Origin of the sequence: Aliiroseovarius lamellibrachiae (assembly GCF_018599245.1) — a bacterium.
GTDB classification, from domain to species: domain Bacteria; phylum Pseudomonadota; class Alphaproteobacteria; order Rhodobacterales; family Rhodobacteraceae; genus Aliiroseovarius; species Aliiroseovarius lamellibrachiae.
The window spans coordinates 1-57671 of sequence record NZ_JAHEVJ010000008.1; the positions used below are offsets into that span (position 1 = coordinate 1).

Here is a 57671-nt window from a genome sequence, read left to right on the forward strand (position 1 = left end):
TGTCGTCCGCGCCGTCTGGCGTCCCGTTGTGCGCCTCAGCGCCGCCGGTGAAGTGGGTTCTAAGGTTATCACCCACTACCCGCAACCCCTTTTTTCTCAAAAATACAGATTTTTGCGATGTTTCTGTATTTTCCTTTGAAATTAGGGGGTTATGGAAAGGTTAAGAAAGGAAAGCAGGGGCTTTGCGCAACTTTGTTAGCCTGATCTGCACCTTGCCGGGGAGTTATCCACAGCTTCGATTTGATTTTTGTCGTCCCAATCCCGGTCGCGCCCCATGAATCGCCCCGAGTCAGACGTGAATCGCGAGACTCACCCCGAAATTCGCCCCAATTATTTTGTGATTTGGTCGATTTTTTTCGATTCACCGCGATTCACTTGATTTGAGTCGCGATGAATCGGTGGAATCGGGGTGATTTGCCGACTCGCATCGCGATTCACCTGCCTCAACCAAAAGGGCGGAGCAAAAAGCCCCGCCCTTTGTCTGCGTTTCACATTAAATAGGTGCCCTTTGGACCTTCAGCGTCTTACCCGCGCGCAAACATCGGCAATTGCTTTGGCAAACGAGTCGCAAGCAAGCCCAGGATCACCGCCAGGTAAATCATCGGTTCCAGCTGCCAGGTTTTGGTCAGCATCACATAATGTACGCCGCCCAGAACAACCGCCGGGTAAACCAGCTTATGCAACTTGCGCCAGCGCGGCCCAAGTTTGCGAACGGACCAGTTGTTGGATGTGACCGCCAGGGGCAGCATCAAAACCAAAGCACCAAAGCCAACGGTCACATAGGGGCGCTTTAGAATATCGGCCCAGACCTGCGACAGGATTTGCACATCCAGCACCAACCAAACCAGAAAATGGCTAAACACCAGATAGAAGGTCAGCACGCCAATGGCCCGGCGAAACTTCATCAAGTTCAAGCCAAGCAGTTTGCGCAGCGGAGTGATCGCCAAACCAAGGATCATCACCTGAAGAGAAAGCTCGCCCAACTCATGTTCCAGCGCTTTGATCGGCTCTACCCCATAGTTACCGGTTGCGGCCAAGCCAAACATCACGATCGGCGCGATCAGGCCAACCAAATAGACCATCCAGACCGGCACGCGGCGCAGGGCTGTATTCACATGGGGGATCATCGTCATGAATATCATTCCTTTCGGTCGTGGGGTGGCGAAAGTCCGATTGGTGAAACGCCAACCCCCTCAGCTTAAAAGTTCGCTTTCAAATCCATGCCGGAATAAAGCGACGCGACCTCTTCTTCATAGCCATTGAACATCAGCGTCTCTTGTCGCTTGGCAAACAGACCACCGCCAACCTTACGTTCGGTGGCTTGCGACCAACGTGGGTGATCCACGCGCGGGTTCACGTTCGAGTAAAACCCATACTCAGACGGCTGCAGCATATTCCATGTGGTTTCAGGCTGGGTATCGGTCAGGGTCACGCGCACAATCGATTTGATCGATTTAAAACCGTATTTCCACGGCACCACCAAACGCAGCGGCGCACCGTTTTGTTTTGGAAGATCGTCGCCGTAAAGACCCGTTGCCATAAACGACAGCGGGTGCATGGCTTCGTCCAACCGCAAACCTTCGCGGTACGGCCAATCGATCCCACGACCAGACACGCCGGGCATCTCGTCAGGGCGCACCAGCGTTTGAAAGGCCACATATTTGGCGCCGGATTGAACGCCGGCCAAATCCAAAAGCTGCTTTAGCTCAAATCCATTCCAAGGAATGACCATCGACCAGGCTTCCACACAGCGGAAGCGATAGATGCGTTCTTCAATATTCATCTTGGCCAGAATGTCCCCAAGCCCGTAATTGCCGGGCCGCTCGACCAGACCGTCGATTTGAACAGCCCAAGGGTCAATGGTCAGACGATCCGCATATTTGGCGGGATCCCCTTTACCGGTGCCGAACTCATAAAAGTTGTTATAGGCCGTGATATCCTCAAGGCTGTTGGGGGTTTCATCGGACGAGTATTTGCCCGCCGCCAACCCCGGCCCGGCAAGCGCCGTTACTGCCGCAGCCCCCAAACCACCCATCAATTGACGGCGATTCAGGAAATCGGATTTGGGCGTAATGTCGGAATATTTCAGCGCGGACTTATAAGCCATGAAAAGGCACCTCTTCTTTCTGTTAGAAAAGATCTAGAGCACCGGCGGAGAAATTCCAAAGCACATCAACTCACGTCCGCGTTGGGAGGTTGTAACAAATCAGCAATGCCCCGGTGAAACCACGGAACTTCGGGGGAGTTCCCGCCCGAACAGACCATCCCCCCCACACCACCTATATATAATGTGTATGCACATCGTGCCAAAGACCAAGGTGATGTCAGATGGGCAGGCCAAGTTTGCGATAAATAAAGCTCATCAACCACGCGGGTCCAATCAGCAAAAACTGCACGTCTTTAAAGAACGATGGCTTCTTGCCCTCAACCTTATGTCCCCAAAACTGGCCGATCCAGGCGATGACGAAAAGCGCCACGGCAACTTGCCATAAAGGGGACGGACTGACGCGGTCGACCCAGATCACACTCCAAAAGCAAAGAACGACAAACCCCATCACGCCGATGGTAAGGCGCGGGGATTGGAACAGGTAATATGCCCCCGCCCCTAGCGTTGCGATCAAAAGCCATGCCCCCTGCCCCAAAATCGCAGGCGCAGGCAGCGCATATAAAAATGCCATGACGGTCCAAAAGATCACCGGCACGCAGATCCAATGCACCAGCTTATTTGTCGGGTTTTGATGACTTTCCCCGTATTCCTCTAACAATGCCTCAATGCGCGCCATGTTTTGGTCCTCTCCATTTGCTTATGAACGCTAACATCGAATATTGCGCGATCCCGAGCCTGACCAAACGTAAGCATTTTTCGGCCCACATGGGAAACCGGGGGTTTTTCGGCGCAGCCTCGCCCAAAGGCGCAATTTTCATCAGAGAGGTTTCGCCGTCCCGGTTTGGTCCCGCGAAAAGTCGCCGTAGGAGAGATGAGATTCCCGCAACCTCGCGCTCAAATCAACGTGAACGCCAGAAATGGGGTGATCTCTTTTTGGTGGCGTGGCTGTGATGGCCCTGCGTCGCATGTTTGGCGCATTTAACGAACACCACTTACGGAGCAAACTTATGAAAATCCCTACACTCGCCGGACTTCTGCTGATCGCTGGCGCAAGCACCCTGGTTGCCGAAACCAAGCTGGATGCCAATGAAGACGGCATGATCACAATGGAAGAAATGGCTGCGACCTTCCCAGACGTCAGCACCGACACATTCTCTGCCGCAGATGCTGATGACAATGGCGCGCTGGACGCAACCGAGCTGACTGCCGCACAAGAAGCAGGCCTCATCCCCACCGACATGTAAGCGCCCCCGCGCCACCACTCACATGAAAAAGCCCCCGCCGAGGATCCTCGGCGGGGGCATCTTTTTAAACGCACTTAGTGAACGACAGCGTCCTCAGGCGGTTGCTGGTTGGTGTTGCCAACACGATCCCCGATGATCAGACCATCGGCACCGGCTGAGACGACAATCGTGTCCCCATCCATCAGATCACCCGCCAACAGAAGCTCTGCCAGTTGATCTTGAAGCGCCCGCTGGATCACACGTTTTAAAGGACGCGCGCCAAACACCGGGTCATACCCCTCATCCGCCAACCATGTTTTCGCGCCATCATCCAAAGTCATGGTGATGTTGCGCGCCGCAAGTCGTTTGGCCAAGTTGGCCAATTGGATCTCGACAATCCCATCCATGTCTTTGCGGGCAAGCCGATCAAAGATGATCGTCTCATCCAGACGGTTCAGGAATTCAGGTCGGAAATGGGCGCGCACCGCGTCCATCACATCACGTCGCGCATCAGACGCATCCGCACCGTCAGGCAGCTGGCTCAACGCTTGCGCGCCAAGGTTTGACGTCAGGATGATCAGCGTTTGCTTAAAGTCGACGGTGCGCCCCTGACCATCGGTCAGAACCCCATCGTCCAGAACCTGCAACAGCACGTTGAACACATCGGGGTGCGCCTTTTCGACCTCGTCAAACAGCACCACCTGATACGGGCGACGGCGAACCGCTTCGGTCAACACGCCCCCTTCGTCATAGCCAACATAGCCGGGGGGTGCCCCGATCAAACGCGCCACGGCGTGCTTTTCCATGAACTCTGACATGTCAATGCGCACCATCGCGCTGTCATCGTCGAACAAGAACTCAGCCACCGCTTTGGTCAGTTCGGTTTTCCCGACCCCTGTTGGCCCGAGAAACAGGAACGAACCCAACGGGCGGTTTTCGTCGTTCAGCCCCGCACGCGCCCGGCGCACAGCGTTTGACACGGCGGTTACGGCCGCAGATTGACCAATGACACGACGATGCAGTTCGTCCTCCATCCGAAGCAGCTTTTCACGCTCGCCTTCCAGCATTTTGGACGTTGGAATGCCTGTCCAACGCTCAACCACGGATGCGATTTGTTCGGGGCGCACGGCCTCTTCGACCATCATTTCGCCTTCGGCTTCCTCAGCATCCTCAAGCTTGTTCTCAAGCTCAGGAATGATGCCATACGACAGTTCACCTGCGCGGGCGAGGTTGCCGTCTCGCTTGGCGATGTCCAGTTCAGCGCGCGCACGGTCAAGATGCTCTTTCAGCGTGCGGGCCCCTTCCAGCATATCGCGTTCGGCCTGCCATTTGGCGGTCATCGCGCCTGATTTTTCTTGTAGATCAGACAGTTCCGTTTCCAGTTTGGACAACCGATCCTTGGACGCTTTGTCATCCTCAAGCCGCAGGGCCTCGGCCTCGATCTGCATTTGTAGGATCTGACGATCCAGCGCGTCGAGCTCTTCTGGTTTGCTGTCCACCTCCATCCGCAAGCGGCTGGCGGCCTCGTCCACAAGGTCGATGGCTTTGTCTGGCAAAAAGCGATCGGTGATATAGCGGTGACTTAGCGTGGCCGCCGACACCAAGGCGCTGTCGGAAATGCGCACCCCGTGGTGGAGTTCGTATTTCTCTTTGATGCCCCGAAGGATCGAGATTGTGTCTTCGACGGTGGGTTCCTGCACCACAATCGGCTGAAAACGGCGCGCAAGGGCGGCGTCTTTTTCAACGTATTTGCGGTACTCATCCAGCGTGGTTGCACCCACACAGTGAAGCTCCCCGCGTGCGAGCGCCGGTTTGATCAGGTTGGCGGCATCCATTGCCCCATCCGATTTCCCCGCCCCAACCAGCGTGTGCATCTCATCAATAAAGAGGATGATTTCACCGGCGGCAGAGGTCACTTCGTTCAGCACAGCCTTAAGCCGCTCTTCAAATTCGCCACGGTATTTCGCACCGGCAATCAGCGACCCCATATCAAGCGCCAAAAGGCGTTTGTTGCGCAGGCTTTCGGGCACATCGCCATTCACGATGCGCAGCGCCAGCCCTTCGGCGATTGCAGTTTTACCAACGCCAGGCTCACCGATCAACACAGGGTTGTTTTTGGTGCGGCGCGACAAGACCTGCATCGCGCGACGAATTTCTTCGTCCCGGCCAATAATTGGGTCGATTTTTCCCTCACGGGCCGCTTCGGTCAGATCCCTTGCGTATTTATTTAGCGCCTCATAGCTGTCTTCGGCCGATGCGCTGTCAGCGGTACGACCTTGGCGCAAATCATTGATCGCGGCGTTCAATTTCTGGGCGTCAACGCCGCCGGCTTCTAATGCCTCTTTTGCTTTGGATTTCACAATGGCAAGGGCAGTCAACAACCGTTCGACCGGGACAAAGCTGTCGCCGGCTTGTTTGGCAATTTTACCGGCTTCATCCACGACCGCAGCAATGGAATTATCCATATAAACCTGCGCACCGTCGCCAGAGACCTTTGGCAGTTTCGCCAACCGTTCGTCCAGCGCCACGCGCACATCATCTGGCACGCCACCGGCCTTACGGATCAGGTTTGCGCTCATCCCTTCTTCGTCATCCAGAAGGGCCTTTAGAATATGTTCGGGAACCAGTCGTTGGTGGTTTTCACGCATCGCAATGGTCTGTGCTGCTTGAATAAACCCGCGCGACCGTTCGGTAAACTTCGATACATCCATATCATTCTCCTTTTCAAAGCGCCCATATGTCGGATGCCCACTTTTGCGGCACACCCCTGACGGGCCTTAAGACATAAATGGGAACACTGTGCCGCAACCGCAAGGGGTAGGTCGTCGGGGGGAAGGAAAGAATGAATTTACCCTTTTCCACCACGCTCTATGCTGAGAATGTGGCCCCTGCGAGGTCCCAATGTATGTATCAAGTATCACATTATCGAACCTATCTTACGACGAGGTTCTTGGCCGCATCAGCGGTTCTGTCTCCCTGCAAATCAATGATGAGGCTGCGTCATCAGCCCATGCCGTGAATGCACAGTTTTTATGCCGCGTCCCCGAAGCCTCTTCCCTGCCCCATCAGGAACAGCTCATCGCCCTTGCCCGCGAGGCCCTGCGTCAGGCACGCCGATTGCCTGACTATGCGGCATTGTGTGAAAACGATGCTTTTCGCCATGAAAATATCACCGTCACGGGGGGATAGGGATGTGCGCCGGGCGTTTCCGCATTTGCCTTTGCAAAAGTCGCCCGTTAGGACATGGCAACGACCTATAGGAGCTGACCATGATTGCCACCCCCCATTCTGATGACCGCCTTATTGTTGCATTGGACGTCCCAAATGCCTTGGATGGCTTGAAGCTGGCGCAAGACCTTGGTGATGCTGTTAGCTTTTATAAAATTGGCCTTGGAATGCTGACAACCGGCGGGCTGGCTCTGGCCAACGAACTGAAAGACGAGCTTGGCAAAAAGATCTTCCTCGACATGAAGCTTTTTGACATTGGCAACACTGTCGAATCTGCTGTTCGCGGGCTGTCACAGTTCAATCTGGATTTTCTCACCGTGCATGGTGATCCGCATGTTGTGCGCGCCGCCCAGATCGGCAAAGGCGCCTCTGACATGAAAATTTTGGCCGTCACCGTTCTGACCTCGCTTGATCGCGCAGATTTGGATGCGTCTTGTTACAAACCCGGTGATGTTCAGGATTTGGTGCTGGAACGCGCCGCAATCGCAATGGCCGCCGGGGCGGATGGTGTGATCGCATCCCCACAAGAGGCGGCCTTGATCCGCGCCTTGCCAGAGGCCAAAGGCAAGCTGATTGTGACACCGGGTGTTCGCCCCACCGGGGCGGATCTGGGGGACCAAAAGCGCATCGCCACCCCGACACAAGCCATCGCAGACGGCGTGGATCATATCGTTGTCGGTCGGCCAATTTATCAGACCCCCAATCCCCGCGCCGCAGCACAAGCCATTTTGGCCGAACTTGCGTCGGCTTAAATCCACAAGACACGCGGCCACATTCTAGCGGATCACGCTTGATCAAAACTGTTGAACACGCATGTGTCGGACTTGCGCCAACACAAAATCTCCGGATCATAATATCCAAGCACGCTACATTTACCTTTGGGCAGATGTAGCGTGCCAAGATATTAAAAATATCGGAGGGCACATGCCTAGAGATCAAGACCCAGATCGCGCCACAATGATGCGTCTGCGCCGCGGCATTGGCGCAATTGGTATCGGATTGCCCTTTGCGCTTTTGCTTGGTGTGCATCTGGCAGGCGTCCCCATGGAGAACTCTATCTCAGAATTCTTCTTTTCAGAGCTACGCGAGGTCTTCGTGGCGGCCGCTGCGGGTGTTGGACTGTTTTTGCTGGCCTATGAAGGCTATCCGCCGCGGCCCAAAGAAATCCTGACGGATCGGCGGGTTTCTGGTTTGGCGGGGGCAAGCGTGTTGGTTATGGCGTTTGTGCCGACCCTTTGCGCGCGAGGCACATGCGCGCATCCCCCGACGCTTTTTGACCGCCTGATCCCGGCAAGTGCAGACACCACACAGGCCGCGATACATTTGACCGCCGCAGGGCTGTTTCTGCTGAGTTTGGGGATCATGTCACAACGCGTTTTTACCCGCTGCACACGCCCAAGCAAGTCGCTGTTCAAACAACGCCGCAACCTCTGTTACCAGATTTTCGGCTGGGTGATTTTTACGATGGTGGGTGTAATTGGCGTGATGAAGCTGGGATTTCCCAACATTGGCCATCACTGGGATACGCAGTGGCATTTCACATTCTGGGCTGAAAGCGTCGCCGTCTGGGCCTTTGGGCTATCGTGGTTGATGAAAGGCGCGGCCATGCAGACCGCAATGCCGTATCTTTTTGGGAAAGGGGCCGACTAGCCCCCCTCCTTGCATGTGATGATCTAATTCTCGTTGATGTCACTATCAAAATGTTTGGTCTGCCCGCTGCGCACGCCGATGACACTGCGCATTCCCAGCCAAGCGGCGATGGAAACACAGCCAAAAATCACCAACATCCAAGGCAGGGATATTGCCAACCCAAGCAGAGCAAGGATCGCGACAACGGCGGCCCCAACCGCGAAGCCCAAAAAGACAAACCCCGGTGCGAAGATTTCAAAAATCACCAAACCGATCGCAAAGGCGGCCCAAAGCCACCATTCCGACCATAAGGCAGATGCGTCCATCACCTGTTCCATCATGATTTTCCTTTAAGCATGCTGAAGGCATCGCCAAAGGCGTCCAGAGCGTTTGACGGCAACAGAACTGTTTGTTTGCCCTCGCCTTTGCCCACTTCGACCAAAGCTTCAACCTGTTTCAACGCCACTTGATACTGGGCAGATTCGATGCCGTGCAGATGGATGGCCTTGGCCACAACTTCCGTGGCATAAGCCTCTGCATCTGCCGACACACGACGCGCCTCGGCTGCTTTTTGTGCGGCATAAAGGTCGGCGTCCGCGCTCAGCTCAACCGCCCGACGGCGCCCTTCGGCTTCGGTCACCTGCGCGCGGCGCGCCCGTTCGGCGTTCAACTGTTGCAACATTGCTTCGCGCGTCGCAGCATCCAGATTGACGTCAAGGATTTCAGCCCGCGTCACTTCGATACCCCAATCGTCCACAGCTTCGGCGACTTGAACCTTGATCTTGGAAATCAACTGCTGGCGGTTCGATTGCACCTCATCCAGCTCCATCTCGCCAATGCCAGAGCGCACGATCCCCGCAACCGTGGTGGCAATCGCGGCGTCCACATCGCGGATCCGGTACACGGTCTTTTCCGGTTCAAGAATGCGGTAAAACACCGAGGTGTCCACCTGCACCAACACGTTGTCCGACGTGATCGCATCTTGCGAGTTTGTGGGCAGCTGGCGTTCCAAAACCGAAACCTTGTGACGAACAACATCCAGAAACGGCACAATAAAGTTGATGCCCGGCCCCATGACACTTTGCAGGCGTCCAAACCGTTCAACCACAAACTTTTGACTTTGAGGAACAATTTTCACGCCCTTCAGGACGGTCAGAACCAAAAATGCGGCAAGAACCAGCAACACAATATTGCCGCCGCTCAGATCAAAAGGAATGTCGCCCATAATTATGCCTCATACATGAATGAAAGTGATTTCCCTAACATATGGCGGTTGATGCGGTCTTTTTCAACTCGGGAATAATGATGGGGCAGGCATCTTTAGGACCTGCCAGAGATAGGGTAAACTGTGCCTATGCCTGCTTTATGTCGATCCTGTCTGACACAATTTGAAACCGGTCGACGTTGCCCGGCCTGTAAAAGTCCGCGTGTGACATCACATCCCGAGCTTTATCAGCTGAGCATTGCACATATGGATTGCGATGCCTTTTACGCCTCTGTCGAAAAACGTGATAATCCCGAATTGCAGGACAAGCCCGTGATCATTGGCGGCGGGCATCGGGGGGTTGTCTCCACCGCCTGTTATGTGGCGCGTATTCGCGGCGTAAAATCCGCAATGCCAATGTTTCAAGCGCTCAAGCTGTGTCCTGACGCCGTGGTGATCAGGCCGCGCGGCGACCATTATGCCGCTGTTTCCAAGCAAATCCGCGCGATGATGGATGAGCTGACCCCGGCCATTGAACCCTTGTCCCTGGACGAAGCCTTTCTGGATATGTCCGGAACCCAGCGCTTGCACGGCGTGCCCCCTGCGGTGATGCTTGCGGGGTTGGTGAAGCGGATGAAAGACGAGCTGGGGCTGACCGGTTCGGTTGGGCTTAGTCATAATAAATTTCTGGCCAAAGTCGCCTCGGATCTCGACAAGCCACAGGGATTTTCGGTGATCGGCAAAGCAGAAACCGGGGCATTTTTGCGCGATAAACCGGTTCGTATGATCTGGGGTGTCGGCCCCGCAGGGCAAGCCCAGCTTGATCGTGCGGGGATACGGACCTTTTCTGACTTGCTGCGCTGGGAACAGGCTGATCTGATCGCGCGGTTTGGTGGCATGGGCGAACGCCTGTATCACCTTGCACGCGGACAAGATCGCCGCCGCGTATCGGCACATGCCCCCGTTAAGTCGATTTCAAAGGAAACGACATTTTTCGAAGATACTCAGAATGCAGAGATTCTGGACGGTCATCTGTGGCGCCTTGCCGAACAGGTCTCTGACCGGGCAAAAGCAAAAAACACAGCCGGACGCGTGGTGACATTAAAGCTGAAGCGCGCCAATCACGCCGGGCTGACCCGGCGGATCAGTTTAGGCGACAGCACCCAATCTGCAGATCGGATTTACCGTACCGCCCACCCGATGCTTGATCGTGCGCTAAGCGAAGGGCCTTTTCGTCTAATCGGTGTTGGCATCAGTGACCTGGTCAGCGCAGAAGGGGCTGATTTGACCGACGACCTGCTTGATCCGACCGCCGCCAAACGGCGCGCGGCAGAACAGGCGACGGATAAGATTCGCGCGAAATTTGGCAAGGGCCTCATCGTCAAAGGTCGCGCGCTCAGGCGGTGATCGGACGTTACATCCACACACAATTGCGCACCCCGCTGACACATACGCCTATTCAGCCGCAAGCTTTTCGCATGTGCGCCCAATGTCGCAAATCTCTTGAATTGCTTCAGCAAGCCGCGCCTGAATGTTGTGGAACTGACCATTGGGCCGAATTTGTGCTTCGTTCATGTAAAGGGAGCGGTCAATTTCCACTTGGATCACATGCTGCTGGCGCGACGGGCGGCCATAATGCTGCGTCACAAACGCCCCCGCAAATGGGATGTTACGCGCGACAATAAAACCCGCCCGCTGAAAGGCGTTCTCGATCCCGCCCACGATGCCCGACGACGCCGATGCACCGTGGCGATCGCCCAACACAATCTCAGGGCGGCCCTGTGGCAACATCACATTTCGCAGCGCATCATGCGGCATCGAATGGCAATCAATTAATATCGCCTCGCCAAATGCGCGATGGCTTTGATCCAGCAAGGTCTGCAATTGGTTGTGATAGGGAAACCAAGTGTCATTCAACCTTGTCTGTGCTTCGGACATCGACATTTTGCCGTGGTAGATTGCACGCCCCCCGGCCACAACACGCGGTATAACACCCAGCCCAGCAGAGATCCGCGCGTTCAATGCAGGTCGACGCACCCCCCGCACCAGGGCGGGATCAAGCTCTTCTGTGCCGCGGTTAAAATCCACAAAAGCCCGTGGCGTATTTGCGGCCAACAGCGGGGCGCCACAATCAGGGGCGGCCTGAAACAGCTTATCGACATATGCATCTTCCGACGAGCGGATCAGCCGTTCGTCCAAAATCGAATTTTGCAAGAAATCCCAACCATATGCCCGCCCGGAGTGCGGCGATGCAAAGACCACACTACTGCTTCGTTCCTTTGGGTTTCGTAACGTATAGGGACTGTTTCTCATCTGGGCTCCTCGTGTCCTATATAAAGCCATAAATTCTCTCACCAAAAGCCCTTGCGCAGCGGCACGACTCCTTTTATAGGAACGGGACCGACGCGGGCTTTCCCGCGTTGTGTCTTTTGAGATGTGCCAATTGGTATGTTTTAGATGAGATTTCAGGGCGATTAGCTCAGCGGTAGAGCACTTCGTTGACATCGAAGGGGTCACTGGTTCGATCCCAGTATCGCCCACCATGAACCGTCCGTGCCGGGCCAAGGGGAAACCCAGAACCAATGGCGCAGATAAAATGAAGTTTAGGCGCAACCGCAGCGCCGCGTAGAAGGAGATGGACATGAAAGTTCGTAACTCACTCCGCTCGCTGAAAAACCGCCACCGCGACTGTCGCGTGGTGCGCCGTAAGGGCCGTGTTTATGTGATCAACAAAACACAGCGCCGCTTCAAAGCCCGTCAAGGTTAATCCCTTCGGGCTAGGGCATCAGCCTAGCGAATTTTAAAAAGGCCGTCCTTCGGGGCGGCTTTTTTTATGCCTTGAGAGGGCGTGGTTTTTAGGCCGCCCAAAAAGAAAAGGCCAGGGTTGCCCCCGGCCCTTTCCCTCAGGAGGAAGATACCCTGAAAGGGTCAGTCATAGACGCGTTGGTCGTCGATCACCTTGCCATCGTTGGGCAGGCTGCCCTTGGCAACGATCTCGATCTTACCTTTAAGTTTCAGCGTCTCAGCAATGGACTTGGCATAAGGTGCCGCATCCGTTGCATCCGTTTCGATTTGCACGGTCATCGCATCCATTTCGCCTTCGCGAGATGCGATGACCCGTGCTTTGGCCACATCCCCATGCTTGGCAACAAAATCTGCAACCTGTTCAGGGCGCACAAACATGCCCTTGATCTTGGCGGTTTGATCCGCGCGACCCATCCAACCTTTGATCCGCATATTGGTGCGACCGCAGGGGCTGACGCCGGGCAAGGCAGCTGACAAATCGCCGGTTGCAAAACGGATCAGCGGATAGTCGGGATTGAGCGTGGTCACGACCACTTCGCCGACTTCACCCGGGGCAACGGGATCACCTGTGCCGGGGCGCACGATTTCCACAATCACACCCTCGTCGATGATCATGCCTTCCATGGCATCCGATTCATACGCCACATTGCCCAAGTCAGCGGTGGCATAGCTTTGCAAACAGGTGATACCGCGATCCGCGTATTCCTGGCGCAATGACGGGAACAAGGCCCCCCCACCAACGGCGGCTTTGGTGATCTTAAGCTTGACGCCATCCGCATCAGCCCGATCCAGAATGATCTTCAGGTAGTCCGGCGTGCCCGCATAAGCGGTGGTGCCAATGTCGGCGGCCGCCCGCACCTGAAGCTCGGTCTGGCCAACGCCTGCTGGCACAACCGCCGCCCCAACGGCGCGCGCGCCGTTTTCAAAAATCATACCCGCGGGGGTCAGATGATAACCAAAACAGTTCTGAACAATGTCACCTTCGCCGATGCCACAGGCCGCCAAAAAGCGCCCCATTCGCCACCAATCATGACCAACCCCACCGGGTTCATAAATCGGACCGGGCGATTGAAAGATGTGGGCAAACTTATGTGTCGGCAAGCCACCAAATCCACCCAGTGGGCCATCCGCCGCCTGCGCCTTGCCAATCTCTGACTTGCGCAGCACCGGCAGGCTGGCCAGATCCGCGATGGATTTAACCGCGCCAGCATCCACATCCGAGAGGCTTGCCCCATAGCCCGTCAAAGCCTTGGCGCGGGCAATCTGTTCGGGCAGCGCCTGCGCAAATGCGGCGGCGCGTTCGTCCGCCGAGCGGGTTTCCAGCGCATCAAAATACTTGGACATGAGTGAAACCTCTTGTCTGAGCCGACTTAACCGTCAGCAAATTATCAATGTTTACGAGTAAGCGGTGGGGCTTAGGCCAACCAACGCTTACGACGACGATACGAACGCACATCACGGAAGCTCTTGCGACCTTCATCGGACATACCCAGATAGAATTCCTTCACATCAGGGTTTTCACGAAGCTCTGCCGCCGGGCCATCCATCACGATGCGACCGTTTTCCAGAATATAACCATAGTGGGCATACCGCAGCGCCACGTTGGTGTTTTGTTCAGCCAGAAGGAAGGTCACGCCTTCTTTCTCATTCACTTCTTTCACAATCTCAAAGATCTGTTCCACAAGCTGTGGGGCCAGACCCATCGAAGGTTCGTCCAGCAAGATCATGTCAGGGCGCGACATCAGCGCGCGGCCCATGGCCACCATCTGTTGTTCACCACCAGAGGTGTAGCCGGCCTGAGATTTGCGACGCTCTTTCAAGCGTGGGAAATAATCGTAGACCATCTCCAGATCTTTGGCGATTTCGGCTTTGCCGTCGGTGCGCGTATACGAACCTGTCAAAAGGTTTTCTTCGACGGTCAGGTGTTCAAAACAATGACGGCCTTCCATCACCTGAATGACGCCACGTTTCACCAACGCGGCTGGATTCAGTTCAGCAACGTCTTCGTTTTTGTGGAAGATCGTCCCTTTGGTCACCTCGCCGCGTTCCGCCTGCAACAGGTTGGAAATCGCTTTAAGCGTCGTGGTTTTGCCAGCTCCGTTCCCGCCCAAAAGCGCGGTGATCCCACCCTTGGGGACTGTGAGGCTGACACCTTTCAACACAAGGATCACGTGATTGTAGATCACCTCGATATTGTTGACCTCTAGAAGGTTTTCCGTGGTCTTTGCGGCGTCCAGCATGATGGGTCGTCCTATACGTATTCGTTCCTGAAATGGTCCGGGCCCAAAGGCCCGGACGCTTCAAACCAAGTGCTTATTTACACTGTGGCTCGATTTTGTTTTCCGCGGCATAAGCCTCGGAATCTGCTGTGATCAGCGGCTGGATGACATCCATGTCCGAAGGACCAAAGTCAGAGATCAGCGACCATTTTCCGGCTGTTGCATCCCACTGAGAAATCGCAGCAGTACCTGGACCACCATGGTTGGCACAGCTTACTTTGAACTCGGGGCCAAAGCCCTCCATTCCCAGTTCCGCCATACGTGCGTTGGTGATTTCCAGCTGTTCCAGACCATCACGCATCTGACCCGAAGTGATGTCTTTCACACCATGAATTTCCTGAGCCTTCTTGGCGGCTTCAGCAAGCATCATGGCGGCGTAAACGCCACGGTTATAGATAACGGTCCCAACGTTCGAACCATCACCAGCTGCTTTGCCAGCATCAACAACATATTTGTTGATGTCGTCAAATACTGGATAGTCGTGGCCAACGCCGTGGAATGCCACAGCCTTATAGCCATTTGCAGCGGCGCCAGCAGGCTCCACGTCATGCTCAGCACCAGACCACCAAACGCCAATGAAGTTTTCCATTGGGAAGCGAATGTTGGCGGCTTCTTGCACAGCAACCTGGTTCATCACGCCCCAGCCCCAGAACAGAACATAGTCAGGCTTTTCGCGGCGAATTTGCAGCCACTGCGATTTTTGTTCCTGACCAGGATAGTCCACTGGGATCGTGCTGAATTCAAAACCATGCTTTTCGCCCAAAGCGGTCAGCGTTGGGATTGGCTCTTTACCGTATGCGCCGTTGAAGTGCAGCAAGATAACCTTTTTGCCTTTCAGATCGCCGCCGTTCAGGTCCAGCAGGTGGTTTACAGCAGCGGACGCGCCGTTCCAGTAGTTCGCTGGGAAGTTGAACACATGGCTAAACACATTGCCGTTGGCAGCCGAAGTCCGGCCGTAACCAGGTGTGTAAAGCGGGATGTCATCGGCGGTCGCTTTGGGGATCAGCTGATAGGTAATACCCGTCGACAGTGGGTTATAGGCAAGCGCGCCTTCCCCTTTGGTCGCTTCATAGCACTCAACGCCTTTTTCTGTGTTATAGGCGGTTTCGCACTCTGGAACCTGCAGCTTAACGCCACCAACACCACCGTCACGCTCGTTGAGCAGGGTCATGTAGTCGGCAAAACCGTCAGCATAAGGAATACCACCAGCGGCAAACGGGCCGGTGCGATAGCTCAGCGATGGGAATACCAGATCGGCCATTACGGGCGATGCCACCATCAGTGCGGCTACTGATGCCGCTGCAACTCTCTTAAAAGTCATTTGCTTCCTCCCTAGATTAGCAAAATGTCGTGCCCTTTTTGGGTCACTTTGGTGAGGATCCCCCGGCCCGCTCCTCATGGACCGGAAGATCAATTCTTATTCACAGGCCTTGGCGCTGTCCCGTCCATGCGGGCCCGTCAGTGCGGGAATGGCCAGAGGCGCAGTTTGTCTTTCGTCAGGCGCCACAGTTGCGCAAGGCCATGGGGTTCCACGATCAAGAAGAACACGATCAGGCCACCAACGATCATAAACTCAAGGTGAGCTGCAAGATCAGTTGGCCAACCCATCATGCCCACCAGCACGTTCTTCAGAAGAACTGGCATCAGAACCATAAAGGCCGCACCTGCAAAAGATCCAAAGATCGACCCCAAACCACCAATGATGATCATGAAGAGGATCAGGAACGATTTGGTGATGCCAAAGCTTTCACCCGCTTCCGCAGCCCCCAGATAAACTGAGAAGAACAGCGCGCCAGCAACACCCACAAAGAAGGACGAAGCAGCAAAAGCGGTCATCTTCGCCATCAGCGGGTTCACCCCGATGATTTCAGCCGCGATGTCCATGTCGCGAATGCCCATCCACTTACGGCCCATCATGCCGCGTGTCAGATTGCGTGCAACCCAGGCCAAGCCAACAAGAAACACCAAGCAGATCAGGTATTTTGCCCAAGCATCTGTGTTTGGGCCAGTTACGATCACACCCAATACGCTACGCTCTGGGGCGTTGATCTGACCAGAGGCCGAATAGTTGTAGAACCACGGCACTTTGTTAAAGAGCCACACCAGAAAGAACTGCGACGCAAGCGTGGCCACCGCAAGGTAGAACCCTTTGATGCGCAGCGATGGAAGGCCGAAGGCCACACCAACAACCGCCGTGATCCCGCCTGCAATCAGCACATGGAACACAATGCTCACTTCTGGAAAGGCCACCATCAGCTTGTAGCAAGCATAAGCCCCCACCGCCATGAACCCACCGGTCCCAAGCGACACCTGACCGGCGTAACCTGTCAGAATGTTCAACCCCAACGCCGCAATGGCATAGATGAAGAACGGTGCAAACACAGCGTTCACCCAATAGTCGTTCACAAAGAACGGAATAATCAGGAAGGCTACGGCGAGGGCAACCCAATACCCGGCCCGGTCCAAACGGATCGGAAAGGTCTGGTTGTCGTCTTTATAGGACGTTTTGAAATCACCAGCTTCACGGTAAAACATGGATCAGACCCTTTCGATGATTTTTTCGCCGAACAGGCCCTGTGGCCGGAAGACGAGGAAGATAAGTGCGAGAACATACGCGAACCAGTTCTGTGTCGCACCACCGATCAATGGACCAATGGCGAATTCGAACAGCTGCTCGCCCACACCGATGATCAGACCGCCGATAATGGCGCCCGGGATCGAGGTGAACCCGCCCAGCATCAGCACTGGCAGAGCCTTAAGCGCGATCAGTGACAGCGAGAACTGAACCCCTGATTTGGCGCCCCACATGATACCCGCAACAAGGGCAACAAAACCGGCAATCGACCAGACCAGAACCCAGATAAAGCGCAGCGAGATACCCACCGACAAAGCAGCCGAGTGGTCATCCGCCACAGCGCGAAGGGCGCGGCCTTGTTTGGAGTACTGCGAAAAGATCGTCAGTGCCGCCACAAGCAAGGCCGCAATCAAAGTCGCCACAATATCAAGGTTGTCGAGAAAGAAGCCGTAACCAAACAGCTTATCAGTCGCATCCAGAACGGTTTCGTTCAGACCCTGCGGAAGACCCACATCAAGCGTTTTCAGCTCGGATCCCCACATCAAGTCGCCGAAGCCTTCCATGAAGTAAGCAAGACCAATGGTCGCCATAAAGAGGATGATATCCGGCTGCCCCACAAGGTGCTTCAGGATATACCGCTCGACGATCCAGGCAAAGCCCACCATGACGCCAGCGGCGGCAATAATCGCGATGATCGACGGCACATGCCACGGAAAGTGGTGAATTTCAGTGCCAAAAATCGCGTTGATCAGATGCGAAAACGGGATCTGACCTTGTTGAACACCCACCAGCGTCATAGCCGCAAACAGCGCCATAACCCCTTGGGCATAGTTAAAAATGCCGGACGCCTTGAAGATCAAGACAAACCCCAGCGCGACAAGCGCGTAAAGCACCCCGGCCATCAGGCCGTTCAGGGTGACTTCCGCCGCAAAGAGCAATTGTTCAGACATGTGTCCCCCCTTAGTCGTGTGCAACGCCGAGATAGGCGTCGATGACATCTTGGTTGTTGCGCACCTCTTCCGGTGTGCCATCGCCAATTTTTTTACCGTAATCCATCACAACCACGCGGTCGGACAGGTCCATAACCACGCCCATATCGTGTTCGATCAGGGCGATGGTGGTGCCAAATTCGTCATTCATATCGAGGATAAAGCGGGACATGTCCTCTTTTTCCTCAACGTTCATGCCGGCCATTGGTTCATCCAACAGCAACAGTGACGGTTCAGCGGCCAAAGCACGGGCCAATTCCACACGTTTCTTCAAACCGTAAGGCAGACGCCCAACTGGGGTTTTCCGAATGTGCTGAATTTCAAGAAAGTCGATGACCTTTTCGCAAACTTCGCGGTTGGCCAGCTCTTCTTTCTCGGCTTTGCCTTTCCAGATCGCTTGCTGAAACATGTTTGCTGTCATGTGGTTCAGACGGCCGGTCATGATGTTGTCAAGAACGGTCATCCCATCAAACAAGGCGATGTTTTGGAAAGTCCGCGCCAAGCCCTGGCGCGCCACCTGAAACGGCTTCATGGGGGGGCGTTTTGTGCCCCGGAACCAAACTTCACCCTCTTGTGGCTTATAAAAGCCCGAGATGACGTTCAGCATGGATGATTTACCAGCACCGTTTGGCCCGATGATTGCGCGGATTTCACCTTCGCGGATGTCAAAGCTGATGTCTTTGATCGCAACCACACCGCCAAAGCGCAGCGTGATATTTTTCAAATCCATCACCACCGGTCCGATGGTGCGCCCATCTGCGGTGACATAGCTGTCGGCGTTCATATCTAAGCTCATTCTGCCGCCACTCCTGTTTTTTGGCCCTGATTGGTACCAACCACCGCCGCATCGCGGATTTCCAGGGTGGCGTTGATCGAGCCCTTACGACCGTCCTCATAGGTGACTTCGGTCTCGATGTATTGCTCGTGCTTGCCGCCATAAAGCGCATCGATCAGCGGAGCGTATTTCTCCTCGACAACCTTACGGCGCACTTTCCGTGTCCGGGTCATTTCACCGTCATCCGCATCCAATTCTTTGTGCAAGATCAGGAAGCGGTGGATCTGACAGCCAGACAACATGTCATCTTCGGCAACAGATTTGTTCACCGTTTCAACATGGTCCTGGATGGTCGACACCACATCGGGGTGACCTGCCAGCTCTTGGTACGATGCATAAGCAACGTTGTTGCGCTCTGCCCAGTTGCCCACGGCGGTCAGGTCAATGTTGATGAACGCCGTACACATGTCGCGCTCGTTGCCAAACACAACCACTTCCAGAATATCCGGATAGAATTTGAGCTTGTTCTCAACATATTTCGGCGCAAACATCTTGCCATCAGCCATTTTGCCAACGTCTTTCGCGCGGTCAATGATCCGCAAGTGACCATTGTGCTTGTCAAAGAACCCAGCATCCCCCGTGGCCACCCAACCCTCTGGGTCTTTGGTGTCCGCAGTGCTGGCGGGATTGTTGTAGTACTCAACAAATGTGCCCGGGCTGCGATAAAAGATCTCGCCGTTGTCAGCGAGGCGAATTTCAACACCCGGCGCTGGCACACCAACGGTGTCGTTGCGCACTTCACCATCTGGCTGCACGGTGATAAACACAGTGGCTTCGGTCTGACCGTAAAGCTGTTTCAGGTTGATCCCCATCGAGCGGTAAAACTCAAAAATTTCCGGACCAATCGCTTCACCCGCGGTGTAACCAACACGAATGCGGCCAAAACCCAAAGTATCTTTCAGCGGGCCATACACCAGCACATCACCACAGCGATATTTGAAATATTCCTGCAGCTTGCCACGGTAAAGCTTCAGACCAATTGGATCTTTGGCTTTAAAGTGTTTGCGGGTTTCCACCGGATGACGCAGCTTGGTGAACCCAAGGCGGATCGTGTTTTCAACCAGTGTTTCAATGGCGAACCCAATCCCCATCGCATAGCGAAAACCGTGACGAATTTTCTGTTCGAGCGTTCTCTTTTTCGTCGTCACTTTGCGACGCGGCATACCGTATTTCTCACCGGCACCCTTTTTCGCAAAATCCATAAAGTGATGGAACAGAGCGTATTTCAGATTGCCACTGTCTTCCATCCGGATCATCACGTTGGTCAGCTGTGTTTCAAACACACGCGGTGGCGCAAAGTAATAGGTTGGCCCAATTTCGCGCAGATCCGACATCAGTGTATCGGCGCTTTCGGGACAGTTCACGCAGAACCCGGACCACATGGCCTGACCCAGCGAGAAGATAAAGTCACCCACCCATGCCATCGGCAGATAGGCCAGAACATCTTCGTTCATGCCTAGGTTATCAAATTCAGATGAATTCTTGGCGCTCTCAATAATGTTGCGGTTCGACAGAACCACACCTTTTGGGCGACCAGTGGTGCCAGAGGTGTAAAGCATGACGCAGGTGCTGTCATAATTCAGCTCAGCTTCACGCACCGCCATCTCGTCTTGCAGGCGCGCATGGGCCGCGCGACCCTCTTCCTGAATGTCGTGATACCAATGCAGGTGGCTGTGGTCATATTTCCGCAAGCCACGCTTGTCGAAATAAATCACGTGTTCGATGTGATGGATTTTCTCCTGCACTTCGATCACTTTGTCGACCTGTTCCTGGTCGCCACAAATCACGAAACGCGCACCGCAGTTTTCCAGCACGTATTCCATTTCTTCGGTCACGGCGTCTTGGTAAAGCGGAACCGGTACGGCCCCTGCTCGTTGCGCGGCAACCATTCCCCAGTAAAGAGCAGGGCGGTTGCGACCGATGATGGCGACATGGTCGCCACGATTGATCCCAAGGGCCAACAAACCCAAGGCAAGGTTCTGGATTTCCTCTGCGGCTTGCGCCCAGGTCCAGCTTTGCCAAATACCGAATTCCTTCTCCCGGTAGGCCGGGCGATCTCCAAATTCCTTCACGTTCCGGGCTAAAAGCTCCGGAATGGAAGCAAACGCGCCAGCTGCGGCTAATTCTTGTGCCAAATTGTCCTCCCACCGTCGGCCTGTCCGACGTTCCCGGTTGTCAGGCGATTCTTGCCTACAACCCTGACCAAAAAAACTTGGGCGTCAAAGGTTTCGGCACTTTTTCGAAATCCTAACGAATTGTTACAAGTTGATTTAGCGGAATTTCGCCCCTCAAACCCCTTTTCTCATTGGACCTGCGGTGATAGCGACAAAAAGAAGAAGGGGACAAACCTTGATGCAGAATAGCAAAGAAGCCGTCGTTCTGACCCAAGCAGGGCTGAATCTTATCCAGCAAGCCCTGTCCATTTACGATCGACACCTGACATTGGTGATCGGCAATCGACAGTTTCAGGACATGTTTGACTTGCCCGATAAACTGGTGCGCCCCGGGGCTGAATTTGGCGATACAATCCGCCATCTGGCCGAGCGTGGCGATTATGGCGGCGTGGGCGACATCGACGCCTTTGTGCGTTCTCGGGTCGATCAAGCCAAGGCCTTTGTGCCCCATTACATCGAACGCACGCGCGCCAATGGTCGGGTCATTTCGGTTGAGGGCAACCCCCTGTCACAAGGCGGATGGGTCACGGTGTACACCGACATCACCCACATCAAGCGACAAGAACGCCTGTTGCGCGCCCGTTCGGAAGAACTGTCAGACCTTGTGCTCAGTCACACCGAAGAATTGGCCCAAACCAACCGCGCGCTGGAATCCACCAACAAAGCACTCGAAGAGGCCAAGCATGAGCTGACCGAGATGGAGCGCAGCACGCGTTTGACCGCCGAAATGATGCCCGCCCATATCGCACGAATTGACCAGGACCTGCACTATACTTTCTCAAACCGTCGCTTGGGAAAAGTTATTCCAGGGCGCCCCGCCGATCTGTTCGGTTTGCACGCCAGAGATGCCTTGGGGGACGAAGCTTATGTGCGGATATCCCCTTATTTTCAAAAGGCTTTCAAAGGCGAACCTTCTGTTTTTGAGTTCACGCACGAAGGATCCGGGCGGCGCATCCGTGTGGCCCTGACCCCAGATCGCGACGAGGAAAGCAGGGTCATTACCGGCATCTATGTTCTGTCCATGGACATCACCGAAGAGGCGCAATCGCGCGCCGCGCTCGCACAAACCCGGAAACGCGAACTGGCGGCCCAGCTGACCTCTGGTGTGGCGCATGACTTCGCCAACCTTCTTACCATTATTCTTGGTTTGCAAAGCCGATTGGGCACAATGGAAATCGGCGATACGGCCCAAGAATTGGTTGAGGCCACGACCGCAGCCGTCCGTCGTGGTGGCACCCTGCTTGAACGGATCGCATCAATTTCCGGTAAACGCGAAGTGCATTACGAGGCCACCCACCTCCCGGATCTATTGAAAGGTCTGGAAACGCTGACCGCGTCAACCCTTCCTGATGGGGTCAGCCTGAACATCACGGTGACCGATCTTGACGAGCCCGCAGTGCTGGATGCTGGTGCGGTGCAGGACGCGTTGTTGAATCTGATCCTTAACGCGACCCATGCCATTGGCGCGGGGCCCGGTAATATCACCCTCAGCGTGCGACCTATTCGTGAAACCTGGATTGAATTCCGTGTCACTGACACCGGGCCGGGTTTCGCAAAAGAGGCACTTCAACATGCGTTGGATCCGTTTTTCACCACCAAAGGCGGTGAGGGATCGGGCCTCGGGTTGTCAATGGTTTATGACCAGACCACAGTTGCGGGGGGGCATGTCAAAATCTTCAACGCGTCACCAAAAGGTGGGGCGGTGGTGTCCATCCGCCTGCCCCTGCGCAGACCCGCGCGCCCTATTGCGCCGCGATTGGTTCTGCTGATCGAAGACAACACTGACATTCGCGCCTCTGTTCGCGCAATGCTGACGGATATGGGGCACCAAGTGATCGAAGCGGCCTCTACCGAAGAGGCCCTTGGCTTGGTCTCATTGGACGGAATTGGGTTAATCCTGTCCGACGTTATTCTGGAAGGGCCGCAAACCGGCCCCGAATTTCTGGTGGGGCTGAAGGCCGCAGGTTTAGAAACCCCGATGCTTTTGATGACATCTTTGCCATCAGACGATGCGCGCAGGGCAAATGCGGGCTTTCCAGTTCTGCATAAGCCCTTTACCAAGGGAGAACTTGCTACATTCCTGTCTCAGGAGGTCCGCACATGACCCAACCGCTCGTGGCCATTCTCGACGACGAACCGGAAATACGCCGGATGTTGTCTGACGCGTTAGATGATGCGGGGTTCCGCACTGCATGTTATTCCCGCGCGACCGAATTCGAGGCGGCCTTAAATACCATGTCGCCAGACGTGTGTTTGGTGGATCTGGGGCTGCCAGATCGCGATGGGCTGACATTGGTCCACCGTTTGGCCCTGGAAAGCGGCGCGTCGATTATCATCATTTCGGGCCGCACACAGGTTCAAGACAAGATCACCGGTTTGGAATTGGGCGCGGATGATTACATCATCAAACCGTTTGAGGCCGCAGAGGTTGTCGCCCGCGTGCGGGCCCGTTTGCGCAGCCAAAAACCAGGTGCGCCGGTATCACAAACCGCGCAATTCAATGGATGGATTGCCCATTTCGACCGCTATGTCTTAGAGGATGACGCAGGTGGGGAAACCGCTTTTTCCCACGCTGAAGGCGAAGTGTTGCGCCTATTTCTTGACGCCCCCAACAGGTTAATTTCCCGCGCACAGATGCAGGAAAGCCTGGGCGGTGTCGCCGGTGAAAGCTTTGACCGCGCGATGGATGTGCGGATCTCGCGTTTGAGGACAAAACTGCGCGAAGACCCAAAAAACCCGCGCCTCATCAAAACGATCTATGGCGCGGGGTATATTTTTCTTGGGGATGTACGTTGGGGGTAAGACGCTAAGTCTTTTACAAAGGCCTTACGCCGCTGTTAACGGCATTCACCAATGGATCCTTCACCGCAGACATGCCCGTCAGGCCAGATGGCATTGTCCAGCTTGGCCTCAAACAGAATCACATCGGTCATTTTCGCACCAAGCAGGTTTGCCCCGCGCAAATCCGCATCAAGCAGATTCACACCGGTCAGATTGGCCATCATCAGATCTGCGCCCTGCAAGTTTACAGCATGCATGTGCGCGCCCGTCAGGTTCGCAAATGTCAGGTTTGCCCCCTCAAGGTTTGTCATATGCAGGATCGCGCGTTCCAGATTTGCCCGCGACAGGTTAGAATGATCAAGGCGCATCGTCGTCATCGACGCCCCCTCCATATCTACCCCAGACAGATCCGCATCCATCCGAATAGCCCCGGCGCATTGCGCACCCGGCGCATATTCGCAGACGGTGTTATAGTCACGATCGTTGGTGATTTCATCTGACCATGCCAATGCCCCAACGCTGGTCGCCAACACCATTGCCACCGCCACGGTGGCACGGGTTGCATACTTATTGGCTCTGCTGGTCTGTTTCACATCTTTCATCAAAGTCGTTCTCCTGTTCACGGGTGGATTGACCTTGTAATTACAGATGGAACAGGGATTGATCTTAACAGGGATCAAGTGGTTATCACATTCACTAAATCGCATACTCCCACATTGCATCGCGAAAAGATTGGAAGGTTGGTGAATGGCGCCATGCCAAATGGACGCTCACCCATCATCCTTTTGATACATTTTCTTTTTCCGGCGGCGGGTTTCCTGCGTCCCCTCTTCACTGCCATCATGAAAGGTTCCGAACCAGCGGTCCCACGGCATCTCTTGATTACCATAGTTGCATTCATAATAGCGGTGATGGAGCTGATGGTAAAACGTGCCAAGGGCAAGCCGTCGCTTATCTCGAACCAAAAGATCCTCGTACCCAGTATGGGTCATCGCAGCCCCTGGGCCCAAATAGATCACATGAAAATACAACAGGATCGGATGGGTCGGCACAACCCAGTGAATCAGCAACGACGTCAAATACAGAAAATGCTCTACCGGATGCATCGAGAACCCGGACCACGGGCCAATATTCACGTTGCGATGATGCACGGAATGCACATGCTTATAAACGCCAGGCACATGCAATAGTCGATGCACCCAGTAGAAATGAAACGCCGACCAAACCGGCAGCAACACCACCCCGACCAGAAACCAGACCGGATGCTCAGCGAGGGTGTAGGTCGGCGTGTAGCCATTTGCCATCAGCCACATCGTCAGCGCCTGAAAACCCGAAATCTGGGTCACCCCGCTGGCCAGCGACCAGAACATATTGTCCCGAACCTGATCCGAAAAGCTCCACAACCGATTGCCCTTTGCCATGTCGCGACGGTCGAATTTCAACGCCTTATTCTGTCCGCGCTTCATATAGAAATACCAATGCAGACCACCAGCGATCGCGATCATGGTCACCAAATTCACGACCCAGACCTGAGCCACCCATCCGACGGAAAACACCACAGCCTGATCCATAGACGGATAGGCGAACGCCCAAAGAACAACCGCTAGGGCAACCATCATCACCCGTTCACTTAGCATCAGCCAGTTGCGTGCAAACCAGTGCAGCAAATACCGGGGCCGGGGGGGCCATTTGAATACGGATGTATCGGCAAGCGGGAGCTCGGGGTGGTAATTCCACTCCCGGCTCATCGGCACGTCGTCAAACTGATCCTGCATTTACCGCCCTTCCTAAGCAACTACAGCTCCAGTCAAGCTGTCAGGGCGGGTATTTCTAACACGAATGCGACTTAATAACCCGAATGCGACTTAGACGGTCTCATGCTCAACTTTCTCAACCTTTACCGCCGAAAATTTCATCTCGGCAATCTTCCCATATGGGTCCAAGGCTGGGTTGGTCAGCATGTTGGCGGCCGCTTCGACATAGGCAAACGGCAGGAACACCATGTTTTCCGCCACACCATAATCAGCGCGCGCCATCACTTGGATAGACCCGCGACGGGTGGTCAGGCGCACCATCCCCCCTGGCACCACGCCCATTTCACGCAGCGTTTTCGGGTTCAGGGAACAGTTTGCCTCTGGTTCGATCGCATCCAGAACCGTGGCGCGGCGGGTCATTGAACCTGTGTGCCAATGCTCCAACTGGCGACCGGTTGTCAGCACCATTGGGTAATCCGCATCCGGCGTTTCTGCAGGCGGCAGGATGGTGGCTGGCGTGAACCTTGCCCGGCCACCGGCCCGTGGGAACCCATCGCCGAACACAACCGCTTGACCGGGGTCTTCTGGCGACAGCGACGGATATGTCACCGCATTCTGTTCTTCCAGACGGTCCCAAGTGATGTTGTTCAGTGACGGCATCACCCGGCCCATTTCAGTAAAGACTTCGCTCGGGTGCGTATAAGTCCAGCCCATGCCCATGCGATTGGCCAACTCAACCGTGATCAACCAATCTTCTTTGGCGTCACCCGCGGGTGGCACGGCGGCGCGGGTCATTTGCACTTGGCGGTTGGTGTTGGACACCGTTCCGGTTTTCTCGGCCAAGGCCGCGGCAGGCAGAACCACATCGGCGTAGCTTGCGGTCTCGGTCAGGAAGATATCCTGGCTGACCAAAAACTCCATCCGCTCCAGCGCTTCGCGCACATGGGTCACATCCGGGTCAGACATCGCCGGGTTTTCACCAAGGATATACATGCCTTTGATCTTGCGATCATGCACAGCATCCATGATTTCCACAACGGTCAGACCGGGATTGGGGTTCAACTCTTCAATGCCCCAAACCTCGCGGTACATGGCCTGCACCTCGGGGTCTTTCACCGACTTATAGTCAGGGTAGAACATCGGGATCAGACCCGCGTCTGAGGCCCCTTGCACGTTGTTTTGACCGCGCAGCGGGTGCAGCCCGGTGCCCGGACGGCCCACATTCCCGGTCATCAGCGCAAGGCTGATCAGGCAACGCGAATTATCGGTGCCGTGCACATGCTGACTGACCCCCATACCCCAGAAAATCATCCCCGCTTTGCCCTTGGCAAAGGTGCGGGCGGCGTCACGCAGATCATCCGCGGAAATCCCACAGATCGGTGCCATCTCTTCCGGCGAAAACGCCTTGAGATGTTCACGCATCGCGCCCCAATTTTCAGTATGCTCGGCGATATAGGCCTCGTCGGTCAGACCCTCTTCTGCGATCACATGCATGATTGCATTCAGCATCGAGACATCCGCCCCCGGCTTGAACTGCAACCGGTGCGTCGCAAAACGCCCCATGCCCACGCCGCGCGGATCCATCACAATCAGCTTGCCACCACGTTTGGTGAACTGTTTGAAATAGGTCGCGGCAACGGGGTGGTTTTCAATCGGGTTCGAGCCGATGACAATCGCCACGTCCGAATGCTCGATCTGGTTAAACGTCGCCGTAACAGCCCCCGACCCGACATTTTCCAACAGCGCCGACACGGATGACGCGTGACACAGGCGCGTACAGTGGTCGACGTTGTTATGCGTGAACCCTTGGCGGATAAATTTCTGGAACAGATAGGCTTCTTCATTGGTGCATTTGGCCGAACCAAACCCGGCAACCGCCTCGCCACCATGTTCATCGCGCAAGGACATCAGGCCCTTGGCCGCCACATCCAGCGCCTCATCCCAGGTTGCTTCGCGAAAGTGCGTCAGCGGATTGGCGGGGTCGATGTTCAACCCTTTTGGCGCGCCCTCTTTGCGGATCAGCGGCTTGGTCAGGCGATGCGGGTGATTGATGTAGTCAAAGCCAAAACGGCCTTTGACGCACAGACGCCCTTCGTTTGCCGGACCATTGATGCCCTCGGCATAGACCACTTTGTCGTCCTTCACGCGCAAGCTGACCTGACAGCCAACACCGCAGAAGGGGCAAATGCTTTCAACTTCTTTGTCGAAATCAGAGGTGTCTTTCACCTTGGCAGGCATCAGCGCACCGGTTGGGCAGGCCTGAACACATTCGCCGCAAGCCACACAGGTCGAGGCGCCCATGGGATCATTGATGTCAAAAACCGGATAGGCGTTGTGCCCACGACCGGCCATGCCGATCACATCGTTCACCTGCACTTCGCGGCAGGCCCGCACGCAGAGGTTACATTGAATGCAGGCATCCAAATTCACGCTCATCGCGACGTGGCTGTCATCCAACAGCGGCACACGACCTTCTTCAAGCTTGGGGAAACGACTTTCCGTCACGCCATTCAGATCAGCCATATCCCAAAAATGCGCAGAGGAATCATGGGCGTCTTTCGGCTGGTCCGCGACCAGAAGCTCAACCACCATTTTACGCGCGGTTTTGGCACGGGCGTTGTCAGTGATCACAACCATACCCTCGGCAGGTTCGCGAATGCACGAGGCCGCCAGGACCCGCTCGCCTTCAATCTCAACCACGCAGGCGCGACAATTGCCGTCGGACCGCAAATCAGGCACGTTATCTTTGTGACACAGGTGCGGAATCAGCGTGCCTTCACGCTTTGCCACATCCCAGATGCTTTCGCCCGCGTGCGCAATAACTTCGCGCCCGTCCAGAGTGAATTTGACCTCGACCGTCATCGGAACCTCCAACATTTCAGACCTTAGTATAAACCACGCGCGACGCGAGGTCAGTTCTTCAATCACGACATAAGCTGGGGTTTTTGCGCCAGCCCCCTTTTAAGATTGGATCCAATTGGCTAGCAATGAGCCAAGAGGAGCACGGCATGCCGCAAATCACCCTAATCCGCCATGGACAGGCCAACACAACCGCAACCGATGAAGCCGGGTATGACAACCTGTCTGATCTGGGCCGTCAGCAGGCCCGTTGGCTTGGCCAGTACATGCGGGATCATGGGCAGGAATTCGACAAGATTTATGCAGGGTCTTTGAACCGCCAACAGCAAACCGCGCAAGAATGGGGCGCCCCGGAAATCATCTGTGATGAACGCTTAAACGAGTTCTCGTATTACGATATTTCCACCGCCATGCACGCAGAGTTTGACCTGCCCCGCCCCACCAATCGCGACGAATTCATCGCCCATATGCCGCTGGTGTTTTCCGCGTGGCAAGATGGTCACCTGACCGGAGATTTCGAAACCTTCCACGATTTCCAGCAACGGGTTGAGGATGCGCTGTTGGAAATCGCATCACGCGGCGAACGCGCGGCTGTATTCACCTCTGGCGGGGTGATTGGCATGGCTATTCGCATCACAATGGGGTTGGATACAGGTACGTTTACGCGACTTATGCTGTCCATCCACAACAGCTCGGTCCATAATTTGCTGCGACTCGGGGCAAATCTTTCGCTGACCGGCTTTAATGCCATCCCGCATTTGGCGCATCCCGATCGCCACCACGCACAGACTTATATTTGATATCCAAAGGACCCCCTCATGACACATCTCTGGGTTCGCGCCGAACAGCGCCCAAACGAAGACCGCGTTGGCCTTACGCCCGAAGGCGCCAAAGCCCTCATTGACGCGGGGATCCGTGTGACCGTTGAAAAAAGCACGGTGCGCGCCATTGGCATCGAAGGGTATGAAGCCGCAGGGTGCGAAATCGCCGCTGAAAACAGTTGGCCCGATGCACCGCTGGACGCCATTATCTTTGGCCTGAAGGAATTGCCCGAAGACGGCACCCCCCTGCGCCATAAACACATCATGTTTGGGCACGCCTTCAAAGGGCAACACTCGGGTCGCGCGCTGCTTGAGCGGTTTAAAACGGGCGGTGGCACGCTTTATGATCTTGAATATCTGGTGGATGAAAACGGGCGGCGCGTGGCCGCTTTTGGCTATTGGGCAGGGTTTGCGGGAGCGGCGGTGACGCTGAAAGCCTGGGCCGCACAGCAACGCGGTGAGCTTTGCGGTTCGGTTGGCGCGTATTCCGGGAAAGACGCTTTGCTTGGCGAGTTGAAAGCCGAGCTGGATGCAACCGGCGCCCCCCGTCCCACTGCAATTGTCATCGGCGCTTTAGGGCGTGTGGGCACAGGTGCCACGGACCTGATGACCGCGATGGGCATGGCTGTGACCAAATGGGACATGGCGGAAACCGCAAGCGGCGGACCCTTTCCAGAAATTCTGGAACATGACATCTTTATCAACTGCATTCTGGCAGGCCCACAAACCCCGGTTTTTGTCCCGCGTGAGGCCAAGACAGCCGAACGCAAACTGACCGCAATTGGTGATGTGGCCTGTGACCCTGACAGCGATTACAACCCAGTGCCGGTTTATAACAAGGCCACAAGCTGGGCTGAGCCCGCATTGCGTGTGGCGGAGGATCCGGTGCTTGACGTGATGGCCATTGATAACTTGCCCTCAATGCTTCCCGTAGAAAGCTCGCATGACTACGCGGGGCAATTGTTGCCAAGCCTCGCTGGCTTAACAGACCTGAATTCTGGTGTGTGGGCGCGTGCTGAGGCCACCTTTCTTCAACACATGAAGGATCTGTGATGGAAGAGCTTGTGGGGGCAGCCGCAGCCATTGTCAGCACAATCTGCTGGCTGCCCCAAACCCTTAAAACATGGCGTACTCGTGAAACCAAAGATCTGTCGCTTCCGGCCAACCTATTGATCTTTTTCTCCATTTCTCTTTGGTTGATCTATGGGTTGATGCTGGGGGCTTGGCCCCTGATTGCGGCCAATGCCATCGCGGTGATCTTGGTTGGCGCCATCGTCGCGGCAAAACTGAAATTCGGTTAAAAGGACAAATACTATGACAATCCACTGGTGTGGCACCGGCCTGTCGGCCATCCCCGGACTGCGTCGCCTGATTGATTTGGGCCACGATGTTGTGGTCTGGAACCGCACAATCGCCAAAGCCGAAGAGGCCGTTGGCGACGTGGCAAAGGACATCCGCGCGTTTGACATCCAAGCCTTGGCGGATGCCCTGAAACCCGGCGATATCGCGGTGTCGATGCTGCCTGGGGATCTCCATGTCCCGGTTGCAAAAATCTGCCTTGAAAACGGCGCGAATTTTGTCTCTTCAAGCTATATTGCCCCCGAGATGCGCGCGCTGGATGCGCAATTCAAAGCGGCGGGCTTATGCTCGGTGAACGAGGTTGGCCTTGACCCCGGCATTGATCACCTGATGGCGCATTGGCTGGTCGCAGATTACCGCGCATCTGAGGCCTATGACCCAAGCTTGCCGATTGGTTTCCGGTCCTATTGCGGTGGCGTGCCGAAGCACGCAAACCCTTTTCGGTATAAATTCAGTTGGTCGCCTTTGGGGGTACTCAAGGCGCTGCGCTCGCCGTCACGCTCGATCAAAGATGGCAAGCCCTTTGACGTCGCGCGCCCTTGGGATGCGATTTCATCTTATGCTGCCCCCTTGGCGCAGGCGGAAAGCTTTGAGGTTTATCCAAACCGCGACTCGCTTCCGTTCATGCAAGAATACGGGTTTGACCCTGACTGGAATGTGGATCTGTTTGTGCGCGGCACCCTGCGTCTCAATGGTTGGACCGAGGCGTGGAAAGATGTGTTTGCCGAAGTGGAAACCCTGGAAGGCTCCGCGGGGGACGCCCGCCTGAAAGAGATGTCAGATCAATTCTGGGACGAAAACTCCTATGACGAAGGAGAGCCGGATCGTGTGATCATGTGTGTCGAACTGAAAGCTGGCGATGCCTATCACAAAACCTATGTGATGGACGCTTGGGGGGATGCGCGCGGCACGGCCATGGCCCGCTTGGTGTCTGTTCCTGTTTCCTTGGCGATTGAGGCGGTTTTGGCCGGAAGCATTGCCCCCGGCGTCACAGCCGCGCCATCTGATCTGGGGTTGATTGATACATGGATGGCCGAAGTGCGTAAGCTGGCACAGCACGTCAACGTCGTGGATCACACCACTTAACGCGACATATTCGCGTCGTAAAACATGCAGCATGGCGGGGTTTGCCTGTTAAACTTTCTGAAAACAGGAGGCCGCCATGCTGGAAAAACCATCCCCGTCCACGCCCATTTGGACCAGTTTTGAGACCGCCACAAAAGAGGATTTCCTCGCTGTGATGGCATATGACGAGGCTTATGCAAACGCTTTGCCTGACCGGATCCTGACCGCGATGAAGGATCTGGATGAAGAGATCACACCCTATCCGATCAACCGCTATCAACACTCGTTGCAATCCGCCACGCGGGCGCATGAAGCAGGCGAACCAGAGGATCTGGTGGTTGCCGCGTTGATCCACGATCTTGGCGACACGCTGTCGCCGTTCAACCACGGTGAACTCGCCGCCGCCATCGTGAAACCCTATGTGTCTGAACGCGCCCACTGGATCCTAAAACATCACTGCGTGTTTCAAGGCTATTATTACAATCACCACCTTGGCGGGGATCGCCATGCGCGTGAGAAATACAAAGACAGCCCGCATTATGACGCCTGTGTCAGGTTCTGCCACGACTACGATCAATGCTCATTTGACCCGGATTACCCGACGAAACCGTTAGCGTTTTTTGAACCCATGCTGCGCCGCGTATTCAGCCGCACCGAGGGACATATGGAGTTGAATGAGGTGCGAGAGGGATAACACCCCCGCCCGTAAGTCATTGGGAATTTGCCCGACGCGCTGAAATAAACTCCAACGAAACGCCTTTGTGTGATTGCGCGCTTGGGCGAATGGGTGTTCTTAGGTGGTCTGATCAACCATGGATACGACTCAAACGAGGTGTCCGGTTCACCCAAACAAGGAACCACAATGAAACGCATATTTTTGACCCTTATGGCGACGCTCGCAGCCAGCCCTGCGCTTGCCCACCTGAACCCCGACGAGCACGGCTCATTCATGGCTGGGCTGTCGCATCCTGTGTTTGGACTCGATCACATATTGGCGATGATTGCGGTTGGTCTGTGGGCTGCGTCCCTTGGGGGACGTGCAATCTGGGCTCTTCCCAGCGCATTCGTGGCCGCAATGGTACTTGGGTTCGGCGTCGCGGTGGCTGGCGTCCTTCTTCCGTTTGTCGAACCAATCATCCTCCTCTCCGTTTTTGCGCTCGGGCTTACGGTGGCATTTGCAATTCGCCTCCCGGCGACAGCAGCGGCGAGCATCGTGGCGGTCTTTGGCCTGTTCCACGGATTTGCCCACGGCGGCGAATTGGGGTCAGCAGGTGCAGTTGCATTTGGTGCAGGGTTTGCGCTGGCTGCGGCCATACTTCATGCCTTTGGCATCAGCATCGCCGTGATTACAGGTCAGAGCCTTTCAAACAGCAAGCTAATGCGCAGCCTTGGTTGGGCAACGGCTTTTGGCGGCTTGTGGATCGCCAGCGGCGGCTAAAGCGCGACCAACACGCGGCGAAAGCATCACAAGTGTCAGTCTATTTGCGCACCTTGCGTCCGTTCGTCCGGACAGTCCGTGAACGCTGTCGCGTCCCGCGCCCGGAAAACCCTAGTGGATGACGTAAATGTTGAAGATCGCGGTTGCATGGACAATCGGGCCACAGCGCTTCGGCCCCAAACGACATGAATGCCATTCTTGTCGCTGCTGGGTTTGTGCACGCCATGTGCAAGATACAGGACGGGCTTACCACAGGGAGATCCGGCCGTGATATGGGCAAAAACCCTTGTGCCGAACCAAGCCGTCAGCAAGGTTGCTTTCGGTACCCAAGCAGGTTTCTTTGCAGAACTCGGTTTCCCGGTCATTGTCATGGGGCCGGGCGATATGGCACGAGAGGAGCACAAACCAGACGAAGGGTTGGACCTGTCGCAACGCGGCACTTGTGACCGGATGATGAAAAACTGCTGCAGGAATTGACGCCGTAAATGCGTAGAATTCAGGAAATAAAGGTGATTTCCGGCATGCGTTCAAGGATCGCGATATCATCGAGATAGACATCCGTCATGTCGTCAACGAAATGTTGCGACCAGCCGGGCAAATCAATTTCTTCTTCAACGGCCTCTTCTGAATGGAAGTATTTCAGAAACAACGACTGCACTTGAACACGCTGTGCTTCGGTCAATTCAGGCCGCTCTGCCAGATAGTTTTCCAACCGCTGCATACCCTGTTCAGACATGACCTTTTGCAGAATATCATGTTCGCCCGCGAACCTGAATGTCGATGTAATGCCGGCAACTTTCTTCAAAACTTTCGGCCAGATCAACGGCGTGTCTTCATTGCACCAAACGGTGATCGGGCAATCTGGATTATCTGCCAGAATATCTTTTACCACCTGCGACCAACGCAAATTCAGAAGATCGGCACCCCCGGTAAATTCTTCCCATGTTTTTTGCGTTTGTGATTGAAAAACCGCAGGGACAAACGTCGCAGGATTGCGAATACCCAGAAATAATTCACAGCGATTTTGGCGAAACAACTCGCGCAACTCACCCGTGTTCCGGCCCGCATTTTGATAAATGCGCCCGCCATTCAGCATCCAAGCAGGGACCCCCAAAAAACTGGGGTCCGTTAAAATGAGACGGGAAACCTTCTGCTTTTTGATAATTCTGGCCAATAGAGCTTCACGCTCTTCATCCGTGACATATTCTTTGGTCTGCTTTTCCAAAAGCCGCCCGACGTCCTTTTTGTAGGTTCCGGGGCGTCGGATCATGACACCAAGAGCGGACAGGGCTTTCACATCTTTTCGAAGTGACCAGGTCAACTGGCCGTTATCAGTGTGTGGCGCTCCGACATGAACCGCTATGGAAACGTCTCGCAATTTTTTAGCTGCATCAGTTTCTGCCACAATTTCCCCCATCACAGGCTTTCAACGTCGACGCATCAGGATTTCCCTTACGCCAGTCGTTTTAACATCCGGCGGAAATACACGTCATCGCGCTGGCGTAATATATGTCGACAAACCTGTTTGGCAAGGGCGGGGTGCCCGCGATCCAGGGCGAGGTTGGCAAGCTCGCGTTGGAACCTTGGAAAGGTATGACGCGCGCGCAATAGCCCATGAAATTCATGCGCTGTCAGATCGCCAGCAATCGCTTTTCGGGCAATGGTCTGCAAAGCCCCCATCTGGGACAAGGATGACCCCAAACGGTGCCCCAGCAAAGGACAGCGCCAGAAGGTCACATTGTCCCCGGTATACCGTGCGGCGTGGGCGGCATCGGGGCGCACATATGGGTCGAACATGATGTGCACGTCTTTTGCGGCTTGGCTCGAGATCGAAGCATCGCCGAAGGGGCCGGAAAAATCACGCGACCACGCCTTTTTGTAACGCATTTCCCACGGCACAATGGACTTATCCAGTGTCGATTGCGGACTGATGGCAAATACCGTCGATCCTGGGGCGGCGGCAGAATAGGCCGCTGCGGCATAGCCACCCATCGAGGCACCGTAAAACACCACCCGCTTGAATTTGGCAAAAAAGCCACTGTCGCGCAGTTCGATGAACTTCTGTGACACCTCATCGCCGCGAAACCATGTCCAGCCCTTGGCCATCACGCCCAACATCGACCAGCCTTGCGCCTCGATAAAACTAAATCCCCAAGGGCGGCGATCATCCCGTTTTGTCATCGCAATGTCGAGATTGTCAAACGTCACCACAAGCGTATCGCTGCGCTGGATGAACAAAAATGAATGCTCGCCCAGATCTGAAAAGAAACCCTCGTTTCCAGCCAGTTCCACCGCGACTTTTGACCATTCACCTGCGGGCTCATCGACCGGATCATCCTGCGGTTCGACCGACATCACAGCCACCCGATTGCCCTGCGCTGTCTCTATCGGCAGCGTATTGCAAGACCCATAGGTGTTCAGGAACGGATAGCTTCCAGATCCTTTGCGGATCTCCATCACCAGCCGACTTTCGGAATGTAATCCACGTCCCAAAATGCGTTTGAGCTTTTGCACCTTCCCGCGGACCCCAAAACCATTGAGTGAGGCCAGGACATCATAGGGTTTTAGCGCCTTGCGGTTGGTCACAAAGACCACGGCATCATCTTCGATCCCCGCATCCCTTACTGCCGACAAATAGCCATCCCGCGCTTGCGGATCAGGTTCAATAAACCGGCCATCGCTGTCCACGCAAAGAACATCAATCTGCACCCCGTAACGTTGGTGCAACGCGATGGCCAGATCAGGGGCCTGACCATTGATGTCCGCAAAGCTGCGAACATCATCCAGATCCAGTGCACCAAGCGCCGCGTCGGTTATCAATTGTACATTATTCATTTCGTTATACTCGCCGCTTGAAGGTGCCAGAGCAGCCCTTGTCATGAGAGGGCCGCCCGCTAGAATTCAACACTATGACCTAGGTCTAGACAAAGCGAACAAAGGCTTGAACCTTTCCGCTAGGGATGTCGCACCCGCGCCAGCACCGTAGAGCTTTTCCCATGCTTTCCTAAAACGCTGACCTCACCGTATTTTTTCAACACGCTGATCCCCCCGGACCCTTTGCGCACATCAAGCACAATGGCGCCGCCGTCGGTCACTTGGTCCTTAAAAAGCGCGTCATAGGTGTTGATCGGATAATGGAAACCACAAGAGGCCAAGCTGATCACCAGATCAAATTTTCCGGCCTCATCCGTGCTTTCTGTCGTTGGATTAAGTGTGGTGATCTTATCCGCAGGAACGCCGTTTCCCTCAAGAAACTCTCGCGCTTTTTGCAAGTTGGAAAACCCGGCCCCGGTGCTTTGAAGCCCGTAATGGCGCTTTTCACTCGTTTCAATATCAAACAACACAATGTCACAGCCATATCGCCGATAAAGAACAAGGTCCGCAAAAGCATAACCGCATCCGATATCCGCGAGCCGCTGTGGCTTGATGTCATCAACAGCCGCAGTAAAGTGCCCGCATTCACGCTCCGCAATTCGAAACACGCTGTGAAGTGTTTGCTCACGATGCTCTTTAGCGTAGCTCAACAGCGGTTTGTCATTGCCCGACATCCAGTCTTTGATCTGATCTCTGGCCGAGGCACCTTCCGAGCGTTGCAAAATGAGATTGGCCACATCAGCATCACCAAGCATCGAAAAATCAAGGTCTTCCAGCTTAATCTCGCTCGCAACCTCTTCCGTTTTTTTGGCCTTCGCCACCATCATATGCTGTGTCTTATACGGATCAATTTCGTGCTTTTTCAGCAGCTCATGAACATAGCAGCCTTCCGCCGGGACACCGCCATATTTCGCAGCAATATTCCGGAAACGACGCCCCCAGAAATGGATCGACAGCGTATCTTCCTTGATCATGTTTCTGGTTTGATTGATGCGGTTCGGGTTTAACGTCGCCCCCGCTATTCTGAATGGCACTGGATAAATGACATGTCCCGGCTGCGAGTGGCGGATTTCTCCTGTGTCCTTCAAGAACCACGACAGCGCGTCTGGCCCCCACACGCCCCACGGCAACAGCGATACATGCTCACCCTCACCTTTGGCTTTACGCGCGCGCAACTCGTCTTGCTTTGCGTCTCGATACCAAGGGGGAATAGGATATTCATCGCTGGTGAATTTCATCATCGCCTTCAGCGTTTTGGACGACTTGGGCAACCGCAATACCCCGTTGTTCACCTGCGGTATCTTATCTGAAATCCAGCCGTGAAAATGCTTGCCTTTCAGCTTCCATGGCTGACAACAAAACGCATCTGTATCGGCCCAGACATAGTCCGTCTGATAAAGCATATGCAGCCGGAACACATCCGCATGATAGGCGGGGCTGCCGGTTTTGGCGTGGCGGATAATATTGTCAGCGGGCAGGATGTCATTGGCGTCTTGCTGGCGCACACCATCTGGGATGCCTTTCACCTCATCATAGGTGAACAAAATGACCTCGTGGCCGTGATCAACGAAGGATTTAAGACAGAGCTGTTCCAACCAGCTCAGCTCTTCCCCCACCCAAAGCGATGCAATGGTCGGAAGTGCCATTGGTGTCTGCCTCCTCAACTCGCAACTTGCGGTCATTTTTGACCGTAATTTCATGCCCTTCGCGGGCAGGACTTACAATTTTCTAACGACCCGAATGCATTCTTGTCAATGCGCCCGCCGCCCCAGTCACGCCAACAGTGCGCCCATTTCTGGGGTATTGGTGCAAATATGCAAACACTGGCAGAGACCCGCTTTTGCCACATATGTCTAATCCAAAAGGCCTTAATGGTTGGTTTCGCCCTTCTCAACCGTAAACCAAAAATCATCACCGGGCTCATGGTCCGCAATCTCATCCGGAATGACGGCTGGACCCGACAAAAACACATTGGCCCCAAAATGGGCGTGCATTCGAGACAGGCGCTTCAACTTGCGGCTGGTCAGAATGTCAAACAGCTCAAGAAAATCTTCACGGGTTTTTAGCTCTTCGATTTTATCCCGGTGCATTTTGACCGAATGGGCGTGGGCCGCTGCAATATCCGGGTCAGACAAAAGTCGGTCCATTTCTGCGCGTACGGCCGGGACCATCCGTTTGATCGAGGTTGCTTCCTCGGCGTTGTTGTTCATTCGAAACCAGTAAGACAGCCCCTGATCCCGATCCACATGGTTCACCCGACCGCGATCTCGTTTGACCAAAAAGCTCTCGGCACTGCGCACCGCATAGTGATTGAGTTGCACCAAATCATAGCCATAGGTCGTCATGGAACAGCGCCAGCCATTGCGAAACATGCTGGGCGGCATGTCTTTTCCTGAGCCGTTCACCCAACGAATGTCTTCCCACAACTGCGGTTTCAGCCCCTTCGGTCGATGCACCCCCAGCTTCTTGAAAATCCCGACATTGCGAAACAGCGTTTTAAACCCCCAGGCCTGATGCGGTTTTCGGGTCACTTCAAAAGCGCAGCGATCAAAGGCTTCGATCATCAGTTCATCTTTGAAATCGCGCACATCGTTGTTCCCAAAAAGGCGCCAAGTCATTGAAATCATATTGGCATCTCCGACCGATTTAAACAGGTCAGGCAAACGCCCATCGCCACATTTCACATTGATGAACTCATCCACATCCATACAGACCAGCCAGTCAGAGTTGCGAATGACCGGTTCATCATCAGCCGCTTGCAAGGCGGCATGCTGCGGTTTCAGATCACTGTCACGGAATGGGTTGTCACGGTGCTGAACAATGCCCTTTTCCTGCAACATATCCAGCATCGTATCGGTGCCATCCGTGCAGTCATTCGTATAAACCAGAAAATCATCCACCCCGATGACCCGGTGATAGGCGAGCCATTCCAAAATGAACGGACCCTCGTTTTTCATCGTGGTGACAATGGTCGTCTTCAGCGTCTTGTTTTTGGATCTCTCAAGCTTTTCTTCGGGAATACGCACCGGCTTGCTGGCAAAATAGCCTGTGGCCAGATCCAACAGAACATCAGCCTCAACCAGGCTGGTTTTTGGCACAATTTTGGACACAGAGTCCGTTGGGTGACGCAAAGCCATAAAACGATAAAAGGGCACTGTCGCACCAGGATCGGGTTCAGCGCCCACAACGCGGATCAACCGCCAGATTGCCCGTTTCCCAAGTTTTTTCGGGGCGATGCACCAACGCTTGCGAACTGCATTTGAATCAAATTGCAAACAAATATGATCCGCAAAGCTGGCCACATCTCCGACGCGGACACGCCAAGGATACGCTTGCCGCCCTTCAAGCACCACATAACCAGTGCGCGAGGTTGCGGCCAAATCAAACACAGATGCCCCGTCAGGCCCAATGATCAAATCAAATAAATCGACATTGGCAACCGCCCGCGCCCCGGACAGAAACCGCGCGCGCATGATTTCGTAGACGATCATCTCGCCCAGCGGGGATGTCCACGGATCGGCGGCGGGAATTCGCATCCGATCTTTTCCCGGCGCGCCATGCACGTTGTAAGGGTGCGCTTCGTCCGGCAAATCACCTTTGCCAAGCGGCACGTCGGAATGCACAACAAGCAACTGTTCCAAGCCGCCCAACTGACCAATCTCTCGGGATAAGGCCGCGCTAAACTCAGCACTGTCCTTGGGCTTTGCACGGTCAACAATCACAACCCCCTGCATCCCGTGTTGCGCGATGTGATAGCGAACCCACTCCACCGTCGTTTCAACGGTCTCGCCATTGCGAACCGCAATCAAAACATTCAAATCACGAAACAATTCCGTTTCGTTCTCACTCAGAGTTATCTCTTTTCTCTGACCTTGCAACTCGATGAAAACCCGATCACATACGCTTGCGTATACGAGGTCCACCACAGGTGCGCCGCCAAAATTATGGACGACCATTTTCTGTGGCTCGGGAGAGACCTGAAGCCCGTCAATCTTGGACCGGGATGCAAAGACCAAACGCACAACCCGCCGGTCGTCGAATTCGGTTTCAACAGCGTCCAGCAACACCGCCTTTTCAAAGGTGCAAACCCTTAGTTTGCGTTCCATCCATGATGCGGAATCATCGTTGGTGCTTTGCCCGGAAGTCATACTCGATTGCTCTTTTGCCAATTTCTTTTTGTACATACGGCGGAAACAACGCGCGCATGATACGTTTATAGCAGCATGTTTGCCCGTGGGGCCACTGGGCGCAATGGGGAAAATTCCTCTCGCGTAATCTCACCACAGAAAACGCCGCCACAGGCATGTGCTGTGGCGGCGTCAGCTCTGTTCAAATCGCAGGCGGATCAATCCGCGTCGGCAACCCCTTCGGCCCGCAACCGCGCCCGGCGCGCCCGATAGCTGGGTAAAATCACCAACAGACTGGCCAGGCCCAGCAGGCCCATGGTCATCGGACGTTCAAGGATAAATCCGATGCCATCATAAAGTTGCATCGACCGGGCAAAGTTATCTTCTAGCATCGAGCCCAGGATGAACCCAATCAACAGCGGCGCCAGCGGATAATCCGCAAACCGAAGCACTGTGGCGGCCACCCCAAGCCCCACAAGGATCAAAAGTTCCGTCGCGTTGTTCTGGCCGATATAGGCCCCCATCAGGGTGAAAAACAGGATGAAAGGGATCAGGAAGGTGCGCGGCACGGCCAACACTTTAGCGATATAGGGGATCAGCGGCAGGTTCAGGATCAACAAGATCACATTGCCAACATACATCGAAATGATCACCGCCCAGAAAATCTCGGGCTGATCAATCATAAGACGCGGACCGGGCGATACATTTAGCGCAATGAGCGCACCCAACAAAATCGCCGTGGTGCCAGACCCCGGAATACCCAATGTCAAAAGCGGTACAAACGACCCGGTACAGGCCGCGTTATTGGCACTTTCCGGCGCAGCAAGCCCCTTGATCGAGCCTTTACCAAACTGTTCCTGTTCTTCCTTCGGGGCAATATTCCGTTCAACCGCATAGCCAAGGAAGGACGCAATGGTGGCGCCCGCGCCGGGCAGAACACCGATCAAGAACCCTTGGATCGACTGACGGCCAATGACGGGCGCGATGGATTTCGCTTCTGCCTTGGTGATACGCAGGTCTTTGATTTCACCGCCTGTGTCAGAGTTGGACCGGCTTGGGTCAAGCACCAGATAGATCGCTTCTGGCAAGGCGAACATTGCCATCGCCAATGTGATAAATCCAAAACCAGACTGAAGATCCATAACCCCCATCGTAAAGCGTGGCATGTTGAACAGCGCGCCTTCGCCCACTGTCGCCATCATCAGCCCCACAAAGGTCATCAACAGCGCCTTGGCCACCTGTCCGGTGCCGGCAAAAGCGGCGATTGCAGACAGGCCCACCACCATCAGGGCGAAATACTCGGCCGAGTGAAACAAGAGCGCAACGGAGGCCAGCGCCGGCGCAAAGATCATCAACAGGATGGCACCGATTGTGCCCCCGCAGAAGGACGCAATTGCAGCCACCGTCAGTGCCTTTCCCGCCTTACCCTGACGCGCAAGCGGATAGCCATCAAAGCTGGTCGCCACGGTCGAGGCCACCCCCGGCGCATTGATCAGGATCGACGACGTAGATCCACCAAAAATCGCGCCGTAATAGACCCCAGCCAGCAAGATCAAAGCCGCAGAAGGATCACCAATAGAAATCGCCACGGGGATCATAATCGCGATGATCGACATCGGCCCAAGCCCCGGCAACATGCCGATAAATGTCCCGATCAGACAGCCGCCAATGACCATCAAAAGGTTGGAAATGGAAAACGCGGTGCTAAGACCAACAAGAATACCTTCTAACATATCAGCCCCCTACCGCAAAAAATGTGGGCCACGGGCTGAGGAAGATCCCCAACACCTGCTGCACCAAATACCATACAATGCCAGCGGCAAGGGCAGCCACGAGGGCCAAAACACCGTATCGTCGCTCGCCCAAAATAGCGGAGCCCAGCACCAAAAACCCAAAGGTCGCCGCCAAGAACCCGATCGGGCGCAAAAGCAACGCGTAAACCACCATAAGACCCAACAACATCAGGGCTTGCCCCAATTTATACTCAGTCAAACGGCGGTAATTGATCTCGCTCGGTTTGATCTCATCATCAGACTTCTCAATACCCAGCAAGATGATCAGCGCGCTGACAATGGTCAGCACCGAAAGCATTTTGGGAAAGGTCGATGGCCAGATTGGATTGCGTTGCATGAACGGCGGAAGGCCCCCATCCATGGTGAAAAAAGCGGTGTAGCCATAGACGAGGCTGATCATCAGAATAATCAGCGCGATCCAGCGATCCAGTGCCATTGGTCCCCTCCCCGGGATAAAGATTGTGGGCAGAAAAAGGGCGCAGCCAACACATGGCCGCGCCCATCAATTAGGGGCTTAAAGGAAGCCCAGTTCTTTCATCAGATCACCGATGACCTGTTCCTGCTCTTCTAGGAACGCTTTAAAGTCATCGCCTGAGTTGTGGATGTTGACCCAACCATTACGCGCGCGCACAGCTTCCCATTCTGGGGTGTCATACATCTTGGTCAGGGCCTCTTGGTACATCGCCACTTTGTCAGCGGGCAAACCGGGTGCACCGAAGAACCCACGCCAGTTTACAAAGGTGGTTTCCAACCCCTGCTCAACCATCGTCGGCGCATCCGGGGCCGCGTCCACGCGTGCATCCGCGGTCACACCGATGATTTTGACTTCGCCAGCGTTTGCCAGATCAACCGCTTCCGAAAAGCCGGTTGAAAGCGCTGCGATCTCACCTGACAGCAGCGCCGCCATGGCTTTTCCGCCCGCATCATAGGGGATGTATTTCAGCGCTGTGGGATCTTCGCCCGCCGCCTTCATCACCATCGCCGCGACAAGGTGGTCCATCCCGCCGGGAACCGACCCGCCGCCGACAGCTGTGCCTTTCATGTCCGCTTTATAGGCCGCAATGAAATCCGACATCGAGTTGATCGGGCTGTCTTTGCCCACAACAATTGCCGCATAGTCGCCGATGGTGCCAGCGACCAACGTCAGATCACGGAAGTTATGTGGGAACACGCCGGTCAGCGAACGGATCACGATCGGGGTGGAATTCACCATCAACGTGCCATGCTGGCTTGCGGCGTTTTCGATCAGATACCCAATCGCTTTACCACCTCCGCCACCCGACATGTTTTCGTAAGATGCGGTGCCAACAAGCCCGGCCCCCGTCAATGCTTCGCCCGTGCCACGCGCGGTGCCATCCCAGCCGCCGCCGGCCCCACCGGGGATCAGAAAGTGAATGCTGTCCACCACTTTATGGCCATCGGCCAATGCAGGAGCAGCAAAGCCCATCGCAGCAACAGCGGCGGTCATAATCATCCGCCGGGTCAGGTTCAGTTTAGTCATGGTATCCTCCCATTTGACAAATCGCGGGCGCACCGCGCATGTCTGAAAGGGAACACGTAAAGCTGACACAAACCTGTCACACCCAAAATGAAAGAAGGCACCCTGCATGAGATTTCTTCTGGTCGAAGACAACACCAGCCTGGCCAATGCCATCTTGGATCGTTTGCGACTGGACGCCCATGTGGTCGATCACGCCCCCGATATTGAAAGCGCCGAAGCCTTTTTTGCCACAACCGATTACGACTTGATATTGTTGGATATTATGCTTCCAGACGGGGATGGTCGTAGCTTTTTGAAATCCCACCGCGAACGGCAAGATGAAACCCCTGTCATCGTGTTGACCGCCCGGTCTGAGGTGTCAGATCGGGTGGGCGTTTTGGACCTTGGGGCGGATGATTACATCACCAAACCATTTGATTTTTCCGAGCTCGAAGCCCGCTGTCGCGCCGTGCTTCGCCGCCGTGGCGGGGGCAGTTCCAATGAGAAACGATTCGGAAATTTGCGCTTTGACCCGATGGCAGGCACATTGGTTGTGGGCGATCGCTCTGTCACTTTGCGCAACAAAGAGCTGCGTTTACTCGAGGTCTTTTTGGGGGCACCCGGGCGAATATTCTCAAAGGGCAAGCTCGTGGATCGGTTATTTTCTTACGAAGAGGACGTCTCTGAGAATGCCATCGAAGTGTATGTCGGACGGCTGCGTAAACATCTAATCGGATCCGGCGTTGAAATCACCACCGTACGCGGCATGGGGTACAGGATTTCACAAACATGACTGCGGGTGCTAAATCCAGCGTCCAAATCAGCGGTTCAATTCGCAAGCGGCTGCTGCTTCAACTGCTGGGAACTGCGGCAATCTTAGCCAGTGTGCTTATCGTCGCTGTACTTGGTTTTGTGCGCGATGTGGCCGAGGAAAGCCACGACCGGATCCTGTCGGCCTCCGCCACCTCTATTTTGGACTCGGTCACCGTGACAGCGGGCTCGCTCTCCGTGGATATCCCCTACGCGGCACTGTCCATGCTGGGGAACATCAGCGATGACCGGGTGTTTTATAGCGTCACCTCCGGTGGAACATTGCTGACAGGTTACGAGGATTTGCCCGATGTTTCCCCCCCCCTGAGCGCCGATGGACAACAAGGGCAACCGGCGTTTCCGACCGTTTTTCAAACATTGGATTACAAAGGCGATAGCGTACGTATGGCCACAGCCTCGCGACGTTTATCGCTTAACGGCATTCCAAAGGTCATCGCAGTCAATGTGGCGCAAACCCGCGACGGTCAGGCCCTGATTTTGACCCGCCTTACACGATCCTCCATGGCGCTTGGCGCCGGTTTTTTCCTTTTGGCATCATTGCTTTCGGTGTGGTCGGCGCAATCCACCATTCGCCCCTTGGCCACGCTTACGCAAGCCATATCGCGCCGCGGTCCGAAAGATTTGCGCCCGGTCGCACGCCCGGTGCCTTCAGAAATGGCACCGCTTGTGACCTCGCTCAACACCTTTATCGAACGGCTCAGTGCATCTTTGTCACGCTCCGAAGATTTCATCGCCGAAGCCGCGCATCGCGTGCGCACACCGCTGGCCACCGTGCGCACACAGGCCGAAATCACCCTGCGCCGGGTTGAACGGGAGGACAACCGCACCAGCCTGCGCGAAATGATCCGCGCCATCGACGAAAGCTCGCGAGCGGCGGGGCAATTGCTGGATCACGCGATGGTCACCTTTCGCATCGACAGCTTGGAACAAGCCGAGTTTGACTTGTCCAATCTGGCCGAGGAATTGGTCGAGCGTCTGCGCCCCATGGCTGAGCTGCGCGACATCTCGTTGGTGTTTGACGGACATCCCCCCTGCCTGATGCGGGGCGACCCGATTTTGATCCAAAACGCGGTCCGCAACATCTTGGACAATGCCATCAAATACTCGCCTTCCGACCGTCAGGTGTGGGTCAGTGTCACGACCGAGGCAGGCACAGAATGTGTTTCCGTTCATGATCAGGCTGGTGGATTTGGCGACACGGACACGCGCAGTTTGACCGAGCGTTTCGTGCGGGGCGACAATGTGCAGGGCACCGTCGGATCCGGGTTGGGCCTGACCATCGCACGCGAAGTCGTCGAGGCCCATGGCGGCGAAATCCGCATCATAAACACCGATACAGGAGACGGCGCATGCGTCACGCTTTGCTTCCCCTCACTCTGACACTTATTGCACTGTTCAGCACGGCCGCACAGGCGTTTGAGATTGAGGATCACCGCTGGTTTGGCCCCAAAGACGGTGACGTCCTCCGCGTGATTTCCACCACGGACACAACCATTTTAACCCCGCTGATCGAGGTGTTCTTGCACGACAACCCCGGTGTGGGGCTGGACTATGTCGTGGCCAGTTCAGGTGACGTCATGAAAGCCCTAAGCGAAGAGGGACGGCAGTATGATGTTGCGCTATCTTCTGCAATGGATTTGCAAGTGAAGCTGGCCAATGACGGTTTTACCCGCGCACATCAATCCGCCGCGACAGATCTGTTACCGGAATGGGGGGAATGGCGCGGACATGTGTTTGCCTTTTCACAAGAACCCGCATCCATTGTGGTCTCGGCCAAGGCATTGCACGCAGACGAAGTGCCCCACACGCGACAGGCGCTGATCTCGCTTTTACGCGATCAGCCAGACCGGTTTCGGGGCAGAATTGGCACCTATGATGTTGCTCAAAGTGGGCTTGGGTATCTCTTTGCCACCCAAGACGCGCGCACGGCGGAAACCTATTGGCGACTGATGGAACTGATGGGGGGGCTGGGGGTGGAACTCTATTGCTGTTCCGGCGATATGATCGAAAGTGTGGCCGAGGGGCGCATTTTGGTCGCCTATAACGTGTTGGGCAGCTATGCCCGCGCACGCACCGATTTGGCCGAGCATATCGTGGTGATTGACCCCGAGGATTACACCCATCTGATGATGAGATCGGCGGTGATCTTAAAAGATGGTGAAAACGCGGATATGGCCGGACGCTTTGTGGATCATCTGATCCGCGCCGCTTGGTCCACCCCGCGCCCGCAAGAATATCCCTTCAGTGATCTTTCAAGCGACTTCACCTTGCAATCCGATGCCCAGCGCCCGATCAATCTCGACCCTGGCTTGCTGGTTTATCTGGACCGCGCCAAGCACAAACGGTTTTTGGAAGAGTGGCAAAATGCCGTGCGGCAGAAATAAGCTGTTAATCGACCATCGGGAAAACATCGGTCTTTTTCACGGTGCCGTAAACAAAACTTGTGTCAATTGATGCAATGCCGCCAATCGGATGGATGCGGTTGCGAATAAAATCCTCATACGCTTCCAGATCAGCCACCACAACGCGCAGCTGATAATCAGTCGCACCCGTCAGAACATGGCATTCCAACACCTCTGCGATCGCCAGAACGCGACGCTCAAAGTGCTGCACATCGTCTTCGTTGTGGCGTTCAAGTCGAATGCGCACAAAAACGGTAATGGGCAGGCCATACGCAGCCGCATCCGCCTCGACCGCATAGCCGCGAATGGCCCCAGCCGCTTCCAGATTGCGCACCCGCCGCAAGCATGGCGATGGCGACAGGTTCACCTTGTCAGCCAAATCCTGATTGGTCATACGCCCATCTTTTTGCAGTTCGCGGATAATTTGGCGATCTTTGTGATCCATTAGGTCAGCCCCGGTTTTTAGCATTTTATGCCAAAATATACCCCGATACTGGCAGACTTCGCAATCCATGACCTTTCAGGCAGTGGCATTATGACGGGGAAACTCGAACCAGGAGCTTGCCATGTCGACCCCAAAAGGCTTTGCCACCCGCGCCATCCACCACGCCTATAACCCGCTGGACAATGGCGGCGCGCTCACTCCGCCGCTTCACCTGACCTCTACCTTTTCGTTTGAAAGCGCTGAGGCCGGCGGTGAGATGTTTGCCGGCGAGCGCGAAGGGCATATCTATTCGCGCATCTCCAACCCCACCTGCGATCTTTTGGAACAGCGCATTGCAACCCTGGAAGGCGCCGAAGCGGGGCTGGCGTTATCTTCTGGCATGGGCGCAATCACTGCCGTTTTCTGGACGCTCTTGTCGCCGGGGGACGAGGTGATTGTGGACAAAACGCTTTACGGCTGCACCTTCGCTTTCATGCAACATGGCTTGGCAAAATGGGGCGTGAAAATCACCCATGTCGACATGACGGAGCCAGAAAACCTCCGCACGGCCATCTCTGACAATACCCGCGTTGTCTATTTCGAAACCCCCGCCAACCCCAACATGCGGTTGGTGGACATTTCCAAAGTGTCAAAGATTGCCCATGACGCCGGTGCAACGGTGGTGGTCGACAACACATACGCCACCCCCTATTTGACCCGCCCGATTGCGCATGGCGCGGACATCGTTGTGCATTCCGCCACCAAATATCTGGGTGGTCACGGTGATGTGGTGGCTGGCCTTGTGGTTGGCAAATTGGAACAGGTCACAGAAATCCGTCTGGTTGGCATGAAAGACATGACCGGCGCTGTGATGGCCCCCTTTAATGCAATGCTCATCCTGCGCGGACTGAAAACACTTGCCCTGCGGATGGACCGTCACTGCGCCTCGGCTATGAAAGTGGCAGATTGGCTTGAGGCACAACCCGGCGTGCAGGCCGTACATTTCCCCGGCCTAACCAGCTTTCCTCAGCACGATGTGGCCCGCGCGCAGATGGACCAACCGGGTGCGATGATTGCGTTTGAATTAGACGGTGGCATCGACGCGGGACGGCAAATGATGAACCGCCTGAACATGATCCAACGCGCGGTGTCTTTGGGGGATGCCGAAACGCTGATCCAACACCCGGCCTCTATGACCCACTCGACCTATTCGCCAGAAGAACGCGAAGCGCATGGCATCAGCGACGGTTTGATCCGCTTGTCTGTGGGACTGGAAGAGGTGGCCGATATCATCGCCGATCTGGACGCCGCTTTGGCACCCTTCTTGGTTCAAGCCGCAGAATAAGGTTACGGGGTGCGCGCACCGCCCGCTTTGACCCGCCGGATCGGGATCGAAGACTGGATCGACGCCACCCCATCCACCTTGGTGAGCTTACCAACCAAGAAGGCTTCGAAATCTCGCAACCCTGTGGTGGCGATCCGCATCAGGTAATCCCGGTCACCCGTCATCAACCAGCAATCGACCACTTCGGGAAAACCAATAATCGCTGTTTCAAACTTGACCAACGCGTCGTCCACCTGACGATCCAATTGGACCGAGACAAAGACAGAGACATCAAAGCCCAAGGCGGCCTCGTCAATGCGGGCCCCATAGCCGGTGATAATACCCCCCTCTTCCAACCGCCGAATGCGGCGCGCGGTAGGGGTGGGGCTGAGGCCAATTTGATCGGACAGGTCCTGCACGGATATTCGCCCCTGTTCGCCCAAATGGCGCAGAATTCGAATATCAAAGACGTCAAGATCGACAGTTTCCACCCAATAGCCCTCTAATGTTGGCGTTTTCCTTCAAGGCGCTAGCCAACAGAACCACAATTGGCCGGGATGCTGCAAGGCAAACCTGTTAGACTGCCCCCTGCCCCGCGCAAAAGCCCTGCTTTTTGGCGCTGCGGCAAAGACCAAAGGACCGCATCATGAACACACAATCCACCACTCCGATCACAGACATCCAACAGCTGAAAACCGTGGAGCAACGCCTGTTGTGGCTGTCCCATTGGATGATCCACCACGCCAATCATGTGCGCCCCAAGGCGGATGGGATTAAGATCGGCGGGCATCAGGCCTCTTCCGCGTCAATGGTATCGATCATGACTGCGCTCTATTTCAACACGCTGAAACCCGAAGATCGCGTGGCCGTCAAACCCCATGCCAGCCCCATCTTTCACGCGATGCAGTATCTGATGGGCAATCAGACCCGCGAAAAGATGGAGAATTTTCGCGGTTTCGGCGGTGTGCAAAGCTATCCTAGCCGGACAAAAGACATCGACGATGTTGATTTCTCAACCGGGTCGGTTGGCTTGGGCGTGGCAATCACATCCTTTGCCTCGATGATCCAAGATTACATCACCGCCAAGCCTTGGGGCACCGATGCCCCACAAGGCCGTATGGTGGCGCTTGTGGGCGATGCGGAACTGGACGAGGGCAACATCTATGAATGCCTTCAGGAAGGTTGGAAAAACGACCTGCGCAATACCTGGTGGATCATTGATTATAACCGCCAATCACTGGATGGGATTGTGCACGAAGGGTTGTTTGAGCGGGTTGAAAAGATCTTTGACGCCTTTGGCTGGGACGTTGTGCGCGTGAAACACGGCGTGCTGCAACGGGCCGCATTTCAGGAACCGGGCGGCGACAAACTGCGCGATTGGATTGATGCCTGTCCGAACCAAGACTACTCGGCCCTGACCTATATGGGCGGCGCGATTTGGCGCAAACGCTTGATGGATGATTTGGGCGATCAGGGCGACGTGACCGCGTTGATTGACGCCCGATCAGATACGGAATTGGCCGCGTTGATGGAGAACCTCGGCGGCAATTGCGTTGAGACGATGGCCGAGACCTTTGCATCCATCACCCACGACCGCCCCACCTGTTTTCTGGCCTATACGATCAAAGGCTGGGGCACGCCGATTGCGGGTCACAAAGACAACCACGGCGGGTTGATGAACAAAACCCAATTCACGGAATGGCAAGCAAACATGGGCGTTGAAACAGGCGCGGAATGGGATCCGATGGCAACCGTTGCAGATCCCGCCGCACTTCAAGCCTATTTGGGGCAGGTTCCATTTTTCGCCAACGGCCCGCGCCGGTTTCATGACGCGCAACTGGAGGTTCCCGCAATCGAACTCAGCCCAGATCGCGAGATTTCGACCCAGATGGCCTTTGGCAAAGTGTTGGATGATTTATCTAAGGGTGACAGTGATTTGGCCGCACGGATCGTCACCACATCCCCGGATGTGACCGGTACAACCAACCTTGGCCCATGGGTGAATAGGCGCAAGCTTTTTGCCCGCACAGCACAGGCCGATGCCTTTATCGAACACCGCATTCCGTCCACCGCCAAATGGGAATTCACCCCCGAAGGGCAGCACATCGAACTTGGTATCGCCGAGATGAACCTGTTCCTGTTGCTGGGCGCCGCCGGCCTGTCACACAGCCTGTTTGGCAAGCGATTGATCCCAATTGGAACGGTCTATGATCCCTTTGTGTGTCGCGGCTTGGATGCGCTCAATTACGCCTGTTACCAAGATGCGCGGTTCATGATTGTCGGCACACCATCCGGGGTCACATTGGCCCCCGAAGGCGGCGCGCATCAGTCGATTGGCACACCGCTGATTGGCATGTCCCAAGACGGTCTGGCCGCCTTTGAACCCGCCTTTGCGGACGAGCTTGCGGTAATCATGCGGTGGTCCTTTGACTATCTGCAACGTGACGACGAAGGCGACCCGGATGAACGCACATGGCTGCGCGACGAAACCGGCGGGTCGGTGTATCTGCGCCTGACCACCAACCCCATTGAACAGCCCGGAAAACGCCATGACGATGCCTTCCGGCAGGGCGCAATTGATGGTGGTTACTGGCTGCGCAAACCCGGCCCCAATTGTGACGTTGTGATCGCCTATCAGGGTGCTGTCGCGCCAGAGGCGATCAAAGCGGCGGGGATGATTGGCGAAACCCGGCGTGACGTTGGCGTTTTGGCTGTGACATCCGCTGACCGTCTGAACGCTGGTCTGACAGCGGCACAACGCGCGCGGTCGCGTGGAAATGTAAATGCCCAGTCACATGTAGAGCATCTGATGCAAGACCTGCCGCCACACTGCAAATTGGTCACCGTCATCGACGGGCATCCTGCCACTTTGTCTTGGCTTGGCGGTGTCGCAGGCCATCAAACCATCCCGCTGGGGGTGGAGCATTTCGGGCAAACCGGCACAATTGGGGACCTTTATCGCCACCACGGAATTGATGCCGCGGCAATCGTCGAAAAGGTTGCTGGGCTGACCCAAGGTCGGCGTGTCGTCAGCCACTAGGAGAGGCCTGAACGGGGTGGACTTATTCGCCCCGTTCAGAGCAACATTCAGGCTTCCTGTGGCGCAATCTTATCTTGGGTGCGCAGTTCGAAATCTGACGCGTCATGACGTTCATGAAGCTGGTTTTCAAGCGGCCCCCAAGTGCGGTTCACTTTGCGCCCACGCTGCACCGCAGGGCGATCCAGAATGTCATATGCCCAACGGCGCAGGTTCTCATAGCTTTCGACCTGTAAAAACTCGCCCGCGTCATAGGCATCCCCCATCACAAGGTTCCCATACCACGGCCATGTCGCCATATCCGCGATGCTGTATTCATCCCCGCCAAGATAGCGATGTTCAGCAAGTTCCCGGTCTAAAACATCCATCTGACGCTTGGTTTCCATGGTAAATCGGTCGATCGGATATTCAAACTTTTCAGGGGCATAGGCATAGAAATGGCCAAACCCACCACCCAAATAGGGGGCGGACCCCTGAAGCCAGAACAGCCAATTCATCACCTCGGTCCGGTGGGCGGGATCCGCTGGTAAAAAGCGGCCAAATTTTTGCGCGAGATAAAGCAAAATCGCCCCGCTTTCAAAGACCCGACTGCCGGTGTCTGTGTCGAAAAGTGCCGGGATTTTTGAGTTTGGATTGACCGCAACAAACCCGCTTGAGAATTGGTCCCCGTCACCGATCTTGATCAAATGCGCGTCATACTCTGCCCCTGCTTCGCCCTGCTCAAGCAGTTCTTCAAGCAGGATTGTGACCTTTTGCCCGTTCGGTGTTCCGAGCGAATAAAGCTGCATGGGATGCTTGCCCTTTGGCAATTCGGCATCATGCGTGGCGCCTGCGATGGGGCGGTTGATACTGGCCCATTCGCCGCCGTTTTCAGCATCCCAGGTCCAAATTTTGGGGGGAGTATATGTATTGCTCATCTTGATCTCTTTCCTGCTCATTCGGATGCTCCACACACCCGCAAATTTTCAATTTCCCGGGCCATGTCCTCGGCCAGTTCCGCCGTTTCCAAAGCATCCGTCCCTAGGTGTAGTTCAAACCGCAAGGCTGCCAAATTGGCCTGAAATCGACGCGCCAACCGATTGGTGTTCGCCGAATCAGGAAGCTCGCCCATCTTTTGTGCGCGGGCGAAACCTGCCGCGAATTCTTGTTGCATTGCGGCCAGATAGCTCCGCGTTTTCTCAGCAATGGCAGGTTCAGTTGTCTGCGTATCGACCAATGATTTGGTCAGCATACACGCCTGACGCGCCATATCATTTGGGCTCAGTGCTGCGATCGTCCGAAAATGTGCGGCAAGCCCGGCCAAAGGCGACGCTGCGCGCGCCATCTGGGCCCGGTGCCCCAAGCGAGATTTCTCAAAATATCGTTCCAGGGCCAGCAGATACAGGTTTTCCTTACTGGAGAAGGCCGCATAGATGCTACCTGGTTTCATCTTCAACCCAGCCTCAAGGTCCTTAAGCGACGTCGCGTGAAACCCTTTCTCCCAAAAAAGAGACATGGCCGCGTCCAACGCTTTGTCGCGATTATAGGGGGTGGCACGGGTCATCGCGCTTCCTTTTCCTGCATCAAATGCACGCCCATTTCACACGAATTTGAGCGTACACTCAATCCCGTAGTTTCCCCAGCTGCTCAAGAATACGGGCACAGGTCTGGCGGTATGATGTGCATAGCCAGAGGCGTCACTGACACGGCAGCGACATTCGCGGTTGAAGATGACCGTTAAAAATGGTCCGAGAACGCCAACAACGGTTTGTAATGCGTTGGTCCGCCCGCGTTGCCTTTCCCTTCCCACCGCTGTTGTTATTGGGGATTACAGCACCCGAAAAGATTTTCCATGTGACCCGTACTTCCAGACGGGCGCTGCAACTGAATCGACATCGAATACTGGGTATCTGACATGCCATCAGAGCATGATTTCTGGTCGATCGTACCCGTCAAAGGGTGCGCTTTGAATGCAAAGGGATATCCCCCCGATGTTGCGGGTGTAGCCATGGCCAGATGGCGCACAGGGTCGGGCCCTTCGATGAGCGAAGTGTATTGAAAACGCCGGTCCTCGCCGATTTCCAATGTCCAAAAGGGCTCGGTTCCACGGCATGTCAGCCCCAATGGAAATCCGTTTGCCGTGGCAGAGGTGGCATTCTCAGCCATGCGTGTCAGAAACCGCATGTTGATATACCCGATTTGACCATTGAGCGTGATTTGCCCCCAGTTTCCAGATGCCCGGCCGTTGACGTTTACGACGGAACCCGGATTAAGGCTGCCAATTTGATTGCCACCTGCCCTCGGCGCGTCACGCACCCAAAGAACATCACCTGACGCAACGCCAGACACCGAAAACACCGCCGGCAGAGGGCCACCATCAGGCCCCACGCCTGGGGTCGCATCCGGCATAGGTTCGGGTGTCGACCTCATCGCGGCAAGATAGGCAGTGCTCACCCAACCCACGTCAGATCCAAATGCGATCATCGCCCAGTCGCCCCCCCTGTCAAATTGTATGACGTGAACAGCTGTATGATCAGCTAAGACGCCCAAACGACCAAATGCCGTTCCTGCGCCATCGCGCACAACAAGCCCCCCATCCGGGTCACCCACCGCAATACCGGTTACAACATTGGGGCCAAGGCGCGGGCGCTGCGTGTCAGCCCCGCTTGCGGGCGCGGCGAGATACTTGGAAGCCACCCAGTAAATTCGCCCTTGATGCAAAATTTGCGCCCACCTGCCGTCTTCATTGTAGGCCAAGACATTGACATGCGCGTGTTCGAAAAGATCCCCACGGTCGGGATAAGAGGCACCAGGCCCGGCACGCAGATTAAGCGTGTCACCGTCAGCAATATTGACAACCTCCATCATCTCAGCGGATGCGGTTGTGATCGTGAGTGTAAGGGCGGCCGCGAAGATGGCGACAGGGGTATATCGTTGGGGGAACAATGGCTGGGTACTCGCTCAATGATGTTGCAGATTGTGATGCACGGCCCATCGCAAGCGAGAGCCGTGCAAACCAACGCTTATTTAAAGCAGTTTTTGGCAACAGCGCCTGCCGCCGCCATATGACCTTTTCCTTGCCCGACCGCTTTGGTCATGACCTCTACAAGCTCTTGAGGTTTGCAGGTTTGCGCCCCAATCTTACGATAGGCATCGCGGGATTTCTTAAATCCATCGACGTCAATTTTGCCAATATCTTTAAGTGTTCGGGCAAATTCATGAGAGGCCCCGGTCTCTGGATTTGGCAATTCAACTTCGATCGCCGCACCTTCGCCTGCAACACTCTCCAATGGGCATGGGCCACCGAACGTACACTGTAGCCAACATCCGGGCGGATCCGAGGCTTGCCAGCAGCTTGTAATCGCCCAGGCCGAACTCATCGACATCATCAAACTGGTTGCGGCAATGACGCCGCCGAAGAAGGTTCTTTTCATCATGGTATTTTCCTGTTGTGGTAAAATTGAGAGAACATGGATGCCTTGCTATTTGATGGGCTCTTCCGGCAGGGGGACGGGTTTCTCAAGGCAGACCGGCGGACAGCCCGAAGACTTCTGAATTTTGGGATCTGGCAGAATGATTGACATCTTTGGCTTGCGCCGATGTGTTTTTGCAAGGTCTGGGTTTTTTGCAATCTCTGCATCTAAGGCCAGCATCGATTTGATGTCTTTTGCTTCGATTGCACCTTGGGGCATAAGCCCGCCAAAGCACCTCGATCCTTCGGGCACTTCGATGTCTTCGCATGGGTAGGCCGTGGTGGTGCAGGACCACCCATTCGGCCCACAAAGCACATCTGCGCCCGCCACCAACGGAGCGCCCGCCACCGCGAACATGAATGCACCCGCCGTCATTGCCGTCAGTAATTTACCTTGAAAAAACATAATCCAATCCTTCGTCTGTAATCTCTTTGGGTTCTATCGTGCCAACCAAGCTGGCTCGTATTTGATGAACCACGCTTGGTTGTTATGCGAATTCGCCCGTTTGATATCAGATATCATTCCTGTAAATTACTGTTATTTAAGGCATATTCCATTTATCCTTAGGCGACATTTTGCGGCGTCACCGCTGTGCTCCGAAGGGGATGCCGCGTCAGTACCAGGGACGCTTGGTTTGGGCCGTGGGGCGATCTTGATCGTCAGGCATTTTCCACCAACCATCGGCAATCCGTTACGGCAACGACATTGGGTCGGGGACACTTTTTTCGCATTTTTCTGGTCACGGCAGACACATTGATTGCCGCGCAAACGGGTCGATGCTTTTTCACACGCCAAACCTGCCGCGTCAGGCACAGGTTTAGGTGTTGGGACCGCCTCAGCGACACAGCCTTTGCCTTTGACCAACCGAAAGCCCCGACCACATTGGCAGGAGGTCGCACTGCGGCGCTCCATATGATCAAAACGGCAGGCGCATTTGCCGTCAGACTTCACCGTGGTCGAAAGATTGCACTGCAATGGCGGAGCAGGCATTGGCGGCAGTGGCGCAGACACACAGCTTTGTGTGCCGGCGATCTGCAAGGGCAATCCGAGGGCTGCAAACAAACGATCATCAAAATCTGTGCTGCGTGGCAACCCAAGTGAAGCTTGCAGCTGAGCCAAGGCCGCGAAGGTTTTCTTGCCCGGTTTACCATCCACCGGACCCGCATTCAGCCCGCGAGCATTCATGATTTGCTGAATGGCGGCCACACGTTGGGTGCGATCCGCGGGGATGCCCACCGCCGCACAGTTTTCAACTGTTCCACCCTTGCGCAACCCTTTCACACCCATCCTTAGGTCCAGATGTGTGCTTGCCCCGGCGGCCAAGGTCAGCAAAGGGTGGCTGCAAGAAATACTGTCACGCACGGGTCGGGCACAGGCCCAGCCCCCTTGAGATAACAACGCGGCGGATTTCACACCAGGTTTGCCAACCGTATCGGTAATGGTGAGCGGACCTGAATAGGGCGCACCGCCGGTGTTGGTGACTGAAAGCCGGAAGCCACAGTCATAGGACTGGCTGGCCCGGTTGGGTTCACATGGTCCGGTTTGCTCTTTGTGGATGCTCAAAACCGATGGTTGGATTGTTGGCTGAACCACGGTCTCCTGCCCAAACGGAGCATGATCTTCGTCATCCCCCATGTAAACACTGGCCGCTTTTGGCATCGATTGGATCTCGGCCATCAGCGCTTCTTTTTGTGGTTGCGTCATTCCCTTTCGCTCGGGGCAATACGCTCGTGCGATTGCCTCAAAGGCCGGAATAATCTGGGAAGATTCTGAAATGTGAACAACGTCGGTCACTTGCGGATCGAAGGCAACATTTCCACCTGCGGTGACTTGGTTTGGCCCAAGAAGCGTGGACAAGCCGGTGGCAACAGACGTGTATCCAAGCGCGATTCCGACAACCCGGCTGCCTTGGTTGCGCAAAGCATTCAGCGCAGGCACCGCCGCATTTATGTTTTGTACTGCGTTGCCCGCGAAAGGCTTGCCCGGAACGCCATCAGAGATGAACAAGACCAACGGTTTATCTGCGATGCCGGAAACGACGCTGTTTGTCGCAGACATGCCAACCTGCCAATCTTCGTTCCCCCATGCGGTGATGCCACCAATAGCGGCCTCTAAGCTGGGCGATGGAAGTACCGCTGATGGCCCTCCGATGACATTTGCCGATTGATTGAAAATAATCGCACCCGATTTTGAACCGCCGCCTTCAAAGATGCGCAGCGCAGCAATGAGGGCCTGTTTGGTCAACGGCAAGCGGTTGTGCAGGTTCATTGATCCAGAGCGATCAACTAGAAACAGCGTATCAAAACCACATCCACTGGTGGCGACAGGTGGAACACCTGTATCGATGATCGGGTCCACCTCAATAACACCCGTCCCAGGCGTCGGTGTCAAAGGTGGGGTAACGGTTCCGGTCAGAGGACCCGCACCACCCACAGATGCAATTGGGAAAGTCACAGGAACACAAGATTTACCATTACCACCCACGGGTCCATGTAAGCCCAGTGCAGCAACATCGACGAACGCACAGTTTTGGGCTTGTGCCCCCCCCAACGGACGTCCGGCTGGCCCTTGATAGCTGCCGGTAAACGGAATGGTCAGAACACCACCCGGCGCGGCATTGATATCATCAGTGGTGATATCGCAGGCACTGGATGTTCCGCCGTTCATTTGACCACCACCACAGGCGTTTGTCGGGCCCATAACCTGGCCATAAAACGCGGTTTGAGTGGCAGATGACATCAGCTCGTCCGTGACGCGAACCTGTTGCCCAGCAGGCAGGTTTTGCCCCGTTATGGTCAAGGT

General features: G+C 55.2%; 52 protein-coding genes and 1 tRNA gene (1 of these 53 running past the window's edge). 21 read left to right on the top strand and 32 right to left on the bottom strand.

The genetic code is table 11. The features are described 5' to 3' along the window. Positions 1-524 precede the first annotated feature (524 nt). From msrQ to KKW20_RS13880, 3 genes are all read right to left on the bottom strand, one after another. Positions 525-1133 carry a protein-methionine-sulfoxide reductase heme-binding subunit MsrQ gene (gene msrQ, locus KKW20_RS13870; protein WP_425514278.1) on the bottom strand — a complete coding sequence of 203 codons (609 nt, stop codon included), beginning with the start codon at positions 1131-1133 and terminating at the stop codon, positions 525-527. Between the two features lie 65 nt (positions 1134-1198). After that, positions 1199-2107, bottom strand: a complete 909-nt coding sequence (gene msrP / locus KKW20_RS13875) for a protein-methionine-sulfoxide reductase catalytic subunit MsrP (protein WP_214568506.1) — start codon at positions 2105-2107, stop codon at positions 1199-1201. A 217-nt stretch (positions 2108-2324) separates the two neighbouring features. Beyond that, positions 2325-2783, bottom strand: coding sequence for an Mpo1 family 2-hydroxy fatty acid dioxygenase (locus tag KKW20_RS13880; RefSeq protein WP_214568507.1), 459 nt, complete (start codon positions 2781-2783; stop codon positions 2325-2327). A gap of 331 nt (positions 2784-3114) precedes the next feature. Here KKW20_RS13880 and KKW20_RS13885 point away from each other — a divergent pair, with 331 nt between their 5' ends. After that, positions 3115-3351 (top strand): EF-hand domain-containing protein, encoded by a 237-nt coding sequence (locus KKW20_RS13885; RefSeq protein WP_214568508.1) that lies wholly within the window; start codon positions 3115-3117, stop codon positions 3349-3351. A gap of 74 nt (positions 3352-3425) precedes the next feature. Here KKW20_RS13885 and clpB read toward each other — a convergent pair whose 3' ends face one another. After that, on the bottom strand, positions 3426-6041 hold the full coding sequence (gene clpB, locus KKW20_RS13890) for an ATP-dependent chaperone ClpB (RefSeq protein WP_214568509.1): 2616 nt from the start codon (positions 6039-6041) through the stop codon (positions 3426-3428). A gap of 190 nt (positions 6042-6231) precedes the next feature. Between clpB and KKW20_RS13895 the strand changes: the two genes are divergently transcribed. From KKW20_RS13895 to KKW20_RS13905, 3 genes are all read left to right on the top strand, one after another. Beyond that, positions 6232-6519 carry a hypothetical protein gene (locus KKW20_RS13895; protein WP_214568510.1) on the top strand — a complete coding sequence of 96 codons (288 nt, stop codon included), beginning with the start codon at positions 6232-6234 and terminating at the stop codon, positions 6517-6519. 80 nt (positions 6520-6599) lie between these two features. After that, the gene (pyrF, locus tag KKW20_RS13900; protein ID WP_214568511.1) at positions 6600-7310 is read left to right on the top strand and encodes an orotidine-5'-phosphate decarboxylase; all 711 of its coding nucleotides are present in this window, start codon (positions 6600-6602) and stop codon (positions 7308-7310) included. A 172-nt stretch (positions 7311-7482) separates the two neighbouring features. Beyond that, the gene (locus KKW20_RS13905) at positions 7483-8208 is read left to right on the top strand and encodes a hypothetical protein (protein WP_214568512.1); all 726 of its coding nucleotides are present in this window, start codon (positions 7483-7485) and stop codon (positions 8206-8208) included. 23 nt (positions 8209-8231) lie between these two features. Here KKW20_RS13905 and KKW20_RS13910 read toward each other — a convergent pair whose 3' ends face one another. Further along, complete coding sequence (locus KKW20_RS13910) at positions 8232-8525, bottom strand: NfeD family protein (protein WP_246534619.1); 294 nt, start codon at positions 8523-8525, stop codon at positions 8232-8234. Next, positions 8525-9412, bottom strand: coding sequence for an SPFH domain-containing protein (locus KKW20_RS13915; protein WP_214568513.1), 888 nt, complete (start codon positions 9410-9412; stop codon positions 8525-8527). Before KKW20_RS13915 ends, KKW20_RS13910 begins: the two co-directional genes overlap by 1 nt. Positions 9413-9541: 129 nt before the next feature. Here KKW20_RS13915 and KKW20_RS13920 point away from each other — a divergent pair, with 129 nt between their 5' ends. Then, positions 9542-10798 carry a DNA polymerase IV gene (locus KKW20_RS13920; RefSeq protein WP_214568514.1) on the top strand — a complete coding sequence of 419 codons (1257 nt, stop codon included), beginning with the start codon at positions 9542-9544 and terminating at the stop codon, positions 10796-10798. Between the two features lie 48 nt (positions 10799-10846). Here KKW20_RS13920 and KKW20_RS13925 read toward each other — a convergent pair whose 3' ends face one another. After that, entirely contained in the window at positions 10847-11704 is an 858-nt protein-coding gene (locus KKW20_RS13925) for an N-formylglutamate amidohydrolase (protein ID WP_214568515.1), read from the bottom strand. A 155-nt stretch (positions 11705-11859) separates the two neighbouring features. Between KKW20_RS13925 and KKW20_RS13930 the strand changes: the two genes are divergently transcribed. After that, positions 11860-11934, top strand: a tRNA-Val gene (locus KKW20_RS13930). Positions 11935-12032: 98 nt separating this feature from the next. After that, positions 12033-12158: a type B 50S ribosomal protein L36 gene (gene ykgO / locus KKW20_RS13935; protein WP_005850168.1), complete on the top strand. Its 126-nt coding sequence runs from the start codon at positions 12033-12035 to the stop codon at positions 12156-12158. A 161-nt stretch (positions 12159-12319) separates the two neighbouring features. Here ykgO and KKW20_RS13940 read toward each other — a convergent pair whose 3' ends face one another. The 7 genes from KKW20_RS13940 to KKW20_RS13970 form a co-directional block, all read right to left on the bottom strand. Further along, positions 12320-13540 (bottom strand): phenylacetate--CoA ligase family protein, encoded by a 1221-nt coding sequence (locus KKW20_RS13940; RefSeq protein WP_214568516.1) that lies wholly within the window; start codon positions 13538-13540, stop codon positions 12320-12322. Between the two features lie 71 nt (positions 13541-13611). Continuing rightward, on the bottom strand, positions 13612-14436 hold the full coding sequence (locus KKW20_RS13945; RefSeq protein ID WP_214568517.1) for an ABC transporter ATP-binding protein: 825 nt from the start codon (positions 14434-14436) through the stop codon (positions 13612-13614). A 73-nt stretch (positions 14437-14509) separates the two neighbouring features. Continuing rightward, positions 14510-15796 (bottom strand): ABC transporter substrate-binding protein, encoded by a 1287-nt coding sequence (locus tag KKW20_RS13950; RefSeq protein WP_214568518.1) that lies wholly within the window; start codon positions 15794-15796, stop codon positions 14510-14512. Positions 15797-15933: 137 nt separating this feature from the next. Continuing rightward, positions 15934-17010 (bottom strand): branched-chain amino acid ABC transporter permease, encoded by a 1077-nt coding sequence (locus KKW20_RS13955; protein ID WP_214568519.1) that lies wholly within the window; start codon positions 17008-17010, stop codon positions 15934-15936. Between the two features lie 3 nt (positions 17011-17013). Then, positions 17014-18000 carry a branched-chain amino acid ABC transporter permease gene (locus KKW20_RS13960; protein ID WP_214568520.1) on the bottom strand — a complete coding sequence of 329 codons (987 nt, stop codon included), beginning with the start codon at positions 17998-18000 and terminating at the stop codon, positions 17014-17016. 10 nt (positions 18001-18010) lie between these two features. Beyond that, positions 18011-18835 carry an ABC transporter ATP-binding protein gene (locus tag KKW20_RS13965; protein WP_246534620.1) on the bottom strand — a complete coding sequence of 275 codons (825 nt, stop codon included), beginning with the start codon at positions 18833-18835 and terminating at the stop codon, positions 18011-18013. After that, the gene (locus KKW20_RS13970; protein ID WP_214568521.1) at positions 18832-21009 is read right to left on the bottom strand and encodes an AMP-binding protein; all 2178 of its coding nucleotides are present in this window, start codon (positions 21007-21009) and stop codon (positions 18832-18834) included. The genes KKW20_RS13965 and KKW20_RS13970 overlap by 4 nt, the downstream gene beginning before the upstream one ends. 217 nt (positions 21010-21226) lie before the next feature. On the opposite strand from KKW20_RS13970, the gene KKW20_RS13975 reads away from it, so the two are divergent. Together KKW20_RS13975 and KKW20_RS13980 are read left to right on the top strand one after the other, a co-directional pair. Then, positions 21227-23152 carry a hybrid sensor histidine kinase/response regulator gene (locus KKW20_RS13975; RefSeq protein WP_214568522.1) on the top strand — a complete coding sequence of 642 codons (1926 nt, stop codon included), beginning with the start codon at positions 21227-21229 and terminating at the stop codon, positions 23150-23152. Further along, positions 23149-23850 carry a response regulator transcription factor gene (locus KKW20_RS13980; protein ID WP_214568523.1) on the top strand — a complete coding sequence of 234 codons (702 nt, stop codon included), beginning with the start codon at positions 23149-23151 and terminating at the stop codon, positions 23848-23850. The genes KKW20_RS13975 and KKW20_RS13980 overlap by 4 nt, the downstream gene beginning before the upstream one ends. A 35-nt stretch (positions 23851-23885) precedes the next feature. On the opposite strand, the gene KKW20_RS13985 is transcribed toward KKW20_RS13980, so the two are convergent. The 3 genes from KKW20_RS13985 to fdhF form a co-directional block, all read right to left on the bottom strand. Beyond that, positions 23886-24431, bottom strand: coding sequence for a pentapeptide repeat-containing protein (locus tag KKW20_RS13985; RefSeq protein ID WP_214568524.1), 546 nt, complete (start codon positions 24429-24431; stop codon positions 23886-23888). 168 nt (positions 24432-24599) lie between these two features. Continuing rightward, positions 24600-25604, bottom strand: a complete 1005-nt coding sequence (locus KKW20_RS13990; protein WP_214568525.1) for a sterol desaturase family protein — start codon at positions 25602-25604, stop codon at positions 24600-24602. Positions 25605-25694: 90 nt separating this feature from the next. Beyond that, positions 25695-28445, bottom strand: a complete 2751-nt coding sequence (gene fdhF, locus KKW20_RS13995) for a formate dehydrogenase subunit alpha (RefSeq protein WP_214568658.1) — start codon at positions 28443-28445, stop codon at positions 25695-25697. Between the two features lie 146 nt (positions 28446-28591). Between fdhF and KKW20_RS14000 the strand changes: the two genes are divergently transcribed. The 7 genes from KKW20_RS14000 to KKW20_RS14030 all read left to right on the top strand — a co-directional run bounded on the left by KKW20_RS14000 (position 28592) and on the right by KKW20_RS14030 (position 33602). Further along, positions 28592-29242: a histidine phosphatase family protein gene (locus KKW20_RS14000; protein WP_214568526.1), complete on the top strand. Its 651-nt coding sequence runs from the start codon at positions 28592-28594 to the stop codon at positions 29240-29242. An 18-nt stretch (positions 29243-29260) separates the two neighbouring features. Then, a complete protein-coding gene (locus KKW20_RS14005; RefSeq protein WP_214568527.1) occupies positions 29261-30316 on the top strand; it encodes a saccharopine dehydrogenase in 1056 nt (351 codons plus the stop codon). Next, complete coding sequence (locus KKW20_RS14010; protein ID WP_214568528.1) at positions 30316-30564, top strand: SemiSWEET family sugar transporter; 249 nt, start codon at positions 30316-30318, stop codon at positions 30562-30564. Before KKW20_RS14005 ends, KKW20_RS14010 begins: the two co-directional genes overlap by 1 nt. A 13-nt stretch (positions 30565-30577) precedes the next feature. Then, positions 30578-31708: a saccharopine dehydrogenase family protein gene (locus KKW20_RS14015; RefSeq protein ID WP_214568529.1), complete on the top strand. Its 1131-nt coding sequence runs from the start codon at positions 30578-30580 to the stop codon at positions 31706-31708. A gap of 76 nt (positions 31709-31784) precedes the next feature. Next, on the top strand, positions 31785-32381 hold the full coding sequence (locus KKW20_RS14020; RefSeq protein WP_214568530.1) for an HD domain-containing protein: 597 nt from the start codon (positions 31785-31787) through the stop codon (positions 32379-32381). Between the two features lie 168 nt (positions 32382-32549). Next, positions 32550-33125 (top strand): HupE/UreJ family protein, encoded by a 576-nt coding sequence (locus KKW20_RS14025; RefSeq protein WP_214568531.1) that lies wholly within the window; start codon positions 32550-32552, stop codon positions 33123-33125. 267 nt (positions 33126-33392) lie between these two features. Then, on the top strand, positions 33393-33602 hold the full coding sequence (locus KKW20_RS14030) for a hypothetical protein (protein WP_214568532.1): 210 nt from the start codon (positions 33393-33395) through the stop codon (positions 33600-33602). A 19-nt stretch (positions 33603-33621) separates the two neighbouring features. Here KKW20_RS14030 and KKW20_RS14035 read toward each other — a convergent pair whose 3' ends face one another. From KKW20_RS14035 to KKW20_RS14065, 7 genes are all read right to left on the bottom strand, one after another. Continuing rightward, entirely contained in the window at positions 33622-34395 is a 774-nt protein-coding gene (locus KKW20_RS14035) for a hypothetical protein (RefSeq protein WP_246534621.1), read from the bottom strand. 182 nt (positions 34396-34577) lie between these two features. Then, positions 34578-35960 carry a hypothetical protein gene (locus KKW20_RS14040; protein ID WP_214568534.1) on the bottom strand — a complete coding sequence of 461 codons (1383 nt, stop codon included), beginning with the start codon at positions 35958-35960 and terminating at the stop codon, positions 34578-34580. A 119-nt stretch (positions 35961-36079) separates the two neighbouring features. Continuing rightward, the gene (locus KKW20_RS14045; RefSeq protein WP_214568535.1) at positions 36080-37645 is read right to left on the bottom strand and encodes an SAM-dependent methyltransferase; all 1566 of its coding nucleotides are present in this window, start codon (positions 37643-37645) and stop codon (positions 36080-36082) included. Positions 37646-37867: 222 nt separating this feature from the next. Next, on the bottom strand, positions 37868-40147 hold the full coding sequence (locus KKW20_RS14050) for a glycosyltransferase family 2 protein (protein WP_246534622.1): 2280 nt from the start codon (positions 40145-40147) through the stop codon (positions 37868-37870). 197 nt (positions 40148-40344) lie between these two features. Next, positions 40345-41859 (bottom strand): tripartite tricarboxylate transporter permease, encoded by a 1515-nt coding sequence (locus tag KKW20_RS14055; protein ID WP_214568536.1) that lies wholly within the window; start codon positions 41857-41859, stop codon positions 40345-40347. 1 nt (position 41860) lies between these two features. Then, entirely contained in the window at positions 41861-42355 is a 495-nt protein-coding gene (locus KKW20_RS14060) for a tripartite tricarboxylate transporter TctB family protein (protein WP_214568537.1), read from the bottom strand. A 78-nt stretch (positions 42356-42433) separates the two neighbouring features. Next, the gene (locus KKW20_RS14065; protein WP_214568538.1) at positions 42434-43420 is read right to left on the bottom strand and encodes a tripartite tricarboxylate transporter substrate binding protein; all 987 of its coding nucleotides are present in this window, start codon (positions 43418-43420) and stop codon (positions 42434-42436) included. Between the two features lie 106 nt (positions 43421-43526). Here KKW20_RS14065 and KKW20_RS14070 point away from each other — a divergent pair, with 106 nt between their 5' ends. The 3 genes from KKW20_RS14070 to KKW20_RS14080 are packed head-to-tail and all read left to right on the top strand — an operon-like array spanning position 43527 to position 46614. Continuing rightward, complete coding sequence (locus tag KKW20_RS14070) at positions 43527-44192, top strand: response regulator transcription factor (RefSeq protein WP_214568539.1); 666 nt, start codon at positions 43527-43529, stop codon at positions 44190-44192. Then, the gene (locus KKW20_RS14075; RefSeq protein ID WP_214568540.1) at positions 44189-45610 is read left to right on the top strand and encodes a sensor histidine kinase; all 1422 of its coding nucleotides are present in this window, start codon (positions 44189-44191) and stop codon (positions 45608-45610) included. Before KKW20_RS14070 ends, KKW20_RS14075 begins: the two co-directional genes overlap by 4 nt. Next, positions 45580-46614, top strand: coding sequence for an ABC transporter substrate-binding protein (locus tag KKW20_RS14080; protein WP_214568541.1), 1035 nt, complete (start codon positions 45580-45582; stop codon positions 46612-46614). Before KKW20_RS14075 ends, KKW20_RS14080 begins: the two co-directional genes overlap by 31 nt. A gap of 4 nt (positions 46615-46618) precedes the next feature. On the opposite strand, the gene KKW20_RS14085 is transcribed toward KKW20_RS14080, so the two are convergent. Next, complete coding sequence (locus KKW20_RS14085) at positions 46619-47077, bottom strand: Lrp/AsnC family transcriptional regulator (protein WP_214568542.1); 459 nt, start codon at positions 47075-47077, stop codon at positions 46619-46621. A gap of 121 nt (positions 47078-47198) precedes the next feature. On the opposite strand from KKW20_RS14085, the gene KKW20_RS14090 reads away from it, so the two are divergent. Continuing rightward, positions 47199-48401, top strand: coding sequence for a methionine gamma-lyase (locus KKW20_RS14090; protein WP_214568543.1), 1203 nt, complete (start codon positions 47199-47201; stop codon positions 48399-48401). Positions 48402-48403: 2 nt separating this feature from the next. Here KKW20_RS14090 and KKW20_RS14095 read toward each other — a convergent pair whose 3' ends face one another. Continuing rightward, the gene (locus KKW20_RS14095) at positions 48404-48871 is read right to left on the bottom strand and encodes an Lrp/AsnC family transcriptional regulator (protein WP_214568544.1); all 468 of its coding nucleotides are present in this window, start codon (positions 48869-48871) and stop codon (positions 48404-48406) included. Between the two features lie 155 nt (positions 48872-49026). Here KKW20_RS14095 and KKW20_RS14100 point away from each other — a divergent pair, with 155 nt between their 5' ends. After that, entirely contained in the window at positions 49027-51420 is a 2394-nt protein-coding gene (locus KKW20_RS14100) for a transketolase (protein ID WP_214568545.1), read from the top strand. Between the two features lie 47 nt (positions 51421-51467). On the opposite strand, the gene yghU is transcribed toward KKW20_RS14100, so the two are convergent. The 6 genes from yghU to KKW20_RS14130 form a co-directional block, all read right to left on the bottom strand. Next, positions 51468-52334: a glutathione-dependent disulfide-bond oxidoreductase gene (gene yghU, locus KKW20_RS14105; RefSeq protein WP_214568546.1), complete on the bottom strand. Its 867-nt coding sequence runs from the start codon at positions 52332-52334 to the stop codon at positions 51468-51470. Positions 52335-52351: 17 nt separating this feature from the next. Then, positions 52352-52960, bottom strand: a complete 609-nt coding sequence (locus KKW20_RS14110; protein WP_214568547.1) for a TetR/AcrR family transcriptional regulator — start codon at positions 52958-52960, stop codon at positions 52352-52354. Positions 52961-53214: 254 nt separating this feature from the next. Further along, entirely contained in the window at positions 53215-54261 is a 1047-nt protein-coding gene (locus tag KKW20_RS14115) for an SH3 domain-containing protein (RefSeq protein ID WP_214568548.1), read from the bottom strand. 158 nt (positions 54262-54419) lie between these two features. Beyond that, positions 54420-54833 carry a hypothetical protein gene (locus KKW20_RS14120; RefSeq protein WP_214568549.1) on the bottom strand — a complete coding sequence of 138 codons (414 nt, stop codon included), beginning with the start codon at positions 54831-54833 and terminating at the stop codon, positions 54420-54422. Between the two features lie 45 nt (positions 54834-54878). Further along, a complete protein-coding gene (locus tag KKW20_RS14125) occupies positions 54879-55274 on the bottom strand; it encodes a hypothetical protein (protein ID WP_214568550.1) in 396 nt (131 codons plus the stop codon). Between the two features lie 132 nt (positions 55275-55406). After that, positions 55407-57671, bottom strand: partial view of a peptidoglycan-binding protein gene (locus tag KKW20_RS14130; RefSeq protein WP_214568551.1) — the end only. Its footprint extends 3516 nt past the window's final position; 2265 of the gene's 5781 nt are visible here — the last part of the coding sequence; the start codon falls outside the window, past its right edge — the gene reads right to left on this strand; the stop codon is at positions 55407-55409.

Coding starts and splice junctions, on each gene's coding strand:
- msrQ (WP_425514278.1), bottom strand. CDS start 1,133: ATGACGATGATCCCCCATGTGAATACAGCCCTGCGCCGCGTGCCGGTC.
- msrP (WP_214568506.1), bottom strand. CDS start 2,107: ATGGCTTATAAGTCCGCGCTGAAATATTCCGACATTACGCCCAAATCC.
- KKW20_RS13880 (WP_214568507.1), bottom strand. CDS start 2,783: ATGGCGCGCATTGAGGCATTGTTAGAGGAATACGGGGAAAGTCATCAA.
- KKW20_RS13885 (WP_214568508.1), top strand. CDS start 3,115: ATGAAAATCCCTACACTCGCCGGACTTCTGCTGATCGCTGGCGCAAGC.
- clpB (WP_214568509.1), bottom strand. CDS start 6,041: ATGGATGTATCGAAGTTTACCGAACGGTCGCGCGGGTTTATTCAAGCA.
- KKW20_RS13895 (WP_214568510.1), top strand. CDS start 6,232: ATGTATGTATCAAGTATCACATTATCGAACCTATCTTACGACGAGGTT.
- pyrF (WP_214568511.1), top strand. CDS start 6,600: ATGATTGCCACCCCCCATTCTGATGACCGCCTTATTGTTGCATTGGAC.
- KKW20_RS13905 (WP_214568512.1), top strand. CDS start 7,483: ATGCCTAGAGATCAAGACCCAGATCGCGCCACAATGATGCGTCTGCGC.
- KKW20_RS13910 (WP_246534619.1), bottom strand. CDS start 8,525: ATGGAACAGGTGATGGACGCATCTGCCTTATGGTCGGAATGGTGGCTT.
- KKW20_RS13915 (WP_214568513.1), bottom strand. CDS start 9,412: ATGGGCGACATTCCTTTTGATCTGAGCGGCGGCAATATTGTGTTGCTG.
- KKW20_RS13920 (WP_214568514.1), top strand. CDS start 9,542: ATGCCTGCTTTATGTCGATCCTGTCTGACACAATTTGAAACCGGTCGA.
- KKW20_RS13925 (WP_214568515.1), bottom strand. CDS start 11,704: ATGAGAAACAGTCCCTATACGTTACGAAACCCAAAGGAACGAAGCAGT.
- ykgO (WP_005850168.1), top strand. CDS start 12,033: ATGAAAGTTCGTAACTCACTCCGCTCGCTGAAAAACCGCCACCGCGAC.
- KKW20_RS13940 (WP_214568516.1), bottom strand. CDS start 13,540: ATGTCCAAGTATTTTGATGCGCTGGAAACCCGCTCGGCGGACGAACGC.
- KKW20_RS13945 (WP_214568517.1), bottom strand. CDS start 14,436: ATGCTGGACGCCGCAAAGACCACGGAAAACCTTCTAGAGGTCAACAAT.
- KKW20_RS13950 (WP_214568518.1), bottom strand. CDS start 15,796: ATGACTTTTAAGAGAGTTGCAGCGGCATCAGTAGCCGCACTGATGGTG.
- KKW20_RS13955 (WP_214568519.1), bottom strand. CDS start 17,010: ATGTTTTACCGTGAAGCTGGTGATTTCAAAACGTCCTATAAAGACGAC.
- KKW20_RS13960 (WP_214568520.1), bottom strand. CDS start 18,000: ATGTCTGAACAATTGCTCTTTGCGGCGGAAGTCACCCTGAACGGCCTG.
- KKW20_RS13965 (WP_246534620.1), bottom strand. CDS start 18,835: ATGAGCTTAGATATGAACGCCGACAGCTATGTCACCGCAGATGGGCGC.
- KKW20_RS13975 (WP_214568522.1), top strand. CDS start 21,227: ATGCAGAATAGCAAAGAAGCCGTCGTTCTGACCCAAGCAGGGCTGAAT.
- KKW20_RS13980 (WP_214568523.1), top strand. CDS start 23,149: ATGACCCAACCGCTCGTGGCCATTCTCGACGACGAACCGGAAATACGC.
- KKW20_RS13985 (WP_214568524.1), bottom strand. CDS start 24,431: ATGAAAGATGTGAAACAGACCAGCAGAGCCAATAAGTATGCAACCCGT.
- KKW20_RS13990 (WP_214568525.1), bottom strand. CDS start 25,604: ATGCAGGATCAGTTTGACGACGTGCCGATGAGCCGGGAGTGGAATTAC.
- fdhF (WP_214568658.1), bottom strand. CDS start 28,445: ATGACGGTCGAGGTCAAATTCACTCTGGACGGGCGCGAAGTTATTGCG.
- KKW20_RS14000 (WP_214568526.1), top strand. CDS start 28,592: ATGCCGCAAATCACCCTAATCCGCCATGGACAGGCCAACACAACCGCA.
- KKW20_RS14005 (WP_214568527.1), top strand. CDS start 29,261: ATGACACATCTCTGGGTTCGCGCCGAACAGCGCCCAAACGAAGACCGC.
- KKW20_RS14010 (WP_214568528.1), top strand. CDS start 30,316: ATGGAAGAGCTTGTGGGGGCAGCCGCAGCCATTGTCAGCACAATCTGC.
- KKW20_RS14015 (WP_214568529.1), top strand. CDS start 30,578: ATGACAATCCACTGGTGTGGCACCGGCCTGTCGGCCATCCCCGGACTG.
- KKW20_RS14020 (WP_214568530.1), top strand. CDS start 31,785: ATGCTGGAAAAACCATCCCCGTCCACGCCCATTTGGACCAGTTTTGAG.
- KKW20_RS14025 (WP_214568531.1), top strand. CDS start 32,550: ATGAAACGCATATTTTTGACCCTTATGGCGACGCTCGCAGCCAGCCCT.
- KKW20_RS14035 (WP_246534621.1), bottom strand. CDS start 34,395: ATGATCCGACGCCCCGGAACCTACAAAAAGGACGTCGGGCGGCTTTTG.
- KKW20_RS14040 (WP_214568534.1), bottom strand. CDS start 35,960: ATGAATAATGTACAATTGATAACCGACGCGGCGCTTGGTGCACTGGAT.
- KKW20_RS14045 (WP_214568535.1), bottom strand. CDS start 37,645: ATGGCACTTCCGACCATTGCATCGCTTTGGGTGGGGGAAGAGCTGAGC.
- KKW20_RS14050 (WP_246534622.1), bottom strand. CDS start 40,147: ATGACTTCCGGGCAAAGCACCAACGATGATTCCGCATCATGGATGGAA.
- KKW20_RS14055 (WP_214568536.1), bottom strand. CDS start 41,859: ATGTTAGAAGGTATTCTTGTTGGTCTTAGCACCGCGTTTTCCATTTCC.
- KKW20_RS14060 (WP_214568537.1), bottom strand. CDS start 42,355: ATGGCACTGGATCGCTGGATCGCGCTGATTATTCTGATGATCAGCCTC.
- KKW20_RS14065 (WP_214568538.1), bottom strand. CDS start 43,420: ATGACTAAACTGAACCTGACCCGGCGGATGATTATGACCGCCGCTGTT.
- KKW20_RS14070 (WP_214568539.1), top strand. CDS start 43,527: ATGAGATTTCTTCTGGTCGAAGACAACACCAGCCTGGCCAATGCCATC.
- KKW20_RS14075 (WP_214568540.1), top strand. CDS start 44,189: ATGACTGCGGGTGCTAAATCCAGCGTCCAAATCAGCGGTTCAATTCGC.
- KKW20_RS14080 (WP_214568541.1), top strand. CDS start 45,580: ATGCGTCACGCTTTGCTTCCCCTCACTCTGACACTTATTGCACTGTTC.
- KKW20_RS14085 (WP_214568542.1), bottom strand. CDS start 47,077: ATGGATCACAAAGATCGCCAAATTATCCGCGAACTGCAAAAAGATGGG.
- KKW20_RS14090 (WP_214568543.1), top strand. CDS start 47,199: ATGTCGACCCCAAAAGGCTTTGCCACCCGCGCCATCCACCACGCCTAT.
- KKW20_RS14100 (WP_214568545.1), top strand. CDS start 49,027: ATGAACACACAATCCACCACTCCGATCACAGACATCCAACAGCTGAAA.
- yghU (WP_214568546.1), bottom strand. CDS start 52,334: ATGAGCAATACATATACTCCCCCCAAAATTTGGACCTGGGATGCTGAA.
- KKW20_RS14110 (WP_214568547.1), bottom strand. CDS start 52,960: ATGACCCGTGCCACCCCCTATAATCGCGACAAAGCGTTGGACGCGGCC.
- KKW20_RS14115 (WP_214568548.1), bottom strand. CDS start 54,261: ATGGAGGTTGTCAATATTGCTGACGGTGACACGCTTAATCTGCGTGCC.
- KKW20_RS14120 (WP_214568549.1), bottom strand. CDS start 54,833: ATGATGAAAAGAACCTTCTTCGGCGGCGTCATTGCCGCAACCAGTTTG.
- KKW20_RS14125 (WP_214568550.1), bottom strand. CDS start 55,274: ATGTTTTTTCAAGGTAAATTACTGACGGCAATGACGGCGGGTGCATTC.